The 45,572-nt window shown below is 48.4% G+C and carries 39 protein-coding genes and 2 pseudogenes; 1 reads left to right on the top strand and 40 read right to left on the bottom strand.

Annotated features, from left to right (window positions below):
• The 35 genes and pseudogenes from ACLROL_RS09225 to ACLROL_RS09055 form a co-directional block, all read right to left on the bottom strand.
• On the bottom strand, nt 1-1,600 hold a 1,600-nt coding region (locus ACLROL_RS09225; protein ID WP_413067725.1), incomplete at its 3' end, for an SNF2-related protein.
• 3,527 nt (nt 1,601-5,127) lie between these two features.
• A complete protein-coding gene (locus ACLROL_RS09220; protein ID WP_118635555.1) occupies nt 5,128-5,478 on the bottom strand; it encodes a TnpV protein in 351 nt (116 codons plus the stop codon).
• An 843-nt stretch (nt 5,479-6,321) separates the two neighbouring features.
• Nucleotides 6,322-6,537, bottom strand: a complete 216-nt coding sequence (locus ACLROL_RS09215) for a transposon-transfer assisting family protein (protein ID WP_118635556.1) — start codon at nt 6,535-6,537, stop codon at nt 6,322-6,324.
• Nucleotides 6,534-7,112 carry a transposon-transfer assisting family protein gene (locus ACLROL_RS09210; protein ID WP_118635557.1) on the bottom strand — a complete coding sequence of 193 codons (579 nt, stop codon included), beginning with the start codon at nt 7,110-7,112 and terminating at the stop codon, nt 6,534-6,536. Before ACLROL_RS09210 ends, ACLROL_RS09215 begins: the two co-directional genes overlap by 4 nt.
• 1 nt (nt 7,113) lies before the next feature.
• Entirely contained in the window at nt 7,114-8,508 is a 1,395-nt protein-coding gene (locus ACLROL_RS09205) for a YodL domain-containing protein (RefSeq protein WP_182466461.1), read from the bottom strand.
• Nucleotides 8,505-10,580, bottom strand: coding sequence for a DNA topoisomerase 3 (locus ACLROL_RS09200; RefSeq protein ID WP_118635558.1), 2,076 nt, complete (start codon nt 10,578-10,580; stop codon nt 8,505-8,507). Before ACLROL_RS09200 ends, ACLROL_RS09205 begins: the two co-directional genes overlap by 4 nt.
• Nucleotides 10,581-10,659: 79 nt before the next feature.
• Nucleotides 10,660-11,385, bottom strand: a complete 726-nt coding sequence (locus ACLROL_RS09195) for a DUF4366 domain-containing protein (RefSeq protein WP_118635559.1) — start codon at nt 11,383-11,385, stop codon at nt 10,660-10,662.
• Entirely contained in the window at nt 11,375-11,629 is a 255-nt protein-coding gene (locus ACLROL_RS09190) for a DUF4315 family protein (RefSeq protein ID WP_118635560.1), read from the bottom strand. The genes ACLROL_RS09195 and ACLROL_RS09190 overlap by 11 nt, the downstream gene beginning before the upstream one ends.
• Before the next feature lie 12 nt (nt 11,630-11,641).
• Entirely contained in the window at nt 11,642-13,540 is a 1,899-nt protein-coding gene (locus ACLROL_RS09185; RefSeq protein ID WP_413067724.1) for a C40 family peptidase, read from the bottom strand.
• Nucleotides 13,530-14,357 carry a DNA-methyltransferase gene (locus tag ACLROL_RS09180; protein ID WP_118635562.1) on the bottom strand — a complete coding sequence of 276 codons (828 nt, stop codon included), beginning with the start codon at nt 14,355-14,357 and terminating at the stop codon, nt 13,530-13,532. The genes ACLROL_RS09185 and ACLROL_RS09180 overlap by 11 nt, the downstream gene beginning before the upstream one ends.
• 1 nt (nt 14,358) lies before the next feature.
• On the bottom strand, nt 14,359-16,749 hold the full coding sequence (locus ACLROL_RS09175; RefSeq protein WP_330676935.1) for a VirB4-like conjugal transfer ATPase, CD1110 family: 2,391 nt from the start codon (nt 16,747-16,749) through the stop codon (nt 14,359-14,361).
• Nucleotides 16,718-17,149 carry a PrgI family protein gene (locus ACLROL_RS09170; RefSeq protein ID WP_118635563.1) on the bottom strand — a complete coding sequence of 144 codons (432 nt, stop codon included), beginning with the start codon at nt 17,147-17,149 and terminating at the stop codon, nt 16,718-16,720. Before ACLROL_RS09170 ends, ACLROL_RS09175 begins: the two co-directional genes overlap by 32 nt.
• 17 nt (nt 17,150-17,166) lie before the next feature.
• Complete coding sequence (locus ACLROL_RS09165; RefSeq protein ID WP_050625200.1) at nt 17,167-18,033, bottom strand: VirB6/TrbL-like conjugal transfer protein, CD1112 family; 867 nt, start codon at nt 18,031-18,033, stop codon at nt 17,167-17,169.
• A 69-nt stretch (nt 18,034-18,102) separates the two neighbouring features.
• Nucleotides 18,103-18,183: a Maff2 family mobile element protein gene (locus ACLROL_RS09160; protein ID WP_021659611.1), complete on the bottom strand. Its 81-nt coding sequence runs from the start codon at nt 18,181-18,183 to the stop codon at nt 18,103-18,105.
• A gap of 396 nt (nt 18,184-18,579) precedes the next feature.
• A pseudogene (locus tag ACLROL_RS09155) lies at nt 18,580-18,714 on the bottom strand (Maff2 family mobile element protein); the annotation flags it as partial.
• Nucleotides 18,715-19,014: 300 nt separating this feature from the next.
• Nucleotides 19,015-20,787 (bottom strand): VirD4-like conjugal transfer protein, CD1115 family, encoded by a 1,773-nt coding sequence (locus ACLROL_RS09150; protein WP_050625201.1) that lies wholly within the window; start codon nt 20,785-20,787, stop codon nt 19,015-19,017.
• A complete protein-coding gene (locus tag ACLROL_RS09145; RefSeq protein ID WP_050625202.1) occupies nt 20,784-21,272 on the bottom strand; it encodes a PcfB family protein in 489 nt (162 codons plus the stop codon). The genes ACLROL_RS09150 and ACLROL_RS09145 overlap by 4 nt, the downstream gene beginning before the upstream one ends.
• An 80-nt stretch (nt 21,273-21,352) precedes the next feature.
• Entirely contained in the window at nt 21,353-21,664 is a 312-nt protein-coding gene (locus ACLROL_RS09140) for a DUF5720 family protein (protein ID WP_050625203.1), read from the bottom strand.
• The gene (locus tag ACLROL_RS09135; RefSeq protein WP_050625204.1) at nt 21,657-22,217 is read right to left on the bottom strand and encodes an MT-A70 family methyltransferase; all 561 of its coding nucleotides are present in this window, start codon (nt 22,215-22,217) and stop codon (nt 21,657-21,659) included. Before ACLROL_RS09135 ends, ACLROL_RS09140 begins: the two co-directional genes overlap by 8 nt.
• Nucleotides 22,214-22,702: a hypothetical protein gene (locus tag ACLROL_RS09130; protein WP_413067723.1), complete on the bottom strand. Its 489-nt coding sequence runs from the start codon at nt 22,700-22,702 to the stop codon at nt 22,214-22,216. The genes ACLROL_RS09135 and ACLROL_RS09130 overlap by 4 nt, the downstream gene beginning before the upstream one ends.
• 12 nt (nt 22,703-22,714) lie before the next feature.
• Nucleotides 22,715-23,584, bottom strand: a complete 870-nt coding sequence (locus ACLROL_RS09125; RefSeq protein WP_182466462.1) for a ParB/RepB/Spo0J family partition protein — start codon at nt 23,582-23,584, stop codon at nt 22,715-22,717.
• A 42-nt stretch (nt 23,585-23,626) separates the two neighbouring features.
• Nucleotides 23,627-24,457 (bottom strand): ATP-binding protein, encoded by an 831-nt coding sequence (locus tag ACLROL_RS09120; RefSeq protein WP_413067722.1) that lies wholly within the window; start codon nt 24,455-24,457, stop codon nt 23,627-23,629.
• Nucleotides 24,454-25,158: a helix-turn-helix domain-containing protein gene (locus tag ACLROL_RS09115; protein WP_413067721.1), complete on the bottom strand. Its 705-nt coding sequence runs from the start codon at nt 25,156-25,158 to the stop codon at nt 24,454-24,456. The genes ACLROL_RS09120 and ACLROL_RS09115 overlap by 4 nt, the downstream gene beginning before the upstream one ends.
• Before the next feature lie 448 nt (nt 25,159-25,606).
• Nucleotides 25,607-26,308, bottom strand: a complete 702-nt coding sequence (locus ACLROL_RS09110; protein WP_087201882.1) for a thiamine diphosphokinase — start codon at nt 26,306-26,308, stop codon at nt 25,607-25,609.
• Complete coding sequence (gene rpe, locus ACLROL_RS09105) at nt 26,301-26,963, bottom strand: ribulose-phosphate 3-epimerase (RefSeq protein ID WP_413067720.1); 663 nt, start codon at nt 26,961-26,963, stop codon at nt 26,301-26,303. Before rpe ends, ACLROL_RS09110 begins: the two co-directional genes overlap by 8 nt.
• Before the next feature lie 11 nt (nt 26,964-26,974).
• A complete protein-coding gene (rsgA, locus tag ACLROL_RS09100) occupies nt 26,975-27,853 on the bottom strand; it encodes a ribosome small subunit-dependent GTPase A (protein ID WP_087201886.1) in 879 nt (292 codons plus the stop codon).
• Between the two features lie 34 nt (nt 27,854-27,887).
• Nucleotides 27,888-29,981 carry a Stk1 family PASTA domain-containing Ser/Thr kinase gene (gene pknB, locus ACLROL_RS09095; RefSeq protein WP_087201888.1) on the bottom strand — a complete coding sequence of 698 codons (2,094 nt, stop codon included), beginning with the start codon at nt 29,979-29,981 and terminating at the stop codon, nt 27,888-27,890.
• Nucleotides 29,975-30,718, bottom strand: a complete 744-nt coding sequence (locus tag ACLROL_RS09090; RefSeq protein WP_413067719.1) for a Stp1/IreP family PP2C-type Ser/Thr phosphatase — start codon at nt 30,716-30,718, stop codon at nt 29,975-29,977. Before ACLROL_RS09090 ends, pknB begins: the two co-directional genes overlap by 7 nt.
• A gap of 10 nt (nt 30,719-30,728) precedes the next feature.
• Entirely contained in the window at nt 30,729-31,763 is a 1,035-nt protein-coding gene (gene rlmN / locus ACLROL_RS09085) for a 23S rRNA (adenine(2503)-C(2))-methyltransferase RlmN (protein ID WP_413067718.1), read from the bottom strand.
• A gap of 2 nt (nt 31,764-31,765) precedes the next feature.
• Nucleotides 31,766-33,073 (bottom strand): 16S rRNA (cytosine(967)-C(5))-methyltransferase RsmB, encoded by a 1,308-nt coding sequence (gene rsmB / locus ACLROL_RS09080; RefSeq protein ID WP_288722477.1) that lies wholly within the window; start codon nt 33,071-33,073, stop codon nt 31,766-31,768.
• Complete coding sequence (locus ACLROL_RS09075) at nt 33,066-33,767, bottom strand: zinc metallopeptidase (protein WP_087201896.1); 702 nt, start codon at nt 33,765-33,767, stop codon at nt 33,066-33,068. Before ACLROL_RS09075 ends, rsmB begins: the two co-directional genes overlap by 8 nt.
• 27 nt (nt 33,768-33,794) lie before the next feature.
• Entirely contained in the window at nt 33,795-34,730 is a 936-nt protein-coding gene (fmt, locus tag ACLROL_RS09070; protein WP_087201898.1) for a methionyl-tRNA formyltransferase, read from the bottom strand.
• Between the two features lie 14 nt (nt 34,731-34,744).
• Entirely contained in the window at nt 34,745-35,209 is a 465-nt protein-coding gene (gene def / locus ACLROL_RS09065; protein WP_087201900.1) for a peptide deformylase, read from the bottom strand.
• Between the two features lie 27 nt (nt 35,210-35,236).
• Nucleotides 35,237-37,465 carry a primosomal protein N' gene (gene priA, locus ACLROL_RS09060; protein WP_221919268.1) on the bottom strand — a complete coding sequence of 743 codons (2,229 nt, stop codon included), beginning with the start codon at nt 37,463-37,465 and terminating at the stop codon, nt 35,237-35,239.
• On the bottom strand, nt 37,444-38,931 hold the full coding sequence (locus ACLROL_RS09055) for a UDP-N-acetylmuramoyl-L-alanyl-D-glutamate--2,6-diaminopimelate ligase (RefSeq protein WP_413067717.1): 1,488 nt from the start codon (nt 38,929-38,931) through the stop codon (nt 37,444-37,446). Before ACLROL_RS09055 ends, priA begins: the two co-directional genes overlap by 22 nt.
• 161 nt (nt 38,932-39,092) lie before the next feature.
• Here ACLROL_RS09055 and ACLROL_RS09050 point away from each other — a divergent pair, with 161 nt between their 5' ends.
• Nucleotides 39,093-39,959 (top strand): arginase, encoded by an 867-nt coding sequence (locus ACLROL_RS09050; RefSeq protein ID WP_087211557.1) that lies wholly within the window; start codon nt 39,093-39,095, stop codon nt 39,957-39,959.
• A 241-nt stretch (nt 39,960-40,200) separates the two neighbouring features.
• On the opposite strand, the gene ACLROL_RS09045 is transcribed toward ACLROL_RS09050, so the two are convergent.
• From ACLROL_RS09045 to ACLROL_RS09025, 5 genes and pseudogenes are all read right to left on the bottom strand, one after another.
• Nucleotides 40,201-41,724: a Mur ligase family protein gene (locus ACLROL_RS09045; protein ID WP_246599059.1), complete on the bottom strand. Its 1,524-nt coding sequence runs from the start codon at nt 41,722-41,724 to the stop codon at nt 40,201-40,203.
• Between the two features lie 22 nt (nt 41,725-41,746).
• The gene (locus ACLROL_RS09040; protein WP_087201908.1) at nt 41,747-42,448 is read right to left on the bottom strand and encodes an aspartate/glutamate racemase family protein; all 702 of its coding nucleotides are present in this window, start codon (nt 42,446-42,448) and stop codon (nt 41,747-41,749) included.
• A gap of 41 nt (nt 42,449-42,489) precedes the next feature.
• Nucleotides 42,490-43,701: an ATP-grasp domain-containing protein gene (locus ACLROL_RS09035; RefSeq protein ID WP_413067716.1), complete on the bottom strand. Its 1,212-nt coding sequence runs from the start codon at nt 43,699-43,701 to the stop codon at nt 42,490-42,492.
• Between the two features lie 69 nt (nt 43,702-43,770).
• Nucleotides 43,771-44,973, bottom strand: a complete 1,203-nt coding sequence (locus ACLROL_RS09030; RefSeq protein WP_287449512.1) for a DNA polymerase IV — start codon at nt 44,971-44,973, stop codon at nt 43,771-43,773.
• A gap of 190 nt (nt 44,974-45,163) precedes the next feature.
• A pseudogene (locus ACLROL_RS09025) lies at nt 45,164-45,572 on the bottom strand (hypothetical protein); the annotation flags it as partial.

Raw genomic sequence — 45,572 nt, 5'->3', positions numbered from 1 at the left:
TTACCTCCACATTCTTTTTTATTTTGAATGTCCGCAAAATCCGTCCTACATCGGAAGGACGCCAGCCCACATCCAGGTGATGGACAGCCACAAGCAAGTCCTGGCAGTTGGTGCCAGACCCCATCTTCTGCGTGGAGCCGAGCAACACCCGCACCTGACCCGTGCGCACTTTAGCAAAGAGTTCTTTTTTCTTTACCTCGTTGTCCGCATCATGAATGAAAGCAATTTCTTCTGCAGGAACGCCCCGTGCGATCAGCTTTGCCTTGATGTCGTCATAGACATTAAACGTACCGTCATCTTTTGGGGTGCTCATATCGCAGAACAGGAGCTGCGTCAGACGGCTTTCCTTTCCTTCCTCCCATATCCGGAACACATTTCCCACACAGGCATTGAGCTTGCTGTTCGGATCATCTGGCAGGAGCGGGTTCATCAGACGCTGGTCAAGCCCGATTTTCCTGCCATCCGAAGTAATTTTGAGCATATTGTCCTGGGACGGATCAACCTGCCCGCTGTGGACGGCAGCCGCCCGCTCCGAGAGCGCCGCAACCATTTCTTTCTGAATCTCCGAGGGCTGCACCACAACCGTCTCAAACTTTGCTTCCGGTACCGGCAGATTCAGCTGGTCACTGGTTTTTATATCCGCGACTTCTTTAAAAAGGTTCATCAGTTCCGGCAGATTGAAAAATTTTGCAAACCTGGTTCTTGCCCGGTATCCGGCTCCTTCCGGAGCCAATTCAATCGCCGTAGTGCTTTCCCCGAAGGTGGACGCCCAGCAGTCAAAGTGGGTGAGTCCCTTTTGCTGTAAGGTGTTGTACTGGAGGTAGCGCATGACGGTGTACAATTCCGTCATACTGTTGGAGACGGGAGTGCCGCTGGCAAATACTACGCCGCGCCCGCCGGTAACTTCATCCAGATACCGGCACTTCATAAACATATCGCTGCTTCGCTGGGCTTCCGATGTGGATAATCCTGCCACATTTCGCATTTTTGTGTATAAGAACAGGTTTTTGTATGCCTGACTCTCATCCACAAACAGCCGGTCTACGCCAAGCTGCTCAAAGGTAATCACATCATCCTTCCGATCTGTGTTCAGCAGTTTATCCAATCTTGCCTGGAGAGACTTCCGGGTCTTCTCCATCTGCTTGATGGTAAAATTCTCGCCCCGGCTTCGCTTCAGCTCGTCCAGCGCTTCGGTTACATCATCAATCTGTTCCTGTAAGAGCCGTTCCTGCCGCTCCGCAGAGATGGGAATTTTCTCGAACTGACTGTGACCGATAATGATCGCATCATAATCCCCAGAAGCAATACGAGCACAGAATTTCTTCCGTTTTGCTGTTTCAAAATCTTTTTTCGTTGTCACCAGAAGTTTCGCGCTGGGGTAAAGCCGCAGGAATTCATTCGCCCACTGCTGAGTCAGGTGGTTGGGAACCACAAACATCGACTTCTGGCACAGTCCCAGCCGTTTGCTTTCCATTGCAGAAGCAGCCATTTCAAAGGTTTTCCCGGCTCCTACCTCATGTGCCAACAGTGTATTGCCGCCATACAGCACATGAGCGATGGCATTCCGCTGATGAGGCCGCAGCTTAATGTCCGGGTTCATGCCGACAAAATGAATGTGGCTGCCGTCATATTCGCGGGGACGGGTGCTGTTGAACAGTTCATTATACTTTGCCACCAGTGTTTCTCTGCGTTTCGGGTCACGCCAGATCCAGTCCCGGAAAGCGTCCTTGATTGCCTGCTGTTTCTGTTGAGCGAGGGTCGTTTCCTTTTTGTTGAGGACACGCTTTTTATTGCCCTCTGCATCTTCAATGGTATCGTAAATCCGGGCGTCTTTCAGATTCAGAGTATCCTCCAGAATCTTATAGGCGTTCGCCCGATCTGTGCCATACGTCACATAGGCTGCCACATCATGCCGCCCGGTACTGCTTTTACCGGAAATCTGCCATTCTGCCGTAATCGTAGAAAACTTCACTTCAATGGCACGGCGGAGATAGAAGGGTGTCTCAAAAGTTTCCTCCATAAACTGCTGGATATACTTTGGATCAATCCAAGTAGCGCCCAGGCGCACCTCAATCTCCGAGGCTTCCAAATCTTTGGGCTGAGCTTTTTCCAGCGCAGCCACATTAACCGTGTACTGCGGATCGGTTTGTGCTGCAAGCCGTGCAATCCGCAGCTTATCGCGCACATTACCGGACAGATATTCATCCGCAGTCTGCCAGCCAAGTTCCGGCGCTTCCGGTGCCATGGGATCACGGAAAATCACGCCAGTCAACTCGCCGGTGACGGCCTCGAAATCATCCGCTTTCCCCAGCAGTTCTGCCATAAACGGAATGTCTACCTTGCCACGTTCTCCGATGGAAACCGCCAGTGCTTCGCTGGGCGTATCCACATGGGTCACATGACGTTCCGGACGGATGGTGCGTTTGGTGAAAATATCGGCTTTGCTTTCCAGATTTCCATCTTCATCAATATTCTCCAGCGAGCAGAGCAGATAGTAGGAAGAATCCTCTGAAAATGCCTTCTCGTTGCCACGGCTGTTAATCAACCCATACTTTTGGGTAAAGGCATCGTAGGCGGTATTTAGTTCCTGCTGTTTGGCCTCGATAGCTTCCTGTGGATAGTCTTCCAGCTGGTACTCAATCAGGTCATTGACGATCTGACGCAGTTCCACCATGCCTTTGACCCGGCCTTTTACGGTATCGTTTAAGTCAACCGGCGACATAATGGAATTTTCCCTGAAATACACTTCGCCGTCTACCACCGTGTAGGAAAAGTTTTTTACCGTCGGATCTGCAGGCAGTACAGAGGCATTATCCTCCAGTTCCGGATTTTCCCGCTCCTGAGCCACGTATTCTCCATGGATATGGGAAATCGCGTCTTTCAGCTGTTCGCTTAAATCAGCGCCGTCAATGGGCAGCACCGTACATTCCTCTTTGCCATACTGAGTGCTTTCGGTGGAAAGCCGTCCCAGCACCATCTCCGGATGCTCCACAAAGTAGCTGTTTAAGGTCAGCCCGTTCTCGTTGCGTCCAAGGTGAATCCAGTCCGCATCCAGGTCGATGGGGTGTTCCCGCTTTTGCAGGAACAGAATATCCGATACCACATCCGTACCGGCATTGGCACGGAATGCATTGTTCGGCAGACGGATCGCCCCTAAAAGTTCCGCCCGCTGTGCCAGGTATTTGCGCACCTCCGGGCTTTTGGCATCCATAGTATAACGGCTGGTCACAAAAGCAACCACACCTCCCGGACGCACCTGATCCAACGCTTTGGCAAAGAAATAGTTGTGAATGGAAAATCCCAGCTTATTGTAAGGTTTATCATTGACCTTATAATCGCCAAAGGGGACATTGCCAACCGCCAAATCATAAAAATCACGACGGTCAGTGGTTTCAAATCCGGCAACAGTGATCTCTGCATTGGGATACAGCTTTTTTGCAATACGCCCGGAAATGCTGTCCAGCTCCACACCGTAAAGACGGCTCTGCTGCATACTCTCCGGCAGAAGACCGAAGAAGTTTCCTACGCCCATGGACGGCTCCAGAATATTGCCCTGACGGAAGCCCATCTGCTCCACGGCATCGTAAATCGCGTGGATCACCGTGGGGCTGGTGTAATGTGCATTCAAGGTAGAAGCCCTGGCCGCTGTATATTCCTCCGGTGTCAGAACAGTTTTCAGTTCCAGGTATTCCGTTGCCCAGTTACCTTTACGCTCATCAAAAGCATCTGCAAGGCCGCCCCAGCCGACATACCCGGAAAGGATTTTCTGCTCATCCGGCGTAGCCGGGCGGTTTTCTTCCTCACATTTTTTCAGAAGCTGGATTGCCATGATGTTGGCGCGGAATTTCTGCTTCGGCCCGCCTTCGCCCAGGTGTTCATCGGTAATGCGGAAGTTTACAGCAACAGGCTCTGGTTCCGGACGTTCCGCCTCGTTTATGCGCAACCGTTCCACCACAATATCATAAGGCAGTTCGTTTTGTTCGGCAGGATAAATAGTTTCCGGCTCCGTTGTCAGTTCCGGTAATTCTGGTGTGGATGATTCTTTTTCTTCCTGCACAAACAGGCTGGCGTTTCGCTCATCCTGACGGAGAAGTTCTTCAAACTGACTGCGCCCCATAACCTTGTTACTCCAGGAATATGGGCCGGTATCAATCCGCACAGTGGTGTCGCCAACGTAACCAAGAGTGCCGCTGATAGGCTGATCAGGCGCAGGCAGGAAGACAGAATCGCCTACCTGGTAGGACGGCTGTCCCTCAAGTACCGTCTGCTTTTGCCGGTAACCTTCCGGGTTCTGATAAAAGCCTTCCTGCTCATGGATATACAGTCCGCGAAAAATGGGAGCCATGTCGCCCCAGCTGCCGCCCAGCGCCGCCAGCCTGCGTTCTTCACTGTCCAGAATCTCCACTTCGATACCGGTGGTGTAGGTGCGGAAATCTGCCGTGTCCCCGGTAGCCAGTTCCATCGTTTCCGCCCGGTTTGCAAACAGTTCTGAAAGCCGCTGTGCAATCCGGGTATTGCCTTCCCCATCCCGCAGCCAGCCAGAAATATACTCTTTATCCTGCGCAGAGAGCAGACCAGAAGCCAGCACTTCCAGCAAATCCTGATCGACATTTGACGGATTGGGGGCAAGATACTCCGTTACAGCGCCGTTGCGGCTGTCCTGCCGAAGCAGTCCCTCGAACCGTTCCCGGCTTTCTGCACGGAATACAGGGTAAGTCACCCCATTAGGAAGGAGCTGCACCGTGTCTTCCCGCAGTTCGGTAATCCGATATTCCTGATTATCCAGGTAAACGGTATCTCCCATGTGATACGGCAGCGAAGCGGGATCGTATGCCGGTTCTTCCGGAATGGCCTGTTTGATTGCTTTATATTCTTCTTCCGACACCGTGATGTCTACCACATGAGTGGCATTGCCGGTTCCGATGGTAATATCATCACCACGGCGGGTAATCGGGTACTGGCTCAGGTCAGGAACTTCCTGTTGTTCCGCTGTTTCTTCGGAGGCGGCGTTTTCTGCGTCCTTTTTGTTATCCTGATTTTCAGGCACAGAAAAAGGACCGGGCGATGGTTCGCTCGATCCTTTCGTGGACTGTTTGGCGGTGGGGGCTTCTTCTGGAAAAGTAAAACTTAGCTGTTGATAAGCTCCGTCAAAATCACTTCCTCGGCCTGGGCTTTCAGTGCGTTCATGTGCTGTACCCACGCCATCGCGCTCTGCTTCTTGTCCGGAGCCGGGTCTTTCTCCAGAAGCTGGTTCATTATCAGCTCCAACCTCTGGTTTGCCGTCTCCTCGATCTCCAACAGGTGCGGATACAGCGTCCCGTTCAGCAGGAACTGATTGTACAGAAGCGGGCGGTTCTCCTTCAGATATGCCCGGCGCATCCGTCCATATTTGCCCAGGGGCTTCTCCGGCTGCTCGTCCAGTTTCAGGTTCGGAATCAGGTAATCCCCGTTCCTCGTGTAGGTTAAGGTGTTCTTCATCCCATTTTCTCCTTTCCTCAATGGCTTCCCGCTCCGCAGTCCGAATGGTGTCTCCGATCTGCAGGAGAATCTGCCTGCTGCATTGGCTCACAGCGGAACCCAGTGCCATCACCGCCGGAATGGTATTGAAGTCGAAGATCGGCATGAAGTCCTCATGCCCCATATATTCCGCTGGATTCAAACCGCACCGGCTGAGTACCGTATAAGTGATGCTGGCGGTGGCTGCTGTCTTAAACTGGATTCCGATGTTGTAATTATCGTACCCTTCTAAGAAGGAATCGTCAACGATGTAGAAGAAGTCCTTCTGGTTATCTGCCCAATACTCGTCTGCCAGAGTTCGGGCGGCCGCCGCAATCTGTTCGCCCAGGTCAGCTCCACCAACGCCGTAGTTTCGTTCCAGCATAGCCATAATGGGAACGATATGCTGATCCTCCATTGTCCACAGCCAAGGCGTTCGCGAATTTTCCCTTGTTCCCGTATCTGCCACATCAAATACATAGCGCAGACGCAGTTTGTCACCACGCTCATCTAAAAGGGCAATCCCTTTTGACCCGCGCCGGACGTAGCGGTTCATCTTGTCATTCCATAAATCGTATTCTGCGCAGGCGGTGGCATCCGGCCTTTGTGCGTAAATCATCATCTGATCCATGAACGGATACTTATACAGCCGGGAAGCCGTGGTAAGGAACTTTGCCCATTCCTGCCAGCTGGCTGTCAGTCCTTCCAGAGTTTCTTTTGCAACCGCCGAATAAAAATCTGCTTTACTCCACATATTGACCTCCTTCCCTACAGCAGAAAAGAGCCGGGACAGTGTTTTCCATCCCGGCAGTATTTAACTTCTTGTCAGTCCATAAAATCGGGGTACAAATCCAGTGCCGAAAACTCCTGATCGTTCATCTGTCGCAGCTTTTCCAGCACACAGTCGGTCAGTGTCAGCAGCTCTGTTTCATCGGCCTGCAGATAGCCCCGCATATCCGTCAGATTTTCGACCAACTCCAGACGGGTGCCGGAATTGTACAGGCACATCAGATTCATTTCTTTGGAAGTAAATGTCTTCATCGTTCCAAGCTCCTTTTTCTTTTTCTCATAGCTGGTTTTCTTTGCGCCGCCTTCTGCCTCTGACGGATTGACTCCAGATTTCTTTCTTTATAAGCAGCCCGGATATCAGCCATCAGCCGAATACATTCCCGATCCGGGATTCTGGCAAATTTTTCACAGGTACCGGAAACGAGCTGCCGAAGCTGCTGATTTTTCACTATCTTTAAGATTTGCTCCAGATCTTCCAGCAATTTGTTTTTCGTATTCAAGGCGTACTGAAAAATGAGTTTCTGTTCCTCTCCGGAAAACTGATGGAGATAAGCGCTCATCTGCCGGAAACCGGTAATGGCACCGTCTTTATTCCGTACAGGCTCATAGCGTTCCTGAGATTTGAGATACTCTCCATTCACATAGTTCCCTCCCACATAGAAGCCGTTTTCGTCCTTCTCATTTTCCAACAAAGCAGTTCCATTGGAAAGCAAATATCCTGACTCAATGCGATTTGTTGAGGTTCCCATAAGAGCGCCTTTCTGCCGGATATCTAAGATAATTCCCGGTATTTCCTCCAGTGTCATTTGATAGCGATCATTCCCCATATCATCGCTCCTGTTCCGTGTATTTGACCGTGGATTTCTTTCTGACCTCACAGTGTGGCTGGTTTTTCAGCTGCTCCACCACAGAAGGCTTCTCAGCTTTATCCTTTGCCGCTTTCTCCTTACAGTCTTTTGCGCCATTATTAACAACGCCGTCGATCATACCGTAATCATCCTCAAGCTGCATTTCCGCATTTTTCAGGTAATTCTCCGGGATAAGTCCGGGAAGTTCCTGAAAGCAGGTACTGTCACAGTAATAACAGGATACCGCACCATTTTCACGGATGGCAACAATATCGCTGACCGAAAGGCTGTGTCCCTTAAAATCATCCGGGCGATCCAGATTAAATTTCTCGAAGACGCTTTCCAGAAAGGCGGGACGGTTTGTGTGAATCGGCAGCGGTGCGATATACACCACTTCATAATGGTCAATATTCACTTCCATATCCATTCGTTCCAGCATCCGCAGAGATGAAAAGCGCTCCATGCGTGTTTCTTCAATGTCGCGCAGCTGTAAAATCGCATAGTTGTCCCCGGCGCTTTCCAGAAAGGTTTCTAACCTGCCGTTGTTTCCCGTATTACCGTTTACTTCGTCCCACTTTTCAATTTTATCCTGTGACATAAACTCCCTCCTGTGAAATTCTTCCCGGTCATAATCGGTCAGTTCTCGATTGCGGCTGCTAAGCCTGCATTGTTCCATCGCCTGATCACGGGCTTCCAGAATCGAAGTTTCCAGTCCGCCCACTTCTCCGGCAGCTACCGAATGAAATCCCTGATCGTATAAATGGTACGCCCACCCTGACGGACTGCGTTCCACTGTCAGATAGTTTTGACTTCCCAGCTGCCACGCGGCAGTATCCCGGTCAAGCTCCGGTTCCGGGCGGCAGGTTCCGCCGCCGCGTTCCAGAATCTCTGCAAACTGGCAAATGTGGTAGACGTTGTTTCCAACCTGGGTATGATAATCGTCAATGTAGCTGCATTTGGCTGCATAATGTCGATCCGGATAATCCACCTGAATTGTCCCTCCGTCCGGGATACGGAACAGTTCCTTGTACCGGCTGTCGATAAAGCGAATATCGTGGGAGGGAAGACTGGCTGGTTCCTGAAGGCTTCGGCGTCGAATCTCTGACCGAGGATACGGAAGCAGGGACAGTAGGGATACTTTCGCCACTTCCTGACCTTCCAGTCCAATCTCTTCACAGGCGGCTACCCGTGCAGCTGCCAGCGGGGAGGCAATTCGACTCTCCAGAAGGTCTTCCCAGGTCAGCATCCCGGAGTAATTTTCTTTCTTATCGCTCCGATGGAACGCTTCATACTGAAAGCCGCTTTCCGTTTCCTTGATGTGGAGAAAAAACTGGCGGTCTACCAGATAAACCGCTTCTAACTTTTCCGCACTCATTTCCCGCCACCTCCGCTTTCAAATTCCAGCTGAAATTTCGGACGTCCATCTGCTTCGGTGGACAGCAGAACAGAAGCATTGTAGGTTTTTCCGGTTTTCTGGCTTTTGCAGTCCTTCACGCGGATTCTTCCGTCCCGTACCAGCCGTTCCGCCATCTGAGCAGTGAGGCGTTTGCCAATTTTCTTGAAGTAGGCGTTGTCTTTCCAGAGAATGAAGCGGCATTCCCGATTGGAGCAAAACCATCCCTTCTGACGTTCTATGACTTCAGCCCCACAGTGAGGGCAGGTTCCGATTACAGTTGTACCAGGCATAAGCACTTTGGCTCCTTTCACAATCTCATAGTTGTTGACCAGTTCCATAATCATGCCGGAAATCTCATCCATGAAAGTTTCCGGCGCATATTCGCCGTGTTCCACCTCCGACAGCTTTTCCTCCCAGTCTGCTGTCATAGCAGGGGACTGGAGCTGCTCCGGCGTTACGGTGATTAAGGCTTTTCCTTTTTCTGTGGGTATCAGCGTCTTTACCTTACCGCTGCCTTTGCGCTCCAAAAAGCCTTTCAGAACCAGTTTTTCGATGATGGCGGCACGGGTGGCAGGAGTGCCAATTCCTTTCCGTTCCGCATCCTCTGGAAAGTCATCGGCGCTGGCTGCTTCCATTGCCTGTAAGAGTAGGTCTTCGGTGAAATGCTTCGGCGGAGAAGTTTTCCCCTCTTTTATTTCTGTTTTCTCAATGGGAAGTGCTTCTCCCTCTGCTAATGGCGGAAGCACTTTTGCAGCTTTTTCCTCTTTCGGAAGAAGCTGACGTTCCACCTCTTTCCAACCATCATCCTGAATTTCTTTCCCTTTGGCAGAAAAGACAGTACCGGAACAGCTTAGCTCCACGGCAGTTTCCGCATACCGGTGCGGCTCGCTTACAGCGGCAAGAAGTCTTGCTACGATCATCCGCAAGACAGACTGTTCACCGGCAGGCAGAGCCGCAAGGTCAGCTTTCGCCATGCTTGTCGTGGGGAGCAGGGCATGGTGATCGGTAACTTTTTTCCCGTTGATTACTGCGCTTGCATGAACCGCAGCGGGCGGCTGAACACCAAACGCCAGAGCGCTGTTTTCTGCCAGTCCCGGAAGCGATACGGCCATATCCTCGGTCAGATACCGGCTGTCCGTGCGGGGATACGTTACCAGTTTCTTTTCATAAAGGCTCTGCGTATAGTCCAGCGTCTGTTGTGCCGTAAAGCCGAAGAGACGGTTGGCTTCCCGCTGAAGTGTTGTCAGGTCATAGAGAGCTGGCGGCTTCTCTGATTTTTCCCGGCGCTCCACTTTACAGACAGTTGCCGTTCCCGCTTCCTGACAGGCTTTGCGGCACAATTCTGCATCCATTTTTTCTTTGAATCGCTCACTGGAAACAGTAAAATTATTTACCGTAAGCTGTACTGTATAAAACGGCTCCGGCACAAAAGCGGAGATGGCTGCTTCCCGCAGTACCACCATGCCAAGCGTGGGAGTCATCACGCGCCCTACATTGAGGGTCATACCATACAGGCATGAAAAAAGCCGGGTCGCGTTGATTCCGACAATCCAGTCGGCACGTTCCCGGCAGAGGGCAGCTTCATATAAAGCATCGTATTCTGTCCCCGGTTTCAGATTGGCAAAGCCCTCCCGGATCGCAGTGTCTTCCATAGAAGAAATCCAGAGGCGTTCAAAGGTCTTTTTGCATCCGCACTGATGATAGACCAGACGGAAGATTAGTTCACCTTCGCGCCCTGCATCGGTTGCGCAGACCAGACTCTCCACATCTGGACGTAACATCAGCTTCTTTAAAATGGAGAACTGTTTTTTTGTTGCCGCTGTCACCTGGTATTTCCAGGAATGGGGCAGAATCGGAAGGTCTTCCTTTCGCCATTTAGCATAGCGTTCTTCATAGCTTTCCGGCTGCGCCAATTCCACCAAATGGCCGATACACCAGCTGACAATGTAACCGCCGCCTTCCAGAAAGCCATCGCCGCGCTTTGTTGCTCCCAGCACTTTTGAGATACTCTGAGCGACTGAGGGCTTCTCACAAACCACGAGTTTGAGCATGAGCAATTCACTCCTTTTTCTTTTTTATGTTAGGGTAGCCCACAAGCTACCCTTCCGAGGAAATACAAGCTACGCCGGACTACATCTGTTCCTCGTTGTCATCCTCTGGCTCATCCTCAGAGTCAATTTCTTCACCGTCAGTCACATCATCCTCATCCGGCAGTTCAAAATCATCATCCTCGTCTTCAGTATAATCTGCGTCCGGATCAGGCTTTGTCTGTTCCGCCTGTTTCTTTTTCTTCATCTGGAGAAACAGGAATCCGCCGCCACCGGCCAGCACTGCCGCAAGCAGCACAACAATCGGAAGCATATTCGTGGATTTTTCTTCTGGTTCCTCTACCGGTTCCGGCTCGGGTTCCGGTACAGCTGTCTCAGGAGTTTCCGGTTCTGTTTCAACTTCCAGGCTTTCCTGATACTGTGCCGCCGCATCCTCATCCATCAGGCTGAGAAGATCGGCTTCATCCACCTGATTGAGGAAGTGGACGGTTTGTTCTCCTTCATCGTCACGGTCAATAATCAGGTAAAAATAATTGCCGTTCTTGCTCACCAATGTGATGAACTGCTTCCCAGCCCCTGTCGCACTGCCGTTGTCGTCTACAATCGTCAGATTGCCATCCGGCGTCAGGGCTTCCATGGGTTCCTCTGTCGGCTCCGGCTCAGGAGTTTCCTCCAGCACCGCTTCTTCCTGAACCGGCTGCGATTCTGCCGCAGCGCTTTCGTCCACATATGCGTAGGCGTTTACCGAAAATACACCCATACAAAGGGTCATAGCCAAAAGCAACGCGAAAAACTTTTTAATCTTCATCCGTGGTATCCTCCTTTACCACCTGATTCACTGCTTCCGGAGAGGGAAGAGACTGCGCAGTCTGGCGCAGCAGCTGCCCCAACTGTTCCGGAGTCAGGTTAAACGCATGAACCAGGTCATGAATCTCCGTGTTTTCCTGTTCCCGATACCGTTTATCCAGTTCTTTATAACGGGCATCCCATTCTTCCCGCCTGCGAAGAGCTTTATCCCGTTCTTCGCCGATTCGATCCAATTTTGCACTCATTCACATACCTCCTCAACGAATGCGTCCATACGCATAAAAATGAGATTGCCAGTAACTTATTTCTATCGAAGCATAAGAGATCGGATTTCCACAGTGGATCATCATCCCGCCGCCCACATAAATTCCCACATGGCTGGCCCCGGCAGTATCATACGTTCCCTGGAAGAAGATCAGATCGCCGGGCTGTGCCTCACTGGCGGGAATAATATCACAGGAACTCATAAGACCGTTTGCAGTGGTTCTGCCAACATTCCAGCCATTGCCGCAGTTGTTGATTACCCAGCAGACAAAACCAGAACAGTCAAAGCTGGTACTGGGTGAACTTCCGCCCCAAACATAAGGAAATCCAAGATACTTTTCTGCCTCGTGGATCATATTGGCGAATTTTTCATCGGTCAGAGCTTCCCCCGGAATATCATAGTCTGTATAAGGGCCGGTAGGCGTGGCATAAATATCATCTTCAAACAGATAGGGACGGTTGCCCTGGGTCTGCAGCAGGATGTTATATCGTTCCTGCTGATCCTCCGTCAGTGCTGAAGCAGCGATTGCTGTCCCCAGCCCATTGTTCCTGAGGGTAACATTGAGAATATAATAGTTGTATTCCACCTCAACCTCATATTCTTCTTCCGAGGTTTCACCGGTTTCCGGATCGGTCACTGTATGAGTGTGCGTCTCCGTGCGTGTACGCACCTCCACTTCTTCCTCCAGTGTCAGCGTATACTGCCGGTCAAACAGTGCCTGTAAGGTTTCCTGAACCTCTGCTCTGGTATAATCTTCAAACAAAACAGTCAGGTAGGCAGTCAGCTCATAAGGATTGTGGTTGATCTCATCCAGCTGATACCGGTATTCATCATAACCGGGATGCGTGGATTCGATATTGTCAATCTCATTTTTCAGTGCGGCTTCCAGTGCCTTATAGTCCTCATTGGTTCCGGTAATGTCTTCATCTGTAGCGGTGAAGGAAGTTCCCAGCAAAGAGCCAGTACCGCCCTGCAGCATGGCAGAACAGGAAGAAAACGCCCCGGAAACCATCAGAAAAAGCAAAGCAAATACTAGGATAATAATCATGGCATGGGTATGCTGGACGGCAAATTTTTTGAGCCGTTCCAGCAGTGTTTTCGCTCCCTGAGCAGTTTTTTCGGTGCCTTTTGCCGCACCACCGGCAGCCTTAGAACCAGAGGCAACCCCCTGAGCAGCTTTTGCAGCATAATATTGCTTTTTAATTTCTTGGCGCTGCTTCCAACGAGAAATGGGATTGGATGCAATTTCCGGGTTGTCCGCTACCGCCTGCTGATAAAGGGCTTCCACATTTGCCTTGTCTGCTTTCCGGTCAAGTCGGGCTGCTTTCTGGTAGGCTTTCAGCTTATGACCGTACCGGACATTACTAACAGTCCGTGCAGCGCCTTCCGCAAATTCTTCGCTCTGATGTGCCGCATGTACACCCACGTTGTCATCCTCGTTTTCCGCAATTTCATGGTGTACACGGCCAGCAAGCGTACCGGTCACCGCATGGGAAGCAGTGCGGCTGATACGGCTGCCGGGAGACACTACATCCACTGCTGAATCATCGAAGCGTAAATGCTCATTTACACCTGCTGTGCCAGCTTTCTGCTTGCCTTCCTTTTTGCCCACCGGTTTCTTCCGATCTAGTACTGCTTTCTTTCTTGCCTGACCGGCTACCTTTTGAGAAGTATCCGCATCTTTGGAATTATCCTTTTTGCCAAAGCGCAGCTGTTCCTTGCGGTCAGCTGCCTTATCTTTCTCATGCTTCAGCTTATTCTTTGTGGGCAGCCGGGCTTTTGCGGCATCCGCCTTATCCGCAGCCCGTTCCGCTTTCTTCGCCGCACGGGCAACCGGCTTATTCGCCAGTTCCTCTTCTTCAAACCGCAGGCGTGTGGTTTTATTCTTCATCCGACCGCACCCCCTTTCTGATCTCCCGAATCCGATCTTGAGCGATTTTCCAATATTCCTCTGAAATTTCCGTTCCGGTAAATTTTCGTCCAGATTGAATCGCAGCCAGCGCTGTACTTCCCGTTCCCATAAATCCATCGAATACCAAATCACCCGGATTACTGGATATTTGAATCAGCCACTGCAGACAGACTTCGTTTTTTACCGTTGGATGAAAGATTCCATTCTTTTTCTGCCATATGGAATGATGTGTGGCCTTCGGGTATTCTGAGCCAAACCAGCAGTCCGAAAACCGTGTCTTATACCGTTTGCTGGGTTGGCGTCCCTTGTGAAACATGGTGCCTTCTCTATTCCGGTTTTCCAGAAGCGTAGTTGAGTTAAAAATTCTCCGCCCTTTTTGACAGAAGATCACCCATTCTGCGCTGCTTGCATAACTTCCTTTCAGATCGCCAATCCCTCCAAGCGTTCCTTTTTCAATTACCAGGCAATTTTTGATGGTAAAGCCAGCTTCCTGCAGGCATTGAAAATGGTACGGATAGCAGTCAAAACGGGTAAAAAAATACGCATGGCTGTTCATGCGTAAAATGCGGTAGCTCTCCCTGGCAAATGCAGGATAATCAATCCCATCATCTCCCGGAAGCATAGCGTGCGGATTCTTCGCGAACTGATTGCTGTAATGGATGCCATAAGGGGGATCGGTCAAAATCAGGAAAACTGACTCGTCTGGAATCCCTTTCATAAAGGTCAGACAGTCCTCACAAAAAATTCTGTTCTCATAGTCCCTGGGAAAAATTCTCTCTTCATTTTTGAATGGCATCTTACGCCTCCCGTTCCATAACCTCCGACAGCTTCGATGTCATGATGCTGTACAGCTCCAGATCTGTCGGGAAGCGGTCAACGAAGGGCAGGATCACGTTTCCATAGAACAGAAGACCTTCGCCCTCACCGGAATGGGTTACATAGGAAAGCTGGTGGGGACTGATATTCAGCTGGTTCGCCAGAATCTGCCGGTCACCGGCGGCCTGGTTGAGCATGATAATAAAGTCAGAATTTTCAAAGATATTCTCCACCTCGCGGCTGGAGAGCAGGTCTTTGACGTTCTGCGTAATTCCGGTCGGAATCCCGCCCCATTTTCGGAAACGCTTCCAGATTTCTACGGAATAGGAAGCCGTCTGTTCCTCTTTCAAAAGAAGATGGAACTCATCCATATAGTAGCGAGTGGTTTTACCCTGTCCACGGTTCTTTGTCACCCGTCCCCAAACCTGATCCTGGACAATCAGCATCCCGATTTTTTTCAGCTGCTTTCCAAGCTCTTTGATGTCATAGCAGACGAACCGGTTTTCAATATCTACGTTCGTCCGGTGATTGAACAGGTTCAGAGAACCTTTGACGTAAATTTCCAGTGCAGTTGCCACATGGTGGGCTTCCTTTTCGTCCTGTGCCAAAAGTGCATTGTAGAGATCCTCCAGCAGTGGCATATTCTCCGGCACCGGATTTTCAAAGTAGGGCTGATAAATCTGGTGGACACAGCGGTCAATGACTGTCTTTTCCACCGGCTGCAGCCCTTCCTTGCCGCCCACAACCAATTCGCAGAGCGACAGAATAAAATCTGCCTTCAACGCAATGGGATTATCTTCCTCACTGTAATTGCTGTTGATGTCCATGGGGTTGATATACTGAGTGCTGGCAGGGCTGATTTTAATGACCTGACCGCCCATGCGCGTCACAAGGGGTGTGTACTCGCTTTCAGGATCACACACGATGATGTCATCATCCGTGGCAAGAAAAGCATTGGTGATCTCACGCTTTGCCGAAAAACTCTTTCCGGAGCCAGGGGTGCCGAGAATCAGACCGTTGGGCGTTTTCAGTTTCTTCCGGTCAACCATAATTAGATTGTTGGAAAGCGCGTTCAGGCCATAATACAGCGCCTCCGGGCTGTCCTGAAACAGCTCCTGAGTGGTAAACGGAATAAAGATAGCCGTGGAGCTGGTAGTCAGCGCACGCTGAATCTCAATCAGGTTCTGTGCCAGCGGGAGACTGCTCATAAGCCCCTGTTCCTGCTGGAAGTCCAGGCGGCACAGATTACAGTTGTGCTTTTGTGCAATGCTGGATGCCTGGAACACATTGGTTTCCAGCTCCTGCAGCGTTTTTCCGGTGTTCATCACCAGAAAAGTAATCAGGAACATTCGCTCATTCTGGCTCTGCAATTCCTTCAAAAGCGCCTTTGCGTCCTTCCCGTAGGTAGCCAGATCGGAGGGGATGATGTCGATGTCATACCCCGAACGAACCGCTTTTTTCTGTTCCTCGATCTTGCTGCGATCCAGTTCTGTGATCGTGCGCTTAATGGTCTTAATGGCCTTATTCTGGTCTACGGACTGAATGTGCACTGTTACAATCTCGCTGGATTCCATATCCAGAAAATCCTTCAGCAGCTGGTCGCTGAGATCAGAGGCAGTAATGGAGAGAAAACTCATAGTCCCATAAAGCGATCCCATCTGGAACGTCTTTCCACCGGGAAAAGAAAAGCTGCTGGGCGCAATAAAATCCTTTACCGATAATCCCGATGCAGGAAGCCACTTCCAGTCGAAATAGAACTTGTCATGGTCGCCCATGTGGAACATGGCGTGCATCAGGTGCAGCCGCTCCTTACCATTTAATGTCCGGGCAGAAACGCCCAGGCGTCGGAAGTTGTTGAGCAGGTCTGTCTGAACGTGCTCCAGCCGGGGCTTTGCCTGCTTCATGGATTCCGCTTCAATGCCGAAGGTCAGATATTTGGTTTTGGTCAGCCCGTTGTTGCCACGTTCCAGCTGCTGACGGAGCATCTGGCTGTATTCCTGGCGTACATCATCGAAGCCATCCTGCCGGGGCTGAATCTGAATCCGGCGTTCAAAGCTTTCCATATCAGTAGCCATATTCATAAAGGACAACTCAAAGTGGATGGAGCTGTCAAAGAAGTTCAGGAAGCCGCACCATTCCTCAAAAATGGAAGTTTTGTCCTCCTGCTGAGCCAGCTGGTAGTTGATGTCCTGAAACTGAATGGTTTTCGTGTAATAACGGTCACTGACCCGACAGATGCCGTCCGGGAACATCCGCTGAAACGGGATGGACTGCTGTGCCGTGCGGGGAATGCCATCATCCCGCTTCGCCTTTTCAATGACAGAGCGAATCTGCTTTTTCTCACGCTTTGTCAGTGTGTCCGGCAGAGCCATTCCGCTGGGTTCTGTCTGTTTTTTTCTGTTTTTCAGAGCAAACAATACGCTGTACCTCCTGTTCTGCCCACGCCTGCCGCATCAGCACCGCATAGTAATTGTTGGTCTGATAGGGACGGACTTTCGGGCGAATAAATTTTGCTTCAATAAACTGCTTTGCAATGACTTCCAGCGGCTGGCCGTGTTTCTCATACATCCCCAGAAAGAACATGGGGAGCATGATAATCATCATGCCGATGGCGGCAAGCGACACATTGCCGGACTGCTTTAACAGGAAGAAAGCCGGAACGCCCACCAGCGCACCGGCTCCAAAGCAGAGAAGCTGTCGTTTTGTCAGATTGAATAATACTTTTGATTTCACCCGTGTAAGGTCACGGGGAACCGAGATATAAGCTGCCAATTTGAATCCCTCCTAGTCTAGTGAGCGGAAAACACTCCCTTAGCGAGAGCGCCGGTCTTAAATAAGGTAAAGCATAACAGTACCGTGTAGCCGACTACGCCCCAGATTGAGGCAATCACGTCATCGCTGAAAGAGATTCCCTGAATCAGTACCGCATAAATTCCGACACAGATCAGAATCAGAAATCCCTGAAAACCAAGCGCCAGAAGTGAGCGCAGGTAATTCTGTCCCACCTGACTTTGCTCCCGATTTCCGAATGTGGCAAATGGAATCGGCGCAAGGCTCACGGCCAAATAAATTTCTATCATCCGGCCATACACGATAATGAAGATAATGATACTCAGCGCCCACATGGTGACATTGAGCAGGAACGACTGGAGGAACAGACCAATCAACGGGCCAATGTCCATCTCCATCAGGGTTTCTTCCAGAGTTTCCAAAGCCGCTCCATCAATGGCTGTGGTATCTGAAATCAATCCGCCTGCTCCGTTAATCACGTTCTGGCAGACATCAAACACCGCCATGGTAATATTAAAGCAGTTGGTGATCAGCATAACTGCTACAAAGGTCTTGAAAACCCACTTGAAGAAAATCCAGGTTTCAAAATTGGCAAGGTTATTGTGATCGATAATCATCTGGATCAGTTCGTAACAGGCGATAATCGTAAGAATAATGCCTGCAATCGGGATAATGACAGATTCCGACACATTCTGAATCATAGAGAAGACCCCCGGCGAGAAATTCGCCGGGGATGTTCCCACCTGCGTCGCAACATCGCCAACCTGCTGGTTGACTGCATCAAACATCCCGGACAGATGATCCATAATCCCACCGACCAGCACTTCTTTCAACCATTCGGTAATCGATTCCCAGATAAAATCCATCCGGCTGCGACCTCCTTTCTGCCCGCCCCGCATTATGCGGGACGGAGCGAGGATTTACAGGGTTTCCGATTAACCAAACAGACCGGACAGGAGCGGAACGAGAGTGATGCCGATCAGGGCAACACCGCCGCCCGCCATAAGCTGTTTCATCCGTTTTGTTCACGCCGGTGCGCGATTCCAGCGCGGTTCCACCTTTTATCAGGCGAACACCCCATGTTTTCACATGGGCGCAGACTATATCTTCACCCGCTGATTGCGGGGCAGACCTCTTCGGGCCGCTTGACCCTACTCCTGCAAAGGATAGTCGTTGAACGTCCCTCTGTTCGAGGTTTCGCTGCTGATTGCCCATTCTTACCGGCGTTTAGGTTCGCACCTTGCGCGATCCATGTGTTTCTTTCTGCTTTCGCAGCCATCACATTGGAGCCTGTTTCATCTCTGTGTTGTGGCACACATGGCTTTAGGGGTTCCCAGCAATTCAGTCTGTCATCGTGTGGACTTTCACCACACGCTTCACGGCAATTACTTGTCCGTGGAGGGCATTCATTACCCCTGAGATTTGGCACCGGGATTGTCGTTGCCGTAACCCTCCAGAAGGTTAATCGCGCCCCAAATACCAAGGCCAGCGCCGAGGGCAACAACGAGGGTCTGGAGAACGGTAATCGCTTCATTAAAGAAATCCATACAAAATACCTGTGACCGAAGCATATCGGGAAATTGTCTGTAATAGGAATCCGCACAGCAAAGCCAGAAAGCAAAAGCCGCTGGCATTTTTCCTTCCAACGGCTCCCGGCTTCGGTCTTTCCTTTCTTAATTTGATATTGTGATTTCTGCATTCTGTTTTTGCAGGCGGAGAGAATGCCTGAATATGAACCGCACATTAGAACCAGATAAATTACTCTGCTTACCGCAGTCGGTCTGTTCTTTGCGCAATCAGGGATTCATGGCATAAATAAAAAGCCTGCCATTCCAGACAGACTTACGTTACAAAGCGTCAGCATCCACGACCGTAAAGACATCGTTCTTTTTCAATTTCATTTTCCTGTTCAGGAATTTCTCAATGTCGAAGGTGTTGCGCTTATCGAAATCGGACGTGTATTTGTAGTTTGGGTGCTGGGTCAGATCATACTTATCCGACAAAAATGGCCGGACACCGCGCAGCTGAAGGATGCACTTGCCGCCGTCCAATACGGCAAGCTCATCGATGGAAGCGAGATCATGACCGGTCTTTTGATAATTTGTGCCGTATGACGGGCTGTTGCCTCTGGTATCAGAAGTGTTGAACATATCAATCGTTTCCTTACCTAGGGCGGCATTTAGTTCTTTCAGTGTTGTCGGCTCAGAGCCACCCAGGAAAATCTGCGAATCCATATTGCCGACAATCGTATCCGCATTGTCCTTGTAAATGGCTTTCAGCTGGCTTTTTGCCTGTAGCACCAGACAGGCAGAGATTTCCCGGCTTCGGATGGTTGCTACCAGCTTCTCCAAATTGGGAATTTGCCCGATATTGGCTGCTTCGTCAATCAGACAACGCACATGAACCGGGAGCCGACCTCCATACACATCATCCGCTTTTTCACAAAGCAGGTTAAACAACTGCGTGTACACCATAGAGATTAGGAAATTGAAGGTGCTGTCCGTATCACTCATGATTAAGAACAACGCCGTTTTCCGATCTCCAAGGGTATCCAGCTGCAGCTCATCGTAGGCAGTGATTTCCCGCAATTCCTGAATGTCGAATGGAGCCAATCTGGCACCGCAGGAAATCAGGATCGACTTTGCGGTTTTGCCAGCGGCTAATTTATAGAGTCGGTATTGGCGAACCGCAAAGGAATCCGGCTTCTTTCGTTCCAGTGCCTCAAACATCAAATCCACCGGATTCTGAAATTCTTCATCATCCTCCCGGACCTCCATCGCATTCAGAAATGTCAGCAGCGTAGCAAAATTCTGTTCTTCTACCGGAGCCTCGTAATGGATATAGGCGATCAACGCTGTATAGAGCAGCTTCTCCGATTTTTCCCAGAACTCGTCACCGCTTTTTCCGTCACCCTTCGTATTTGCCATCAAAGTTGTCACCAGTTTCAAAATATCCTTCTCGCTATGCACATAGGCGAATGGATTGTACCGCATGGACTTTTTGAAGTTGATGGTGTTAAAAATCTTGATCCGATACCCGTGCTTTAACAATGCATTTCCGCATTCGCAGACAATCTGACCCTTTGGATCGGTGACTACAAAGGAAGTCGGATACTCTTTGGAGTTACACTGTAGGAGATTGGGCTTAATCCAGAATCTGGTCTTACCGGAACCGGAACCACCTACAATTAAGACGTTCTTATTGCGGGCATTCTTCGGATTATCAGGCCGGTTCGACAGCATCAGGCGTTCCGTTTTTGTCAGGATAATATTGTCCTCAAACTTCGGAGCCATGAACGGTTCAATGTCTTTGGCTGTTCCCCATCGCGCCGACCCGTACTCCATATTGTGGCGATACTTCTTAGCATTTTTTCCTTTCAGATAAACTGCCAGCCGGACACATCCTCCGGCAAACAGCCCGACCAGAAAATCGGAAGGGTAGAAGCTGGGCATCGGATTGGCAAAAGCCTGACCGACTGTGGAGAAGAACGCCAACAATTTTGCGGAAATATCCGTTCCTTCTGCCAGACGCCATGCTTCTCCCAGATTGGTAGCAAGCAATCCAAGAATCAGATACGGGATATTCAGAATTACCAGGCGTTTGATTTCTTTCTTACTCATAAATCACGCTCCTGTTTCTTCTGCCGTACCTTCGCGGGCATGGAAGCCACCAACTGCTTCAGTTTGTTCAGCTGCTTGAGTACACTCGGTTTCTTTTGCTTTTGCAGCAGAGACGCAGAGTATTCCTTAAACGCAGCCGTCATGGCGTCTCCGTCCCTGGCTTTGAAAAATACCAGATACCGGGGCGGCGCCTGGGACGGATCTTTCGTAATGGCATAATCAATGCCATACTTGTCCAGAAACCTCTTAAAGCCTTTGATGTCCGTTTTCTCAATCTCAATATTGGTGGCACCCTGATTTTGCCCTAACAGCTGATCAATGGTCTGCTCACCTACAGGCTTTTCGTTTTCAGCAGCCAGCTTATTTGCTTTTACATTGCGTCGATGCTGCATATATTTCCGAAACGCCGCAAGCAGCGCCCGACCACTCAGCTTTGTTGTGCTGATCGCCAGATTCAGTGTCCTGTTTTCTACTTCCTCCTGCAATAGACCACCTCCTTAACCCGAACACGGAATCGGGGAAAATGAAAGATGCCGGATCAGGTAGAAAAACTACCGTTCCGGCATCAACGAATCTGTTCTTTTTTATCGTAATGCAGGTGTCCCTGCACTACACGGGCATGGCTTAAAATCTTGATGTGACCTTTTTCCTGATTTTCGAGGGATTTTCGATACCCTTCATCCGTTAAAAACAAACGGGTTCGCTCACCTTGCCATCCAACAGGAGAATCTTTTGTCAGAACATCAAAGATAATCATATGGCGGGTATCGTCAGCAAAGCGCTCCAGTGCCATATACTCATGTCCGTGATACTCCTTTGCGCCAGCTTTCAGACGCATTTCCTCCATCAGTTCACCAATGGTTTTTCCGTTACTCATGTGCATCTCCTTCCGATTGCGTCAGCGTAATGCTGCAATCCACCTCATTTCCCCAGACATCCCAGCCGGGAGACGTTTCCCTTGCGAATAACTCAATGCGCGGTACATCGCCCACCAGCGAAATTGCCAGATCACGAACAATATCCGGCTTTTTGCTGTGCCGCTCTCTGGGACTGATAATCAGCTGAGAAATACCGGCGCATTGACGTTTTGGTTTCCCTCTGACTGCCAGCAAACATATCTCAGCATTACTGCGTGTCCACCAGCCAAGGCCGAGAAAAAAGCCGTTTCCGGATGGATTTGTCTTTACCCATACAAAGCCGACTGTCTTGTACTGGAAGCCCCACGCTTCAATCAGCCGAAGGGCTTCCGGGAGCTTTGGAAAGGTTGCCCACAGAAGCAATACACAATTATCTGCCGCAATTTCTGCAACGGGAAGCTGATATAGTTCCTCATCTGACATTGTAGCGTAATGGTTAATTGCGGCTCCCTGTACCTTGCCGCTGCGGTAACGCCAGGGCGGATCGACATAAATCAGCTCATATTTCTTCATACCTCACCATTCAGCAGAAGCGCCGGAAAGTCCTGCCCGTCAGCACAAAGAATTACCGTGCGGTTAGCGACCATGCGCTGTACATCGTAGATGTCCTCTGCAGTCACAGAAACGTCCTCACCGTCACCGTCCACATCATAGAAGACAGCAGGGCCGACCAGATATTTCCGACCATCCAGCACCAGAACCTGCCGTTCATCATAACTCATAAGCAAATCACAGTCCGGAGCCTGAATTACGGAATCGTCTGTGCCGAAGCATTTCAGCACATCAAAACATTCGGTGACGTCTTTTACCTGGATACCTTTCCCCGGAAGCGCAGCGACCATCAGAATGTAATCGCTGTCTGTTGAACTGCTGTGCAGATCGGTAGCTTTCAGGCAGTGCCGGATTCCATCCAGCATTTCTCCGATACCTGCCACCAGCAAGTCCACATCTACATCCACAGCATTGGCTTTACCATTCATTTCATTTTTGTTGAGCATATTTGTTCTCCTTTACCTTGACTGATCCCGCTGTCTCTTTTTCTGCCATTGTTCCAACAGGCGGATAATCGTATCTTGCATTTGCTTTGGAGTATAAGAGCGCGGGAAATACTTGCGGAGTACGTCATTCTTAAGCGTGACCGTATCCAATTCGCTCTTTTTCTCTTCATTCATAATCGTGTTCATAGCTTCCTGGGTACACATCCCTGCCTGACTGAGCTTTTTAATCCGCTGTGCCTGAGACAACGATGGAGTGGACTGTCCGTAATCCATAGCTTCCAGGAAACCTTTCTGTTCCTCTTTTTTTAGAAAAGACAATTCCACCGCCGGGTTGAATGCGATTTCTTTACGATCCACCATATCCAGAAGCTCCGGGATCAGATTGGTCAAATTGATAAATCGTTGAACCTGACGGGCGCTTTCACCGGTTTGCTCAGCAATGAGCTCTCTGGATTCTTTACCGTCAGACTTCCGGCCAAGTTGGCCGGAAGTTAAATCCGTCCGTTCTCCCTGATGCTTCATCGCCTCCATCTTCATCTTGTAAGCAAACGCACGCTCACTGGGGAGAAGCGTCTCCCTTTGAAGATTGGAGTCCACCATTGCGATGGTTGCGGTATCATCATCCATTTGCCGGATAATCACCGGCATGGTTTCAAGCCCGGCAAGCTCAGATGCCCTCATGCGCCGATGGCCTGCCACTAATTCATATCCGCCCTCCGAACGGGGGCGGGCAAGCGCAGGAGCTAATACGCCAAATTGTGCCACGCTTTCTACTGTGCGTTGCATGGCTTCATCATCCACCACCCGGAAAGGGTGATTTTTGAACGGGTGTAATTCAGAGAGTGGAATCTCCTGAACCCGTTCAGACTTTTTTACAGGCATTCATAAAACCCTCTCTTTCCCGGCTGTACAGCCGTTTTTCTACTAGGAGAACAGTACCTCCTTGACCAGTTCCTGCTTCGATTTTCCAATCGCAGTGCGCCGGTCTAGCCCCGGAACGTGTACAGGCGTACACATCTCCAGTATCCGGCTGTAAATTCTGGCGTGTGCCACATCTTCAGGATTACGGAGCTGGCTGATTGTCAGGTTTGTTGTGATAATCAATGGAAGTCCCGCTTTATAGCGCTCATCAACAACAGCGTAAACCTGTTCCAGCGCATACTCGGTATTCCGCTCAATTCCAAGATCATCAATAATCAGCAGAGAGAAGCGGTTGAAAGAAGCAATATAGCGGTACCGCTCATCCGAATACATGGCACCCATCTGGTTTAGGATTTTGGAAAAATTGGTCATCAGGACAGGAACACCTTTTTCCAACAATGCATTAGCAATACAGGCAGCCAGGAATGATTTTCCTGTTCCAACATCGCCCCAAAGTAAAAGACCAAGGTTTTCTGCCTTGACCTTCTTCCAATTCTCCGTATACCGTTTCGCCATCTGGACGCTGGGAGTATCCGTCGCTGATGCAAATGTCCAATCCTGAAGATGTCGCTCCTGGATACCTGCCGCTTTTAGACGACGGACATAGAGCAGCTGCTCTTCCTCCTTCATACGCTGTTCCTGCCGTTCCCGTTCTTCCTTCTGGCATTTGCAGATGCAGGGCATGATCCGTTCTCTGCCCTCAAATGTGATCCGGCATTGAACCGGCGTATGACATTTCCCACAATAAATGAGTCCATCTTCGCCGAGATACTGCTCTGGCCCAGGTTCTTTCTGAACCTGAATACGATCCAGAAAACCGAACATTGTATTCATAAACTTTCTCCCTCCTTGTACCGATAGTTATCGTGGTTGTAGGCTGGCAGTTTGGACTGTTTGGAATCCCGCCTTGCCCAACTACGAATGGTAGCTAAATGATTTTTATAACGCCTTCCGCTGGAAGCCATATATTCCGACAATCGTTCAATGCGGCTCTGATAGTCTGCTGGAAACTCAGTTTGGAGCTTTTGCAATTCTTCGTCCGAAAGAAGTACATTCTGATACATTCCGTACCGATGACGAGAAGGTTGTGATACTGTTTTTGCCTTCTCATCTGTACTTAATTGTTCTTTACTTGATCCTTCTTTACTTCTTTGTGAGGGAGTTATCGTATACGGTGGAACCGTACTCGGACTTACCGTATCCGGCTTTTCCGTACACGGTGAATCCATACACGGCTGCAATTTCGGCTTTTCAAAAATCACATACTCCGTTTGTCCCAAGCGACCGTTCGGCTGACGAAGCTGACGGCGTTCCAGATAGCCATGTGTTTCCAATTCTTTCAGGGCAGTGAGAATACCGTCCACACCTTCCAAGGAGATTGCCGCAAGCCCTCTTACAGAGTAGTGCCATGTGTCCGGCAGGCTGAGAAGCATGGAAAGAAGTCCTTTTGCTTTCAGACTCAGTGTCTGATCCCGCAGATGGTAGTTACACATGGTTGTATAGTTGGCATTTTTCTCTACCCGGAAAACAGCCATCCGACCACCTCCTTACGGCTCTGCACTCGTAAACAACATATTGTTCATTTCACAAAACCTCCTTGCATTGCATAGTTTCTGCTTCTACCAGTAGCGGCAGAAACAAAAAAAGAGCGGTTACCCGCCAGCCAGGATTTCTCCTGACGGCAGATAACCGCTCTATGTTCAATTCATTTTTATCTGGGCTTATCCTATAGCTGAAGCCCGATTTTTTGGTTGCAGTGAGACTTTTTACGCCTGTGTACCTTTGATTTCTCTACACCATTTTTACACCATTTCGGCATTCTATAGCATAGAGATATATAAATCTTTATATGGGTCAATATACGGAAAACCTTGATTCTATCACGCTTTATGGGCATTTAGAGACAAGCATTGAGATATAAAATTAGGAGCATAACTTACAATTCCTAATTTCATCTCAATTTTTCTCCATTCTTTTGTTCTATTACAGGGCATGCGCAGAACGCACCGTCTCCTGCTCCCCGCATTCGTCTCTTGTTTCCATCAAAAGGATCTTTCCGAATGCAAAGGAAATTACCGCCTCTTCATCCTGTATCTCGTTGCTGACACACAAGCTGTCGCAAGGCTTCAGGTAATGATTTTCCAGGGGGTATTTCGCACCCTTGATGGTAAGACGCTCCACATCCCCATTCCATGGGAATACGGAAAAATATTTGCCGAACGCCTCTGCCTTTTTCAGATGAATCTCCTGTCCTCCGTCAAAGAGGCGAATCCGATTATGCCTGTCCAAAATCTCTGCTTCCACATTGGCGGAGCTTGCGATCTCCAGCGACTGGACTGTTGCCCATACATGGTCGAGCCGGTTTCCTGTAGCTCCGAGAAGGATCATTTTGTCACATCCAAGTGTGATGGCAAGCCTGATCGCAATCTCTGTGTCCGAGGCGTCTTTTACCGGATTAAATTCCCGGATCGGCACGTCTGTCTCATCTCTGTAATATCTGATCACTTCCTCTTTGATACTGTCAAAATCTCCTACAATATAATCCGGAAGCACCTTATTCCGGTAAAGAACCTCAAGCCCTTTATCTACTCCGATGATTCTTTTCTGGGGATAGGCATTCAGCACGGACAAGACAAATGCGTCATTTACATCCCCTCCAGTTATGATAATCGTAATCCTACTCATACTTTTTCAAAATCTCCATCATTGCTTTCGTGTTTGCAGCCGGGTCGCCTCCGAACACTGCAGAGCCTGCCACAATGACATTTGCACCCGCATCCAGCACATCCTCCACATTCGTCGTGTAGATCCCGCCGTCCACTTCGATATCTGTCTTTACATTCTTCTCTTCCACCATAGCTTTCACATCCCGGATTTTCTGAAGGGAATCCGGAATAAATTTTTGTCCTCCGAATCCCGGATGTACGCTCATGATCAGGATCATATCCACCATTTCAAGATACGGCGCCAGCTCTGCTGCCGGCGTCTCTGGACAGATTGATATGGCAGCTTTTTTTCCACAGTCCCGGATTTTTTCGATCGTTTTTTGCACATCTGAACACGCCTCCAGATGAACTGTGATGATATCTGCGCCCGCTTTTGCAAATTCTTCCACATATCGTATCGGCTCCTGTATCATCAGATGGACATCCATAACCTGATTCGTAGCGTTTCGAATGGATTTCAGTACCGGCATCCCGAAAGAGATACTAGGTACAAACATTCCATCCATCACATCAAAATGCAGATATTCTGCCCCACTTTCCTCCGTCATCTTCATCTGCTTTTCCAGACACTTGAAGTCCGCTGCAAGAATAGACGGTGCCAAAATATACTTCATGTCTACCTCCTCTAGTAACGTCTTTTTTCTTCCAGTTCCTTGTACATTTCCAGATAGTTTTTATAACGGCTTTCGGGGATTTTCCCTGCTTCCAGCGCCTCTTTGACTCTGCATCCAGGTTCATGTATATGGCTGCAGCCCTGAAAGCGGCACTCTCCCTCATAAGGCTCAAATTCCCGGAAATACATCTTCAAATCCTCTTTTTCAAAATCGTTGACATAAAGGGAACTAAATCCCGGCGTATCCATAATATAAGAGCATTCGTCCAGCGGAAAAAGTTCGGAATGTCTTGTCGTGTGTTTCCCTCTCTCAATCTTCCTGCTGATATCCCCTGTCTCCATGCCAGCTTCCGGATGGAGAAGGTTAATGAGGGATGACTTTCCTACTCCCGACGGTCCTGCCAGCACTGTCGTCTTTCCGTGCAGAGCCTGCCGTACCATATCGATATTTTCTTCTTTTGCCGCGCTTGAAAAGATCGTCGGATAGCCGCATGTCTCATAGATTGACTGCAGCTTTTTCCACTCTCTGTCTTCTGACAGATCTTTTTTATTAAAACAAAGAACGACAGGAATCTCCTTACATTCCATCATGACGAGAAACCGATCCAGAAGGTTCAGATGCGGTTTCGGTTTCGTCACAGCAAAGACAACTAATGCCTGGTCGATGTTGGCCACAGCCGGCCGGATCAGTTCGTTCTTTCTCCTATGGATCTCCGTGATGTTCCCTGTCTTTTCTTCTTCATCCAAAATGTCGATTTCCACATTGTCGCCGACAAGTGGTTTTCGTTTTTCTTTTCGGAATGCTCCTTTGGCCTTGCATTCATAAACACCGGATCCTACTACGTGAACGTAGTAGAATCCGGCAATCCCTTTCACAATTTTTCCTTGCATGAAAGTCTCCTGTCGTATTTTTTCCGGCACTGCCTTAAGCTCCCTTGCTCACATAAAAGACAGTCTTTCCGTCGCTTCCCGTCTCATGCCGGATTACTTTACCTGTTTCCACGGATGAGCTTTTCTCATATTTAATCGTATAATCTTTGATTCCGTGTTCAGATGCCCATGCTGCAATATTGGATTCCCAGATACCTTTGGAATCCGTAGAGGATGATCCCGTGTTGCCGTCCGGATCCTCTGTTCCGGAATTACCGCTGTCCGGATTCTTATTGTCATCTCCGCTATCAGTTCCGCTATTGCCTTCATCCGGATTCTTTCCTTTGCTGACAACGTACGAAATCGTCGTGCCTTTGGAAATTTCCCCACTCTTTAGTGACTGGGAAATGATCATTCCTTCTTCGTACGTATCGCTGTACGTCTCAGAACGGGATACGGAAATTCCATTGCTGTCCGCCCAGGAAATCAGATCATCTTCCGGCATTCCCACAAAATTCTGTACCGTCACTGTCTGGGTAGATGGGTTTTCCCCTTTGCTCACGTAGAGAGTAACTTCCGTTCCTTTCTCCACTTCCCGTGCAGCGGAAGGACTCGTTCGGATGACCTCGCCCTCTTCGTACTCATCACTGTATTCTTCTTCCGTTCCACCCACTTTCAGGCCTTCATCTTCTATCTTACGGGTAGCTGTGCTGATGTCATCTCCTGCAACATCCGGCACTGCCACCATCTCCTGGCCTTTGCTGAGCGTCACTTCGATAGTAGAACCTTTCTTAGCCTGTTTTCCATATGCCGGCGTCTGGTCGATGACAGTTCCTTCTTCTTCATCGGATGCTTCTTCCCCTGCCACTTTCAATTTAAATCCTCGCTTCTCAGCGGCATCCCTTGCCTGTGCCTCTGTAAGACCAGAAAGATCCGGCACATCAACCTGTTCTTTTTCTTCTACCTGGGTTCTTTCCGATCCAAATATGCCAAACGCTTTTCCGATACCGAACACCGCCGCGCAGACAGCCAGAACCGCAATCAAAATCATAATAATTTTCATCGTCTTGCTCATGCGAGGTTTTGTGCCTTTTTTGCCTCTTGCATGATACCGGTCGTCATCATCGTACCCATCATCATATTCATCATCATAACGGTCATCGTATGGTTCATCGTACTCGTCATCGTATTCGTCATCATCATACTCATCATCGTACTCATCGTCGTAACGTCCCGTATAACGATCCTGTATCTTCCGCCTCTCAGCATCGGTAATAGCCACGGTCTCAGACCCTGCTGCCGCTGCCGCCGTATTTCTCACAAAATCTCCTTCTGGATCTGATAGGGAATGGCGCAGATCCTGGGAGAGCAGCGTCACGTTCGGATAACGCTTATCTGGATTTTTCTGTGTACATTTCAGGATGATCTGCTCCAGACTATACGGGATATCCACATACTCTGAAGGAGGAACAATCTCCTCCTGGAGATGTTTGACAGCAATGGCTACTGTCGTCTCCCCATCAAACGGAACCCGTCCTGTAATCATCTCATACATGGTAATACCGATAGAATAAATATCACTCTTCTCATCGGAAAACCCTCCCCTTGCCTGTTCCGGGGATGTATAATGGACAGATCCCATGGCGTTAGAGCTTGTCGTATTGGAACTTGCAGCTTTGGCAATTCCAAAGTCTGTAACCTTTACCTTCCCTTCATTGGAAATGATAATATTCTGCGGTTTAATGTCCCGGTGAATAATATGCCCTTTATGTACCGCCTCCATGCCGGCACATACCTGCAGGGTAATACTGATGACTTCTTTTGGCGTCAGTCTTCCCTTCTTGGCAATATATTCTTTCAGCGTAATGCCTTCCACCAGTTCCATAACCATATAGTACAGTCCACGATCCAGCCCCACATCGTAGACATTGACAATATTCGGATTCATGATACCAGCCGCAGCCTGTGCCTCCGAACGAAATTTCTTTACATATGTCTCATCTTCCCGGTATTCTTTCTTCAGTACTTTGACCGCCACATACCGGTTCAGCATCTTATCGCGGCCTTTATAGACATCGGCCATCCCTCCGGCGCCGAGTTTGCTTATGATCTCATACCGCTCCCCTAATACGATACCATCTTTTACCATACACTCACCTCATCTGCATACGGCTCTGCCAGAATTACCCCTATGTTGTCTGCACCGCCGTTTTCATTTGCTCTCTGTACCAAATTTTCTACTGCTTCCACAATATCGCGGGAACTTTTTACGATTTGGAAAATCTCGTCGTCATCTACCATATTTGTCAGCCCGTCGCTGCACATCAAAATGATATCTCCACCTTTCAGACGATATTCAAAAAAGTCCGGCTCTACCCTTTTCTTGACGCCGATAGCCCGCGTGATAATGTTTTTATCCGGATGGTGCTTTGCTTCTTCTTCTGTCAGTCCTCCAAGCCTTACCATCTCTTCTACCATGGAATGGTCTCTTGAAAGCTGTCGGATTTCTTTATTTATCAAATACAGCCTGCTGTCCCCCACATTCGCGAAATACAAAGTGCGGTCCATGATAGTGGCAGCCACAAGTGTCGTCCCCATCCCTTCCAGCCTGCTGTCGCTTTCTGCTTCCTGTATCAGTTTCTCATTTGCAGTCTGAATCGCACTTCCGATAATTGCTTCCGGGTGCGTCTCTTTGCTGTTTCGTACTTCTTTCTCCAGAACTTCCACTGTATATTTGGAAGCAAAATCTCCTGCCCGGTGTCCTCCCATACCATCGGCCACCACAAGCAGATTCGGAAGATTTCCAATCGGCTGATCCGTCGCAAACACGTAATCCTGATTGATTTCCCTTCTTCTTCCAATATCAGTCATTGAAAATGTTTTCATTTACATCTCCTTATTCTTGTCTGTGTTTTATTCTCAACTGACCACAGGCTCCATCAATATCAGAGCCCATTTCCCTTCTAATAGTAACATTAATCCCATTTTTTTCAAGATTATTTTGAAAAATCATGGCAGATTTTTTGTCAGGTTTCTGAAAATCCCGCTCCTTTATCGGATTGACTGGAATCAGATTCAGATGGCAGTTGCGATGCTTCAAAAGACGCGTAAGTTCCGCTGCATCTTCCGGCGTATCATTGACTCCATGGACAAGACTGTACTCAAATGTCACTCTGCGTCCGGTTTCTCTGAAATAAAAATCACATGCATCGAGCACTTCTGAAAGATCGTATTTATTTGCCACCGGCATAAGTTTTTTCCGCTTCTCCTGTGTGGAACCGTGAAGAGAAAGCGCAAGCGTGATCTGCAGATGTTCCTCCGCCAATCTCCGGATATTCGGCACGATGCCGCACGTAGACGCTGTGATGTTCCTCTGGCTGATATTGAGGCCGTTCGCATCGCTTACCATCCGGATAAAACGGACAAAATTGTCGTAATTGTCAAGAGGTTCCCCCGTTCCCATAATGACAATGTTGGATACACGTCCGCCGCTTAATTTCTGCACCTCGTACACTTCCCGCAGCATTTCAGACGGAGTCAGGTTTCTCACAAGCCCTCCAATGGTAGATGCACAGAAACGGCATCCCATCCGACATCCAACCTGGGACGAAATGCAGACACTGTTTCCGTGCTTATACTTCATAAGCACACTTTCTACCATATTGCCGTCACTTAACTCAAAGAGAAATTTGTTTGTTCCGTCTATCCGGGAAATCTGCCGCTCCACGAGTTTTACCTGCGCGATCTCATAGTTTTGGTCAAGCTTTTCCCTAAGTGTTTTTGAAAGGTTGCTCATCTCATCGAAAGACTGGACGAGCTTCTTGTGAATCCATTCGTAGATCTGTTTTGCCCGGAATGGCTTTTCCCCGATTTGTGCCATCTCTTTTTGTAACTCTTCCAATGTATAAGAACCGATATCTTTCTTTTCCATCTTTAAGACTCCTGTTTTTTCAGTACCGCAAGGTAAAAACCATCGCATGGATCGATGCCCGGCAGATACTGCTTTTCCTTTTCCAATACAAACTCCGGATATTCCCCAAGAAACCATGCGGTATTTTCCTCATTTTCTTCTCTGTTAATCGTGCATGTGCTGTACAATAGACAGCCTCCTGGCTTCACATAGTCTTTCACGACAGAGAGCATCTTTCTCTGAAGTTGTGAAAGCTCTGTGGTCTGCTTTTCTGTCATCCTGTAACGGATATCTTTTTTCCCTGAGAGGACTCCAAGACCTGAACATGGAAGATCAGCGATCACAATATCCGCCTTTTCACAAGATGCCTCATCATACACGAGAGCATCCATCCTGACTGCCTCCACATTTCTCATACCGCATCTTTCGATATTTTCTTTCAGCAGCCCTACTTTATATTCCGTCAGATCACGCGCCTCCACATGACCTGTCCCAGCAAGTTTTTCCGCCGCATGAAGCGCCTTCCCTCCAGGTGCAGCGCACACATCAATGATATAGTCCCCCGATTTCACAGGAAGACTTTCCACCGCCATCATCGAACTTGCATCCTGCACATAGAAAAGCCCTTCTTCAAAACTTTCCAGAAAACCAAGGTAGTCATACCCGGATATAAGAAGTGCATATGGCAAAAGCGGATGTTCCTCTGCCTTTTCCACTCCTTCGGCCAAAAGCCTGTTTGTTAAGTCCTCTTTTGAAATCTTGTCCGGATCGAACCGGATACAAGTCGGTTTTTCCCTTTGAATATCCTGCAGAATCGTCTTTACTGTATCTTCAGAGTAGGCCAAAAGCCATTTATCTATGATCCACTCCGGCATGGAATACTGAACAGACCAGCAGAGGCTTTTCGGCTCTTTCGGATATGTAATGCTGGAAAGATTTCTCCCGATATTTCTAAGCACTCCGTTTACAAATCCCGCCAGACTTTGAAATCCCTTTTTCTTTGCCAGCTTGACCGCCTCGTTGCAGACAGCGGAATCCGGAACATGATCCATATATTTCATTTGATAGACAGAAATCCGGAGGATCATACAGATAACCGGTTTCATTTTTGCTGATTTTACTTTGGAAAACTGATCGATGATGTAGTCGATCTCTATCAGATGTTCCAGCGTTCCTTCCACGACCCTCGTGACAAAGGCCCGCTCTTTTTTATCGATATACTGATATTTTTCAAGAATATTCCGAAGAGCCAGATGCGCCGGCGCTCCTTCTTTCAAAACAGAAAGAAGCACCGCCAGAGCAAGCTCTCTCTCATTTGTCGTTTTAGTCATTTCGTCGTCCTCCTGTTAATATCAGGATTCGCAGAAGCTGAAGAATGGCCGACGCCGCACCTGCCACATAAGTAAGGGCAGCTGCCCGGAGCACTTTTCCCGCTGCAGAGAGTTCATCCGGATAAAGCATTCCCGTATCTCCAAGAATACGGATCGCACGGCTGGAAGCATTGAATTCCACCGGCAGCGTCACAAGCTGAAACAGAACTGCAAAAGAAAATGCAAGGATTCCCAGATTGATCAGCATGGCGGAGGACTCACTGTGAAAAAGGAGTCCAAAAAGAATCAATGGCCAGGCAATGGCTGATCCAAAATTTGCCACCGGCACGATCGCACTTCTCAACTTTATCGGCGCATAGCCTCTGGCGTGCTGAATCGCATGTCCACACTCGTGTGCCGCTACTCCGATGGCTGCCACGGATGCAGAATTGTACGTCGTATCTGAAAGATGAAGCACTTTATTTCTCGGATCATAGTTGTCCGTCAGGTTTCCCCTGATATGCTCGACACGCACATCATAAATTCCGGCTCCTCTCAGCACTCTTTCTGCTGCTTCTCTTCCTGTCATCCCTGTGTGACTCCGCATACGGCTATATTTTGCGTAAGTGGATTTCACACGTGCCGACGCCGCCATACAGATCAGCACGCCGATGATGACCAGACTGTATGTGGGATCAAAATAGAAAAATGGCATGTATGTCTCTCCTTTATACTGCCGGTACTATGAAAGTACCGTTCCTTCTTTGATCTTCGCTCCCCTTAAGAAGGATCCTGCATCCATTCTCTTTTTTCCCTGGATCTGTAGTTCCCGGACTATAAGCAAGCCAAGACCTGTTTTTACCGTGAACGCATCTTTTTCCACGCGGACAATCTCTCCTGGCACCGCAGTTTTCGGTCCTTCTTCTTCCGATACGTCCGCCGCCCACAGTTTCATTATTTTCCCGTCCCAGGTAGTATATGCACTTGGCCACGGATTTAAACCTCGGATCAGCCTTTCGATGGACGCTGCGCTGTCTTCCCAGCGAATTTTTCCCAGCGTCTTGTCCAGCATCTTGGCATAGGCAGTCGGGCTTTCTCCCTGCTTGCTTGGTATGACTGTTCCTGCTTCCATCTGTCTTAATGTCTCTACGCAAAGTGCTGCCCCTGCTTTTGCAAGTTTGTCGTGAAGACTTCCGCCGGTCTCTTTCTGATCCAGCACCACTTCCGTCTTCAGAAGCATATCTCCCGTGTCAAGACCTTCATCCATCTGCATTGTCGTGACACCGCTTACCTGCTCTCCGTCAATGACCGCCCACTGGATCGGCGCCGCACCTCTGTATTTCGGCAGAAGCGATGCATGGACATTGACACATCCATACGGCGTCATCTCCAGAATCTCCTTTGGCAAAATCTGCCCAAAAGCAATTACTACCATAATGTCCGCCTGATAGGACCGAAGCTTTTCTATACATTCTGTTTCCCGGATTCTCCTTGGCTGATATACCTCGATCCCGTATCTTAAAGCCGCTTCTTTGACCGGCGGAAACTGCATCTCGTGTCCCCGTCCTTTTGGCTTATCCGGCTGTGTTACCGCAAGAACAACCTCGTGCCCAGCCTCGATCAGTGCCTCCAGTGTACCTACCGAAAATTCCGGCGTCCCCATAAAAATGACTTTCATTGTCTTCCTCCTCTTTACTCAGCACTGTTGTCATGGATCCCATCTTCTGCAAGCCGCATGTACATCAGTCCGTCCAGATGCTCGATCTCATGACAGAAAGCCCTGGCAAGAAGGCCTTCTCCTTCCAGGATGACCTCTTCCATATTTTCATTCAGCGCCTTCACTTTCACATGATTCGGCCTCGTAACAACGCCGTATTTGCCCGGGAGACTTAAGCATCCTTCTTCCCCTGTCTGACTTCCGTCTGTCTCAAGGATCTCCGGATTGATCAGCACGATCGGGTTTTCTCCCACATCGATCGTAACGATGCGTTTTAAGATGCCCACCTGCGGCGCAGCAAGTCCCACGCCCATAGCGTCGTACATTGTGTCAAACATATCCTTGATCAGGATCTGTGTCCGCAGTGTCATTTTGTCTACGCTTTTGCATTTCTTTGTCAGAACTTCATCTCCGACTTCTCGTATCTTTCTGATTGCCATGATTTTCCCTCTCTTTTTCTATAAATTTTAAAAGGACTGTACCGGATCAAAATCGAACTGGATTCGTATTTTTGAAAATCCGGCATTGACCTCTATATACTGTTCCATTTTGTTTTTTGTTTTTACAAGCACTTCGTAGTCCGGATGCTTTACGTACAGTACCTTTCGGTACACATCCTTGATCTTCCCGATCGGCGGACTGGCTGGACCTATAATCTCCATCTTATCATTGTGTTTTGTCTTTTCTGTGAACATTTTCAGATAATATCCACCCTTTTCCAATAATGCACCGTCCTCGGAACTCATCAGCACAGCCATCAGATGCTCTGCCGGCGGATACCCCATCAGCTCTCTGTAGCGCATTTCTTCCTCAAAAAACGTCTCATAATCTTGTTTGGCAGCCGCCCGGATACTGTAGTGATCCGGACTGTATGTCTGGATGACCGCTTCGCCAGGTTCGCTCCCTCTTCCGGCCCTCCCCGCAGCCTGACAAAGAAGAGAAAATGTCCGCTCTGCTGCGCGGTAATCGCTCGTGTAAAGAGACATATCTGCAGCAAGGACACCTACAAGCGTCACATTTGGAAAATCGTGTCCTTTGACGATCATCTGGGTCCCGATCAGGATATCCGCCTCCTGATTGGAAAAGGAGGACAGGATCTTCTCATATCCTTCCTTTTCTCTCGTCGTATCCATATCCATCCGAAGGACTCGCGCCTCGGGAAACGCCTTTTTTACCATGTCTTCAACCTGCTGCGTGCCTGCTTTAAAAGCCCCGATGTGTCTGGATCCGCATGCCGGACATACCGTCGGCACAGGTTCTTCATGCCCGCAATAGTGACATACCATCCGATTTCCTTTGTGCCAGGACAGCGATACGTCACAATGAGGACATTTTACTACATATCCGCATGACCTGCAAGACAGGAAGCCCGCGAATCCTCTCCGGTTAAGAAAAAGCATGACTTGCTGCCGCTTGAGAAGTCGTTCTTTTATCTTTTGGCTGAGGCAGTCACTTAAAATGGACCTGTTTCCGTTTTTCAGTTCTTTCCTCATATCTACCGTGGTCACATTCGCCATACTCTGGCTTCCTGCCCTTTTTCTCAAACGGAGCAATGTGTATTTCCCTTTCCTGCATCGGTCAAACGCTTCCATAGAAGGGGTTGCAGAGCCTAGCACTACGCTTGCCCCGCAAAGCTGTGCCAGTTTTTCTGCCGTCTCCCTAGCATGGTACCTGGGCATCTGTTCGCTTTTATACGTGGTCTCGTGCTCTTCGTCAATCACAATGAGCCCAAGGTCCGGAAATGGAGTAAATAGCGCCGATCGCGGGCCGATGACTACATCGATTTTTCCGGCTTTTGCACGTTCAGTCTGATCATACCTCTCGCCTTTGGATAGTCTGGAATTCATGATTGACACCCGGTCGCCAAAATTTCTCACAAAGCGTATAACTGTCTGATAAGTCAGTGCAATCTCCGGAATCAGGACTACCGCCTGTTTTCCCGCCTTCGTTACCGTACGTATCATCTCCATGTATACTTCCGTCTTTCCGCTTCCCGTCACACCGTATACGAGATAAGTGCCGCGCTTTCCGCTTTCATAATCCTTCCGAAAATGGGAAATTGCGTTCTCTTGCTCTGGCGTAAAGGTAAGTTCTTTCAATTCAGCTGGTTTATGTCTCACAGGATTTCGAATAATCCTTTCGGCTGAAACTTCCAACACTCCTTTTTCTTCCAGAGCCCGGATAACAGGAGATGTGATATTCAGTTTTTTCGTAATCCATGTGTAGTCAACTTCCTCATCTTCCAGAAGCGCAGCAAGAAGACGCGCTCTCGCCCGCTGATTTTTCCGAAGGAACGACTCAAGCAGTGTTTTTCCTTCCTCTTCTGATATGAGCCGTCTTACGATCTTCTTTTCTTTCTTCTTTTCTTTCTTTTTGATAGGAAGGACTGTCTTGAGAGCCTGGATCATCGTCCCTCCGTAATGCTCTCTCATCCAGGCTGCAAGGGAAAGAAACGTCTCTTCCACCGCCATCGTATGCGGGGCCCTCTCCAGGATTTCCTTGATCTTTGCGGGATCATAACGGCAGTCGTCTGCAAATCCTACGATGTATCCTTTCCGTCTCGCGTTCCCCTTGCCGAACGGCACGATAACTCCGTCTCCAATGATAAGCTGTCCTTCCAGCTCTTCCGGAACACGATATTCGAAAATACGATCCAGCTTTTCGTGTGTGATGTCTATGATGATCTGTGCATACATGCTTCTTCTACCAATCTCCGTTCGTCCATTTCATATTTTATTCCTTGTATTTCCTGGTATGCTTCGTGGCCTTTTCCAGCCACCACAATGATGTCCCCCTCTCGAGCCATCCCTACCGCAAAGTCCACCGCCTTTCTTCGATCCGGGATTTTTATATAGTCCCCTTTCGTCTCCCGGATTCCCTCTTCGATATCCTCCATGATATCCTCCGGGTTTTCCCATCGTGGATTATCCGACGTGATAACAGTCAGATCCGAAAGCAGACCCGATACGCGCCCCATTTCGTATCTTCTGTCCTTTGCCCTCCCCCCACCGCATCCAAAGACGGTAATAAGCCGATGCGGCCGGTACTTACGCATTGTGTCAAGAAAGCTCTTAAGACTCATAGCGTTGTGTGCATAATCGATGACAGCCACTGCACCTCCCGGAATTTTGATAAACTCGGCTCTTCCTTTTACCGAAAACTGTCTCAGAGTCTTTCGGATTTTTTCTTTGTCCACACCCATCATCCGGCAGACCGCGATCGCCGCCAGCGCATTGTACACCGTATATTCCCCTGGGACAGGGATCGCGTACTCCGTTTTGTCCTGTGTAAATATTACCCCCGGCCTTCCATCGACCCACGTATCCGTGAAAATATTCTCTGCCCGGAATCTTCCGCTTCGTATCCCATAAGTGATCTTGCGGCACGGAGTATCACGGAAAACAGCGTCATATCTTTTGTCATCCCGGTTTCCGACCCCGAAATCACTCTGGAGAAAAAGTTTTCTTTTACACTCCAGATATTCCGCCTCATCGCTGTGCTCAAATCGGCTGATATGATCTTTCCCGAGATTCAGAAAAATACCGATATCAAACATGATGCCATATGTCCGTTCAAGCTTAAGTGCCTGACTGGAAACTTCCATCACACAGATATCGCAGCCGTTTTCTCTCATTCTCCCCAACTCTCTATGCAGGCATACTGCGTCTGGCGTTGTGTGCACGGAGGGAATACTTTTTTCCCCATCAAACTGCTCGATTGTTCCTAAAAGCCCGACACGATATCCTGCATCTTCCAGAATATGCCGTATCATATAAGCGGTTGTTGTTTTTCCCTTCGTCCCAGTCACGCCGATCATGACAAGTGACTCTGCCGGGTATCCTTCGTAGGCGGCTGCAAGAACAGACAACGCCTCCCTTTCATCTTCCACGAGAATGCCTGCACATTCATTTCCAGCTTTCAAAATGGCTTTTAGCTCTTCTTTTTGTTCTTTTGGTGCGGCTACCAACGCCGCTCCTTTTTCTATGGCTTCCCTTCCATATGTGATTCCATCGCAGACACTTCCCCTGATGCAGACGAAAATACTTCCGGGGATCACATCCCTGGAATTGCTGAATACTCCTGTGACCTCCGTATTAGGGATTTCTTTCGTGCCTTCCAGCCTTTCATATGCGATCGTATGAAGAAGTCCCGAAAGTTTCATATTCCATGAGTTCCCGATAGCTCTTTCTATCAATATAAGTAATCATAACATAATTGTTACTTTTCGCCAACCGCCTACTTCCATCGGGGCATCTTGTTATTTCATACTTTCCGTGTTATACTGAAATCCTGTCAAAGAATAATTTTTCATTGGAGGTTTTTATGTTCAGTATTTTTGGATGCCCGATGCACCATGGGGTAGGTGCTCCGGGACTCAAATACAGTCTGGATTATCTCAGAAACAGGTATGAGAATCTCCGGATCGCAAAGCTGCCTGAGATTATCATGGAAGAGGATGCTTCCACCCCTCTTAAAAATTTAAATACGGTTGCCGCTACATGCCAGAGTATCGCCCAGTATATGTATTCTGTGCTGGAGATTGGAAAAACTCCGATTTTTCTTGGCGGGGATCACAGTGTCGTCATGGGATCCGCCTCCGCATCCAGTGTCTACGTGAAAGACACGTTTGGGGAAGATACCGGTTTGATCTACATCGATGCCCATGCGGATATCAATACAGACCAGACGACAGTGACCGGAAATATCCACGGTGTTCCGGTTTCTGCGCTCCTGGGAATGGGAAACCCGAAACTGACTGGCTTTTTAAAAGAGGGACCGAAATACAAGCCAGAAAATATCGTTTACCTGGGACTTCGGGATATTGATCCACCGGAACTTACGATCCTCAACGAGCAGAAGATTCTCTACTATACCTATGAGGAAATCTGTGACAAAGGGCTTGACCAATGTCTTACCGAGACGATCCGACATCTTTCTCATCTGAACCACATTCATCTGAGTTTCGACATTGATTCTATGGATCCTGACATCATGCCGGGCGTCTCCGTACCTGTACCAGGCGGATTTGACGAGGAAGATGTGTTTCTGATGTTCCGCAGGCTTATGAATGAACTTCACATCCTTTCGTACGACATTGTGGAATTCAATCAGGAGTACGATAAGGGCAACAGGACTGCTGATTTCGTCTCTGAACTTGTGGATTTTATCGAAAAATCAGGAAAGAATTGAAAAAATACCTGATACAACAATAAGTTGAAACGTAAATGTCGGCTCTGCACCATATTTTGTTCTGGCTATGTGTATTAACTCGCGCAGCATCTGTTCTCTGTTTTCTTCCGTGCAGAAATATTGGTATGGGTGGCTGACTGACGCAGTATTAGTTTGCATCATTTGTGTTTTTACTCCGATTGCGTCATAACGAGAGAGAAAGCGGGCAAGAAGCCGTTAGGCTTCCTGTCCGCTTTTCGTCTTATTTCCCGCTATCGTATTCTTCTAAATATTTCTTTACGTATTCCACATCGGACGGACAGTCAATATACTCACATCCATATTTCTGCCGCGTCTCATTGCCTTTTCCAGTCACGAGAAGAACCGTCTTGTCTTTCGCTTCCCGGATGGCGGTACGGATGGCTTCCCCACGGTCTTCGATGATGGCATACGGACAATGCTGCGCTTCCACATACTGGGCAATGTCCTTTGAAATGTCCTCTGCCGGCTCATATCCAGGATCTTCAGCTGCCAGATATACTTTCTCAGCGTATTTTCCGGCGATAGTCCCAAGGTCTCTTCTGCGGATATAAGCTTTTTTCCCCGGACATCCAAAGATCGAAACGATTCCATAATCCGGATACTCTTCTTTTGTGGAAGAGAAAAGCTTCTCAAAACTCAGTTTATTGTGCGCATAGTCTACGATGGCGATGATCTTCTTGTCTTTGCTTGCGTACAATTCCATCCGCCCGCTGGAACGTGCCCTCTGGAGTCCGGAATGGGCAAACTGTCTCGGAATACCAAGAATCTCCGCCGCCGCGATTACGGCCAGTGCATTCTCCACATTGAAAAGACCTGGCATAGTCAGAATAAATTCTTCGTCAAAGTCTTTTGCTTTCACGGAAAACTTCGTTTCATGTCCGTCTTTTCGGATATTATAACCATAATAGTCTGCTTCTTCACATTTTGTGCTGAAAGTAACCATATCCCCGGCCGCCTTCGCTTCCTCCAGGATCCGATCTGAAAAGTCTGCGTCGAGATTGACGACCGCATGTTTTGTCTGGGCAAACATTTTCATCTTGGAAGCAAAATAATCGGCAAAATCAGGATGTTCAATAGGGCTGATATGATCTTCTGAAATATTCAGGAAAATTCCCACGTCAAAGATCAGATTATCTACCCGATTGTATTTTAATGCCTGGCTTGACACTTCCATTTCCACGAACTCGATTCCACTGTCAGCTGCATTGCGGAAATGTCTTTGAAGCTCTACCGCTTCGGGCGTCGTGATGTGTGATTCCACTCGACTTACCCCATCATAAATATCGATAGATGAGATGACCGCACTTTCTTTCTTCCCGAGGTGCTCCATATAATCATCCACGACAGCCTTCATATAGTAGGCAGAGGTGGATTTTCCTTTTGTTCCTCCGATTCCGATAACCGTCATATCTTCCCACGCAGAATGGTAGAAGAAGTCAGCAAGGACCGGCATAGCCTTTCTGACATCCTTTACGATCAAATATGGGACATCCTTTGTAAGGCTGTACTTTTTCTCACTTACATAAAGGACAGCGCCTTTTTCCACTGCACTTTGCAGATACTCTTCCTTAAACGCAGCCCCCTTGCAGATGAAGATCGTATCTTCCTTTACTTCCCGGGAGTCATAGGTTAATATTCGGGCTTTCTTGTCTTCCTGTCCGAAAAGTTCCGCCTCAAGAAGCATTCCCTTTTCTTTCAGAAGTTCGGCATATGTTTTCAGCGTGTCGCTTTTCATCTGTGCCATATGTTTTCTCCTTTATTGCTGTTTATTTGTACTGTGCGCCTGAGCGCAGGATGGATTCCCGGATCAGGACATCCATAGCATCCAGACAGATTGCCGGGAGGACGTGATCTTTTTTAAAGACGGAAATCTCCGTGCATGCGAGGATGACCGCATCACAGTCTTTTTTGATAAACTCTTCCATCGTCCGCTCAAATTTCTGGTAATCCCCCTTTTTTCCTGCCTTTACATCGTCGTAGATCAGAGACATCACATCTCTTTGTCTCTGTTCGGACGGTGAGACAGCCTCGATCCCCAGCCTTTCGCATTCTTTGTGGTAGATACCGGAAGAAATCGTTCCGTCTGTCCCCATAATGCCGATCTTTCTGACACCTTCATATCTGTCTGCAGCGTATCTTACCGCTTCCCTTGGCATATGGATGATGGGAATATCTGTCATAGCCTGGATCTGATCGTAAAAATAGTGTGACGTATTGCATGGGATCGCGATATGGTCCACATGAAGCAGCTCCATGGCATGTACATCTTCCCTCATGGCTTCCAACAGCTCTTTGTCTTCTCCGCTTATGATGGCTTTTGTCCGGTCCGGCATCTGGGCATGGCTTAAAATCGCCATATTGATATGTTCCTGGTCACAGTCTGCCTTCGTATGGCGGATGACTTCTTCGTAAAAATATGCGGTTGCCTCGGGTCCCATACCGCCGATGACTCCTAATTTTCCTTTCATAGTCCCCTCCTTATATAGTGCAAAGATGCCCTTTCCTGCTCTTAACTATAGTACTTTTTAAATTTGATAAAGTGACTGAAATGAGTCCGAACCATGCGGTAGAAGCGGTGCAGTCCCAGATCTCCCATCTTAAATACAGGATTGACCATCTTCTTCTCTTTTATCAGCCTTTTCATCAGAGCTTTTGATTTCGGATCTTTCACGTATTTGAATGCTACCGCTCTCGGGACAACCATCCAGAGATGCTCCTCCTTGGCCGTCTCAAATTTCAGTTCTTTGCCGTAGACATACTCTTCCACTATATATTTTGCAACGTTGAAGCCAGAGCCAGTCACATAATAGTTGCTGCGCCCCTGTCTTGTATTGATCTCGAAAAATTTGTATTTCCCGTCCCTTTTATCGTATTTGATATCAAAATTGGAAAATCCCACATAGTGAATATCTTCCAGAAGATTTTTGACACGCTTCATCAGACCGTCGTTTGGTTCTGTAATGATCACTGCATGGTTTCCGATACCGTGCGGCGTGTGTTCTTCCAAAAGTACATGGCCAAGGCACATCATTTTTACCTTTCCGTTTCTGTCCGAATAGGAAGTAAGCACGCGCATATATTCGTCGTTCCCCGGAATCATATCCTGTATGATCAGGTTATCATCATACCCTGCGCCGTAAATCTGGCCGATCACAGTCTCCAGCTCCTGTCTTGATTCGATGGTATATACTTTTTTCTGTGTATCAAAAGGATGCTCCCAGTACTTGATGCTGTCAGATGGCTTCAGGATAACCGGATAAGGGAAGTCAATCTTAAAATCCATGGACATGCCGTTTTTATAAACAAATGTACCTGGATAATCTACTCCGTGTTTTTCACACAGGTTATAAAAAGTTTCTTTTTGCTGCAGACTGTTCATCAGGTCAAAGTCGATATATGGAGCAATGATATTCGGCTCCAGCTCTTTTTTGTGCTTGCTGATGAGCGCTACATAGCTGTCTCCGCATCCTACGAGCACGATCTTCTTATCTTTACGTTTCTTTGCAAATGTGTTGACTGTTTTCAGAAAATAGTCATCGGTATCGATCTTCGGATTGGCATGATACTCGATCATTTTACTCTGATAGCTTGGACCTGTCGGGTATTTCCCGAAGATATATGTCTTTACCTTGTACTGCTCATAGAAAGCTCTTGCCACACTGTATGTGTTGATGTCCCCTCCAAGGAGTACAGGTACGAATTCTCTCTGCACAAATTCCATCTTTTTCTTCCTCTTTTCTCGTTATTCACATCATTTTATTATACCTCTCACAGAAAATGCTGTCAAACGCTATTTCCCGTCCATCAGCGTCCCACGGAATACCGCGTCATCCCCAAATTTCTTCTTAATCTCATCGAGAGCCTGGTCAAGTTTCTGATGCTTTTCATCCTTCTTTTTTTCTTCCATATAGTCAAAAAGATTCATCTGCAAAGGGACGTCTTCTTCATGAAGCTTGGCGGTACGGATTCCCAAAAGCCGGATGGGTTCTCCGCTCCATAGTTCTCCGAACAGTCTGCACGCTGCTTTATAGATGACACTGTCCGCCTGTGAAGGTGTGTCCAGTATCGCCTGATGGGATACATTCCGAAAGTTGGCATAGCGTATCTCCACACTTACCATTCCCGCTTTCTTCTGCGCCTTTCTGAGTCTTCGCCCGACGCTTTCCGACAATGAAAGGAGAACCTTCCGGGCCTCTTCCGCCGTCTCTGCATCCCTGGAAAGTGTGATGGAATTTCCTATCCCTTTTGCTTCTTCCGCCTCCGAGCGAACGATATCATCCCCGATTCCATTGGCAAATTCCCAAAGTGTCCTGCCATGGCTCTTCAGATGAAGGGAGAGGAAGTTCGGATCTGCTTTTGCCAGCTCTCCTATCGTCCGGATCTCCAGCTTTCTCAGCACTTCTACGCTGGAGCGTCCCGCCATATAGAGCTCAGACACTGGAAGGGGCCACATTTTTTCCGGCATCTCCTTTGGGAAAAGTGTGTGAACACGGTCCGGCTTCTCAAAATCGGATGCCATTTTTGCCAGCAATTTGTTGGTAGAAATCCCGATGTTGACAGTAAATCCAAGCTCATCTCGGATCCGGTTTTTAATATCAAAAGCTCCTTCTATGGGATCTGAAAAGCGATATGCGATCCCGGTAAAATCCAGGAAGCATTCGTCGATGCTAAGCTGCTCAATATCCGGTGTGTAATCTTTTAAAAGATTCATCATCTGTCTGCTGTACCGGGCATAGAGTTTATGATCCGGTCGCTCCATTCTGAGATCCGGGCATTTTTTCAGGGCATTTACAACCGGTTCGCCGGTTCGGATGCCAAATCGTTTTGCCGGGATAGATTTTGCCAGCACCACCCCGTGACGCGATTCCCGGTCGCCTCCGATAATGCACGGGATATCTCTGAGATCCTCGTCTGCACCTTTTTTCAGATACTCTATGGCTGTCCAGCTCAAATACGCCGAATTCACATCAATATGAAAGATTGTCGGACACATAGCAGTTCCCCCTTTGCTTTTCGGACTGCACTTGTTCAGGGTGCAGGATATTCTCCAAATCTATCTCTATATTAACAGCAAAAGAGGCAGGATTCCAGTCTCATCCTGTCTCTTTTCCAGATTGCATCCTTAACTCAATGCTCATGTGCCATAAAGTAACACACAAGAATTTGATAGACAGCAGCCTACATTATTCCAATTTGATTGGTATTTCAATTTGTGTGATATAGTCGTTGAAATTGTCAATAACTGTTTCGTTGATACCCGTTTCATAAGAATACCCCGTCAAAGAGAATCCTTGCTTATCGGCATAATCAAGGATTTCTTTGTATCTGCCCGGCAGCTTATCCCAACTGCCTTTGCAGAAAGCCCTCAGATATTTTCCGGCGGGTTTGGTATGCAATCCTCTTTTTGATATAGGGGTTGGAAGTTCAAAGTATAAAGCGGAATAGTTTTGAAAATCTCCCCGGTATAGACTTTCGACCGGAATCATGGAGCCGTATGCGGCATCATGCAGATGGTGTAACTGGTATTGTTTTGTTTTGTTACTAAAACTTCCCACACCAATACGGTGTGTTGAACCTTGAAAATTCAATATT

Source organism: Sellimonas sp. (assembly GCF_047234585.1).
Lineage (GTDB): Bacteria > Bacillota > Clostridia > Lachnospirales > Lachnospiraceae > Sellimonas > Sellimonas caecigallum.
This window is presented reverse-complemented; position numbering and strand designations above follow the sequence as displayed.

Excerpts from the sequence above, each read along its gene's own strand:
- ACLROL_RS09220 (WP_118635555.1), bottom strand. The coding sequence starts at position 5,478 with ATGAAGAACACCTTAACCTACACGAGGAACGGGGATTACCTGATTCCG.
- ACLROL_RS09215 (WP_118635556.1), bottom strand. The coding sequence starts at position 6,537 with ATGAAGACATTTACTTCCAAAGAAATGAATCTGATGTGCCTGTACAAT.
- ACLROL_RS09210 (WP_118635557.1), bottom strand. The coding sequence starts at position 7,112 with ATGGGGAATGATCGCTATCAAATGACACTGGAGGAAATACCGGGAATT.
- ACLROL_RS09205 (WP_182466461.1), bottom strand. The coding sequence starts at position 8,508 with ATGAGTGCGGAAAAGTTAGAAGCGGTTTATCTGGTAGACCGCCAGTTT.
- ACLROL_RS09200 (WP_118635558.1), bottom strand. The coding sequence starts at position 10,580 with ATGCTCAAACTCGTGGTTTGTGAGAAGCCCTCAGTCGCTCAGAGTATC.
- ACLROL_RS09195 (WP_118635559.1), bottom strand. The coding sequence starts at position 11,385 with ATGAAGATTAAAAAGTTTTTCGCGTTGCTTTTGGCTATGACCCTTTGT.
- ACLROL_RS09190 (WP_118635560.1), bottom strand. The coding sequence starts at position 11,629 with ATGAGTGCAAAATTGGATCGAATCGGCGAAGAACGGGATAAAGCTCTT.
- ACLROL_RS09185 (WP_413067724.1), bottom strand. The coding sequence starts at position 13,540 with ATGAAGAATAAAACCACACGCCTGCGGTTTGAAGAAGAGGAACTGGCG.
- ACLROL_RS09180 (WP_118635562.1), bottom strand. The coding sequence starts at position 14,357 with ATGCCATTCAAAAATGAAGAGAGAATTTTTCCCAGGGACTATGAGAAC.
- ACLROL_RS09175 (WP_330676935.1), bottom strand. The coding sequence starts at position 16,749 with ATGGCTCTGCCGGACACACTGACAAAGCGTGAGAAAAAGCAGATTCGC.
- ACLROL_RS09165 (WP_050625200.1), bottom strand. The coding sequence starts at position 18,033 with ATGGATTTTATCTGGGAATCGATTACCGAATGGTTGAAAGAAGTGCTG.
- ACLROL_RS09160 (WP_021659611.1), bottom strand. The coding sequence starts at position 18,183 with ATGAAACAGCTTATGGCGGGCGGCGGTGTTGCCCTGATCGGCATCACT.
- ACLROL_RS09150 (WP_050625201.1), bottom strand. The coding sequence starts at position 20,787 with ATGAGTAAGAAAGAAATCAAACGCCTGGTAATTCTGAATATCCCGTAT.
- ACLROL_RS09140 (WP_050625203.1), bottom strand. The coding sequence starts at position 21,664 with ATGAGTAACGGAAAAACCATTGGTGAACTGATGGAGGAAATGCGTCTG.
- ACLROL_RS09135 (WP_050625204.1), bottom strand. The coding sequence starts at position 22,217 with ATGAAGAAATATGAGCTGATTTATGTCGATCCGCCCTGGCGTTACCGC.
- ACLROL_RS09130 (WP_413067723.1), bottom strand. The coding sequence starts at position 22,702 with ATGCTCAACAAAAATGAAATGAATGGTAAAGCCAATGCTGTGGATGTA.
- ACLROL_RS09125 (WP_182466462.1), bottom strand. The coding sequence starts at position 23,584 with ATGCCTGTAAAAAAGTCTGAACGGGTTCAGGAGATTCCACTCTCTGAA.
- ACLROL_RS09120 (WP_413067722.1), bottom strand. The coding sequence starts at position 24,457 with ATGAATACAATGTTCGGTTTTCTGGATCGTATTCAGGTTCAGAAAGAA.
- ACLROL_RS09115 (WP_413067721.1), bottom strand. The coding sequence starts at position 25,158 with ATGGCTGTTTTCCGGGTAGAGAAAAATGCCAACTATACAACCATGTGT.
- ACLROL_RS09110 (WP_087201882.1), bottom strand. The coding sequence starts at position 26,308 with ATGAGTAGGATTACGATTATCATAACTGGAGGGGATGTAAATGACGCA.
- rpe (WP_413067720.1), bottom strand. The coding sequence starts at position 26,963 with ATGAAGTATATTTTGGCACCGTCTATTCTTGCAGCGGACTTCAAGTGT.
- rsgA (WP_087201886.1), bottom strand. The coding sequence starts at position 27,853 with ATGCAAGGAAAAATTGTGAAAGGGATTGCCGGATTCTACTACGTTCAC.
- pknB (WP_087201888.1), bottom strand. The coding sequence starts at position 29,981 with ATGGTAAAAGATGGTATCGTATTAGGGGAGCGGTATGAGATCATAAGC.
- ACLROL_RS09090 (WP_413067719.1), bottom strand. The coding sequence starts at position 30,718 with ATGAAAACATTTTCAATGACTGATATTGGAAGAAGAAGGGAAATCAAT.
- rlmN (WP_413067718.1), bottom strand. The coding sequence starts at position 31,763 with ATGGAAAAGAAAGATATCGGTTCTTATACATTGGAAGAGTTACAAAAA.
- rsmB (WP_288722477.1), bottom strand. The coding sequence starts at position 33,073 with ATGACTAAAACGACAAATGAGAGAGAGCTTGCTCTGGCGGTGCTTCTT.
- ACLROL_RS09075 (WP_087201896.1), bottom strand. The coding sequence starts at position 33,767 with ATGCCATTTTTCTATTTTGATCCCACATACAGTCTGGTCATCATCGGC.
- fmt (WP_087201898.1), bottom strand. The coding sequence starts at position 34,730 with ATGAAAGTCATTTTTATGGGGACGCCGGAATTTTCGGTAGGTACACTG.
- def (WP_087201900.1), bottom strand. The coding sequence starts at position 35,209 with ATGGCAATCAGAAAGATACGAGAAGTCGGAGATGAAGTTCTGACAAAG.
- priA (WP_221919268.1), bottom strand. The coding sequence starts at position 37,465 with ATGTATGCACAGATCATCATAGACATCACACACGAAAAGCTGGATCGT.
- ACLROL_RS09055 (WP_413067717.1), bottom strand. The coding sequence starts at position 38,931 with ATGAAACTTTCGGGACTTCTTCATACGATCGCATATGAAAGGCTGGAA.
- ACLROL_RS09050 (WP_087211557.1), top strand. The coding sequence starts at position 39,093 with ATGTTCAGTATTTTTGGATGCCCGATGCACCATGGGGTAGGTGCTCCG.
- ACLROL_RS09045 (WP_246599059.1), bottom strand. The coding sequence starts at position 41,724 with ATGGCACAGATGAAAAGCGACACGCTGAAAACATATGCCGAACTTCTG.
- ACLROL_RS09040 (WP_087201908.1), bottom strand. The coding sequence starts at position 42,448 with ATGAAAGGAAAATTAGGAGTCATCGGCGGTATGGGACCCGAGGCAACC.
- ACLROL_RS09035 (WP_413067716.1), bottom strand. The coding sequence starts at position 43,701 with ATGGAATTTGTGCAGAGAGAATTCGTACCTGTACTCCTTGGAGGGGAC.
- ACLROL_RS09030 (WP_287449512.1), bottom strand. The coding sequence starts at position 44,973 with ATGTGTCCGACAATCTTTCATATTGATGTGAATTCGGCGTATTTGAGC.